49 protein-coding genes, 1 tRNA gene and 13 pseudogenes (1 of these 63 cut by a window edge) are annotated in these 56372 nt (G+C 70.7%); 45 read left to right on the top strand and 18 right to left on the bottom strand.

The features are described 5' to 3' along the window. Window positions 1-179 precede the first annotated feature (179 nt). The 3 genes and pseudogenes from H3H54_RS14370 to H3H54_RS14360 all read right to left on the bottom strand — a co-directional run. Window positions 180-785 (bottom strand): annotated as a pseudogene (locus H3H54_RS14370) (alcohol dehydrogenase catalytic domain-containing protein); the annotation flags it as partial. Window positions 786-874: 89 nt separating this feature from the next. Then, window positions 875-2874: pseudogene (locus H3H54_RS14365) on the bottom strand (heavy metal translocating P-type ATPase). 82 nt (window positions 2875-2956) lie between these two features. Then, the gene (locus H3H54_RS14360) at window positions 2957-3193 is read right to left on the bottom strand and encodes a heavy-metal-associated domain-containing protein (protein ID WP_262424391.1); all 237 of its coding nucleotides are present in this window, start codon (window positions 3191-3193) and stop codon (window positions 2957-2959) included. A 154-nt stretch (window positions 3194-3347) separates the two neighbouring features. Here H3H54_RS14360 and H3H54_RS14355 point away from each other — a divergent pair, with 154 nt between their 5' ends. The 3 genes from H3H54_RS14355 to H3H54_RS14345 all read left to right on the top strand — a co-directional run bounded on the left by H3H54_RS14355 (window position 3348) and on the right by H3H54_RS14345 (window position 5642). Then, on the top strand, window positions 3348-4139 hold the full coding sequence (locus tag H3H54_RS14355; protein WP_262424390.1) for a Crp/Fnr family transcriptional regulator: 792 nt from the start codon (window positions 3348-3350) through the stop codon (window positions 4137-4139). Between the two features lie 368 nt (window positions 4140-4507). Continuing rightward, the gene (locus H3H54_RS14350; RefSeq protein WP_262424389.1) at window positions 4508-4948 is read left to right on the top strand and encodes a hypothetical protein; all 441 of its coding nucleotides are present in this window, start codon (window positions 4508-4510) and stop codon (window positions 4946-4948) included. 289 nt (window positions 4949-5237) lie between these two features. Further along, window positions 5238-5642 (top strand): DUF6602 domain-containing protein, encoded by a 405-nt coding sequence (locus H3H54_RS14345; protein ID WP_262424388.1) that lies wholly within the window; start codon window positions 5238-5240, stop codon window positions 5640-5642. A gap of 123 nt (window positions 5643-5765) precedes the next feature. Here the strand turns inward: H3H54_RS14345 and H3H54_RS14340 are convergent, their stop codons facing one another. Next, the gene (locus H3H54_RS14340; protein ID WP_262426494.1) at window positions 5766-6239 is read right to left on the bottom strand and encodes an IS30 family transposase; all 474 of its coding nucleotides are present in this window, start codon (window positions 6237-6239) and stop codon (window positions 5766-5768) included. Between the two features lie 400 nt (window positions 6240-6639). On the opposite strand from H3H54_RS14340, the pseudogene H3H54_RS14335 reads away from it, so the two are divergent. From H3H54_RS14335 to H3H54_RS14330, 3 genes and pseudogenes are all read left to right on the top strand, one after another. Beyond that, a pseudogene (locus H3H54_RS14335) lies at window positions 6640-7891 on the top strand (IS256 family transposase). A 297-nt stretch (window positions 7892-8188) separates the two neighbouring features. Next, window positions 8189-8398 carry a twin-arginine translocation signal domain-containing protein gene (locus tag H3H54_RS19705; protein ID WP_395962861.1) on the top strand — a complete coding sequence of 70 codons (210 nt, stop codon included), beginning with the start codon at window positions 8189-8191 and terminating at the stop codon, window positions 8396-8398. Between the two features lie 71 nt (window positions 8399-8469). Further along, window positions 8470-8928, top strand: coding sequence for a hypothetical protein (locus tag H3H54_RS14330; RefSeq protein WP_262424387.1), 459 nt, complete (start codon window positions 8470-8472; stop codon window positions 8926-8928). Between the two features lie 1291 nt (window positions 8929-10219). Here H3H54_RS14330 and H3H54_RS14325 read toward each other — a convergent pair. Then, window positions 10220-10292 (bottom strand) — tRNA-Arg (locus H3H54_RS14325). A 74-nt stretch (window positions 10293-10366) separates the two neighbouring features. Here H3H54_RS14325 and H3H54_RS14320 point away from each other — a divergent pair. The 3 genes and pseudogenes from H3H54_RS14320 to H3H54_RS14310 all read left to right on the top strand — a co-directional run. Beyond that, window positions 10367-11800 carry a nitrilase-related carbon-nitrogen hydrolase gene (locus tag H3H54_RS14320; RefSeq protein WP_262424386.1) on the top strand — a complete coding sequence of 478 codons (1434 nt, stop codon included), beginning with the start codon at window positions 10367-10369 and terminating at the stop codon, window positions 11798-11800. 49 nt (window positions 11801-11849) lie between these two features. Continuing rightward, window positions 11850-12437 (top strand): copper resistance CopC family protein, encoded by a 588-nt coding sequence (locus H3H54_RS14315; protein WP_262424385.1) that lies wholly within the window; start codon window positions 11850-11852, stop codon window positions 12435-12437. Beyond that, a pseudogene (locus tag H3H54_RS14310) lies at window positions 12395-12508 on the top strand (copper resistance protein CopC); the annotation flags it as partial. The gene H3H54_RS14315 and the pseudogene H3H54_RS14310, both read left to right, overlap by 43 nt. 103 nt (window positions 12509-12611) lie before the next feature. Here H3H54_RS14310 and H3H54_RS14305 read toward each other — a convergent pair. Beyond that, window positions 12612-12821: an antitoxin gene (locus H3H54_RS14305; RefSeq protein ID WP_262424384.1), complete on the bottom strand. Its 210-nt coding sequence runs from the start codon at window positions 12819-12821 to the stop codon at window positions 12612-12614. 164 nt (window positions 12822-12985) lie between these two features. Here H3H54_RS14305 and H3H54_RS14300 point away from each other — a divergent pair, with 164 nt between their 5' ends. From H3H54_RS14300 to H3H54_RS14265, 8 genes are all read left to right on the top strand, one after another. Further along, window positions 12986-13843, top strand: a complete 858-nt coding sequence (locus tag H3H54_RS14300) for a DeoR/GlpR family DNA-binding transcription regulator (RefSeq protein WP_262424383.1) — start codon at window positions 12986-12988, stop codon at window positions 13841-13843. Between the two features lie 277 nt (window positions 13844-14120). After that, entirely contained in the window at window positions 14121-17828 is a 3708-nt protein-coding gene (locus H3H54_RS14295; RefSeq protein ID WP_262424382.1) for a DUF4011 domain-containing protein, read from the top strand. Beyond that, window positions 17723-18547, top strand: coding sequence for a hypothetical protein (locus tag H3H54_RS14290; RefSeq protein ID WP_262424381.1), 825 nt, complete (start codon window positions 17723-17725; stop codon window positions 18545-18547). The genes H3H54_RS14295 and H3H54_RS14290 overlap by 106 nt, the downstream gene beginning before the upstream one ends. Further along, window positions 18544-18795 (top strand): hypothetical protein, encoded by a 252-nt coding sequence (locus tag H3H54_RS14285; protein WP_262424380.1) that lies wholly within the window; start codon window positions 18544-18546, stop codon window positions 18793-18795. Before H3H54_RS14290 ends, H3H54_RS14285 begins: the two co-directional genes overlap by 4 nt. Window positions 18796-18884: 89 nt before the next feature. Further along, entirely contained in the window at window positions 18885-19835 is a 951-nt protein-coding gene (locus H3H54_RS14280) for a DUF368 domain-containing protein (protein ID WP_262424379.1), read from the top strand. A gap of 114 nt (window positions 19836-19949) precedes the next feature. After that, entirely contained in the window at window positions 19950-20393 is a 444-nt protein-coding gene (locus tag H3H54_RS14275; RefSeq protein WP_262424378.1) for a pyrroline-5-carboxylate reductase, read from the top strand. Further along, window positions 20393-20551, top strand: a complete 159-nt coding sequence (locus tag H3H54_RS14270) for a hypothetical protein (RefSeq protein WP_262424377.1) — start codon at window positions 20393-20395, stop codon at window positions 20549-20551. The genes H3H54_RS14275 and H3H54_RS14270 overlap by 1 nt, the downstream gene beginning before the upstream one ends. Further along, window positions 20548-20802: a pyrroline-5-carboxylate reductase gene (locus tag H3H54_RS14265; protein ID WP_262424376.1), complete on the top strand. Its 255-nt coding sequence runs from the start codon at window positions 20548-20550 to the stop codon at window positions 20800-20802. Before H3H54_RS14270 ends, H3H54_RS14265 begins: the two co-directional genes overlap by 4 nt. A gap of 141 nt (window positions 20803-20943) precedes the next feature. Here the strand turns inward: H3H54_RS14265 and H3H54_RS14260 are convergent. Together H3H54_RS14260 and H3H54_RS14255 are read right to left on the bottom strand one after the other, a co-directional pair. Then, a pseudogene (locus H3H54_RS14260) lies at window positions 20944-21608 on the bottom strand (potassium channel family protein). Between the two features lie 97 nt (window positions 21609-21705). Next, window positions 21706-23119 (bottom strand): annotated as a pseudogene (locus H3H54_RS14255) (TrkH family potassium uptake protein). Window positions 23120-23250: 131 nt separating this feature from the next. On the opposite strand from H3H54_RS14255, the pseudogene H3H54_RS14250 reads away from it, so the two are divergent. The 5 genes and pseudogenes from H3H54_RS14250 (at window position 23251) to H3H54_RS14225 (ending at window position 28347) form a co-directional block, all read left to right on the top strand. After that, window positions 23251-24510: pseudogene (locus H3H54_RS14250) on the top strand (acetoin utilization protein AcuC). 113 nt (window positions 24511-24623) lie between these two features. After that, window positions 24624-26377 (top strand): annotated as a pseudogene (locus H3H54_RS19700) (dynamin family protein). Continuing rightward, window positions 26374-27168 (top strand): dynamin family protein, encoded by a 795-nt coding sequence (locus H3H54_RS14235; RefSeq protein WP_262424373.1) that lies wholly within the window; start codon window positions 26374-26376, stop codon window positions 27166-27168. Before H3H54_RS19700 ends, H3H54_RS14235 begins: the two are co-directional and overlap by 4 nt. Window positions 27169-27535: 367 nt before the next feature. Further along, the gene (locus H3H54_RS14230) at window positions 27536-28063 is read left to right on the top strand and encodes a hypothetical protein (RefSeq protein WP_262424372.1); all 528 of its coding nucleotides are present in this window, start codon (window positions 27536-27538) and stop codon (window positions 28061-28063) included. A gap of 185 nt (window positions 28064-28248) precedes the next feature. Continuing rightward, window positions 28249-28347: a 30S ribosomal protein bS22 gene (locus H3H54_RS14225; RefSeq protein WP_019174583.1), complete on the top strand. Its 99-nt coding sequence runs from the start codon at window positions 28249-28251 to the stop codon at window positions 28345-28347. A 105-nt stretch (window positions 28348-28452) separates the two neighbouring features. On the opposite strand, the gene H3H54_RS14220 is transcribed toward H3H54_RS14225, so the two are convergent. Together H3H54_RS14220 and H3H54_RS14215 are read right to left on the bottom strand one after the other, a co-directional pair. After that, the gene (locus tag H3H54_RS14220; protein WP_262424371.1) at window positions 28453-28758 is read right to left on the bottom strand and encodes a glutaredoxin family protein; all 306 of its coding nucleotides are present in this window, start codon (window positions 28756-28758) and stop codon (window positions 28453-28455) included. Between the two features lie 115 nt (window positions 28759-28873). Further along, a complete protein-coding gene (locus tag H3H54_RS14215) occupies window positions 28874-29404 on the bottom strand; it encodes a YceI family protein (RefSeq protein WP_262424370.1) in 531 nt (176 codons plus the stop codon). Window positions 29405-29526: 122 nt separating this feature from the next. Between H3H54_RS14215 and H3H54_RS14210 the strand changes: the two genes are divergently transcribed. The 7 genes and pseudogenes from H3H54_RS14210 to ccsB all read left to right on the top strand — a co-directional run bounded on the left by H3H54_RS14210 (window position 29527) and on the right by ccsB (window position 35007). Beyond that, window positions 29527-30081 (top strand): MarR family winged helix-turn-helix transcriptional regulator, encoded by a 555-nt coding sequence (locus tag H3H54_RS14210; RefSeq protein ID WP_262424369.1) that lies wholly within the window; start codon window positions 29527-29529, stop codon window positions 30079-30081. 77 nt (window positions 30082-30158) lie between these two features. Next, a complete protein-coding gene (locus tag H3H54_RS14205) occupies window positions 30159-30806 on the top strand; it encodes a histidine phosphatase family protein (protein ID WP_262424368.1) in 648 nt (215 codons plus the stop codon). A 23-nt stretch (window positions 30807-30829) separates the two neighbouring features. Continuing rightward, window positions 30830-31418 (top strand): annotated as a pseudogene (locus H3H54_RS14200) (TlpA family protein disulfide reductase). Next, window positions 31415-32219: pseudogene (locus H3H54_RS14195) on the top strand (cytochrome c biogenesis CcdA family protein). Before H3H54_RS14200 ends, H3H54_RS14195 begins: the two co-directional pseudogenes overlap by 4 nt. After that, window positions 32168-33222 (top strand): annotated as a pseudogene (locus tag H3H54_RS19695) (cytochrome c biogenesis protein ResB). Before H3H54_RS14195 ends, H3H54_RS19695 begins: the two co-directional pseudogenes overlap by 52 nt. Further along, a complete protein-coding gene (locus tag H3H54_RS14180) occupies window positions 33180-33941 on the top strand; it encodes a cytochrome c biogenesis protein ResB (RefSeq protein WP_395962853.1) in 762 nt (253 codons plus the stop codon). The pseudogene H3H54_RS19695 and the gene H3H54_RS14180 overlap by 43 nt, the downstream one beginning before the upstream one ends. Next, on the top strand, window positions 33931-35007 hold the full coding sequence (ccsB, locus tag H3H54_RS14175) for a c-type cytochrome biogenesis protein CcsB (RefSeq protein ID WP_262424366.1): 1077 nt from the start codon (window positions 33931-33933) through the stop codon (window positions 35005-35007). Before H3H54_RS14180 ends, ccsB begins: the two co-directional genes overlap by 11 nt. Window positions 35008-35184: 177 nt before the next feature. Here ccsB and H3H54_RS14170 read toward each other — a convergent pair whose 3' ends face one another. Beyond that, window positions 35185-35559, bottom strand: a complete 375-nt coding sequence (locus H3H54_RS14170) for a PLD nuclease N-terminal domain-containing protein (protein ID WP_262424365.1) — start codon at window positions 35557-35559, stop codon at window positions 35185-35187. Between the two features lie 85 nt (window positions 35560-35644). Here H3H54_RS14170 and H3H54_RS14165 point away from each other — a divergent pair, with 85 nt between their 5' ends. After that, the gene (locus H3H54_RS14165; protein WP_262424364.1) at window positions 35645-36109 is read left to right on the top strand and encodes a DUF4229 domain-containing protein; all 465 of its coding nucleotides are present in this window, start codon (window positions 35645-35647) and stop codon (window positions 36107-36109) included. Here H3H54_RS14165 and H3H54_RS14160 read toward each other — a convergent pair. The 5 genes and pseudogenes from H3H54_RS14160 to H3H54_RS14140 all read right to left on the bottom strand — a co-directional run bounded on the left by H3H54_RS14160 (window position 36090) and on the right by H3H54_RS14140 (window position 39959). Next, window positions 36090-36985: pseudogene (locus H3H54_RS14160) on the bottom strand (1,4-dihydroxy-2-naphthoate polyprenyltransferase). The gene H3H54_RS14165 and the pseudogene H3H54_RS14160 sit on opposite strands and share 20 nt — an antisense overlap. Window positions 36986-37113: 128 nt before the next feature. Continuing rightward, window positions 37114-37458, bottom strand: coding sequence for an AMP-binding enzyme (locus H3H54_RS14155; RefSeq protein WP_262424363.1), 345 nt, complete (start codon window positions 37456-37458; stop codon window positions 37114-37116). Window positions 37459-37460: 2 nt separating this feature from the next. Continuing rightward, window positions 37461-38450: an AMP-binding protein gene (locus tag H3H54_RS14150; protein ID WP_262424362.1), complete on the bottom strand. Its 990-nt coding sequence runs from the start codon at window positions 38448-38450 to the stop codon at window positions 37461-37463. A gap of 1 nt (window position 38451) precedes the next feature. Next, window positions 38452-39447, bottom strand: a complete 996-nt coding sequence (locus H3H54_RS14145; RefSeq protein WP_262424361.1) for a 1,4-dihydroxy-2-naphthoyl-CoA synthase — start codon at window positions 39445-39447, stop codon at window positions 38452-38454. Continuing rightward, window positions 39444-39959 carry a GNAT family N-acetyltransferase gene (locus H3H54_RS14140; RefSeq protein WP_262424360.1) on the bottom strand — a complete coding sequence of 172 codons (516 nt, stop codon included), beginning with the start codon at window positions 39957-39959 and terminating at the stop codon, window positions 39444-39446. Before H3H54_RS14140 ends, H3H54_RS14145 begins: the two co-directional genes overlap by 4 nt. Before the next feature lie 105 nt (window positions 39960-40064). Here H3H54_RS14140 and H3H54_RS14135 point away from each other — a divergent pair. From H3H54_RS14135 to H3H54_RS14120, 4 genes and pseudogenes are all read left to right on the top strand, one after another. Then, window positions 40065-41041 (top strand): annotated as a pseudogene (locus H3H54_RS14135) (o-succinylbenzoate synthase). Window positions 41042-41099: 58 nt separating this feature from the next. Next, window positions 41100-42842, top strand: coding sequence for a 2-succinyl-5-enolpyruvyl-6-hydroxy-3-cyclohexene-1-carboxylic-acid synthase (gene menD / locus H3H54_RS14130; protein ID WP_262424359.1), 1743 nt, complete (start codon window positions 41100-41102; stop codon window positions 42840-42842). A gap of 174 nt (window positions 42843-43016) precedes the next feature. After that, entirely contained in the window at window positions 43017-43568 is a 552-nt protein-coding gene (locus tag H3H54_RS14125; protein WP_262424358.1) for a S1C family serine protease, read from the top strand. A gap of 171 nt (window positions 43569-43739) precedes the next feature. Next, the gene (locus tag H3H54_RS14120; protein ID WP_262424357.1) at window positions 43740-44180 is read left to right on the top strand and encodes a S1C family serine protease; all 441 of its coding nucleotides are present in this window, start codon (window positions 43740-43742) and stop codon (window positions 44178-44180) included. A 3-nt stretch (window positions 44181-44183) separates the two neighbouring features. Here H3H54_RS14120 and H3H54_RS14115 read toward each other — a convergent pair whose 3' ends face one another. Next, on the bottom strand, window positions 44184-45473 hold the full coding sequence (locus H3H54_RS14115) for an isochorismate synthase MenF (protein ID WP_262424356.1): 1290 nt from the start codon (window positions 45471-45473) through the stop codon (window positions 44184-44186). Between the two features lie 174 nt (window positions 45474-45647). Here H3H54_RS14115 and H3H54_RS14110 point away from each other — a divergent pair, with 174 nt between their 5' ends. The 4 genes from H3H54_RS14110 to ppk2 all read left to right on the top strand — a co-directional run bounded on the left by H3H54_RS14110 (window position 45648) and on the right by ppk2 (window position 51131). Next, window positions 45648-47735 carry a DUF6350 family protein gene (locus H3H54_RS14110; RefSeq protein ID WP_262424355.1) on the top strand — a complete coding sequence of 696 codons (2088 nt, stop codon included), beginning with the start codon at window positions 45648-45650 and terminating at the stop codon, window positions 47733-47735. Continuing rightward, on the top strand, window positions 47732-48304 hold the full coding sequence (gene purN, locus H3H54_RS14105; RefSeq protein ID WP_262424354.1) for a phosphoribosylglycinamide formyltransferase: 573 nt from the start codon (window positions 47732-47734) through the stop codon (window positions 48302-48304). The genes H3H54_RS14110 and purN overlap by 4 nt, the downstream gene beginning before the upstream one ends. Window positions 48305-48441: 137 nt before the next feature. Continuing rightward, complete coding sequence (gene purH / locus H3H54_RS14100; protein WP_262424353.1) at window positions 48442-50100, top strand: bifunctional phosphoribosylaminoimidazolecarboxamide formyltransferase/IMP cyclohydrolase; 1659 nt, start codon at window positions 48442-48444, stop codon at window positions 50098-50100. 125 nt (window positions 50101-50225) lie between these two features. After that, entirely contained in the window at window positions 50226-51131 is a 906-nt protein-coding gene (gene ppk2 / locus H3H54_RS14095; RefSeq protein ID WP_262424352.1) for a polyphosphate kinase 2, read from the top strand. Window positions 51132-51359: 228 nt separating this feature from the next. Here ppk2 and H3H54_RS14090 read toward each other — a convergent pair whose 3' ends face one another. Further along, the gene (locus tag H3H54_RS14090) at window positions 51360-52874 is read right to left on the bottom strand and encodes an aspartate ammonia-lyase (protein ID WP_262424351.1); all 1515 of its coding nucleotides are present in this window, start codon (window positions 52872-52874) and stop codon (window positions 51360-51362) included. A gap of 112 nt (window positions 52875-52986) precedes the next feature. Here H3H54_RS14090 and H3H54_RS14085 point away from each other — a divergent pair, with 112 nt between their 5' ends. The 7 genes from H3H54_RS14085 to galK form a co-directional block, all read left to right on the top strand. Next, on the top strand, window positions 52987-53277 hold the full coding sequence (locus H3H54_RS14085) for a DUF3017 domain-containing protein (RefSeq protein WP_262424350.1): 291 nt from the start codon (window positions 52987-52989) through the stop codon (window positions 53275-53277). A gap of 116 nt (window positions 53278-53393) precedes the next feature. After that, window positions 53394-53864 (top strand): threonine/serine exporter family protein, encoded by a 471-nt coding sequence (locus tag H3H54_RS14080; RefSeq protein ID WP_262424349.1) that lies wholly within the window; start codon window positions 53394-53396, stop codon window positions 53862-53864. Continuing rightward, window positions 53831-53971 carry a hypothetical protein gene (locus tag H3H54_RS14075; RefSeq protein WP_262424348.1) on the top strand — a complete coding sequence of 47 codons (141 nt, stop codon included), beginning with the start codon at window positions 53831-53833 and terminating at the stop codon, window positions 53969-53971. Before H3H54_RS14080 ends, H3H54_RS14075 begins: the two co-directional genes overlap by 34 nt. A 19-nt stretch (window positions 53972-53990) precedes the next feature. After that, window positions 53991-54854: a threonine/serine exporter family protein gene (locus H3H54_RS14070; RefSeq protein ID WP_262424347.1), complete on the top strand. Its 864-nt coding sequence runs from the start codon at window positions 53991-53993 to the stop codon at window positions 54852-54854. A gap of 29 nt (window positions 54855-54883) precedes the next feature. After that, window positions 54884-55123, top strand: a complete 240-nt coding sequence (locus tag H3H54_RS14065) for a hypothetical protein (RefSeq protein ID WP_262424346.1) — start codon at window positions 54884-54886, stop codon at window positions 55121-55123. After that, on the top strand, window positions 55081-55959 hold the full coding sequence (locus H3H54_RS14060) for a lactonase family protein (RefSeq protein ID WP_262424345.1): 879 nt from the start codon (window positions 55081-55083) through the stop codon (window positions 55957-55959). The genes H3H54_RS14065 and H3H54_RS14060 overlap by 43 nt, the downstream gene beginning before the upstream one ends. A 111-nt stretch (window positions 55960-56070) precedes the next feature. Continuing rightward, on the top strand, window positions 56071-56372 hold the 5' portion of the coding sequence (gene galK, locus H3H54_RS14055; RefSeq protein WP_262424344.1) for a galactokinase. 940 nt of this gene lie beyond the right edge of the window; the window shows 302 of its 1242 coding nt (coding positions 1-302); the start codon lies at window positions 56071-56073; its stop codon lies off the right edge, out of view.

Here is a 56372-nt window from a genome sequence, read left to right as displayed (position 1 = left end):
CTCGGTGATCTTGCCGAGCACGCCCTCGAACCGTTCCCGGCCGGCACCGCCGAGCTCTCGGCAGCGGTCTCGGCGTCGGCGGCGGAGACGATCACCGCAGGATCCTTGGCCAGCGGCGCCAGCTCGCACAGCGCCTGCCCGCCGACGAGGTCTGCCAGCAGGTCGACACCCTCCGGGGCGAGCGCCCGCACGCGGTCGGCGACCCCGTCACCGGAGGGCACGAAGGTCGCACCGGTGGCTTCGACGAGGGCTCGCTTGGACTCGGAGGCGACGCCGATCGCCCGGAACTCGTGGACCTTCGCGATCTGCAGGGCCATCAGCCCCACCCCGCCGCCCGCACCGAGGACCAACAGGATCTGCCCCGCCCCGATCTCGACCTGATGGGTGAGGTCATAGGCGGTGGTCCCAGCCACCGGGATCGTCGCGGCGTCGACGAAGGAGATCTCCTCCGGCTTGGCCACGCTCGCCGAGGCATCCAGGACAGTGTGCTCGGCGAAGGCGCCGAGCCCGCGGGCAGGGGCCCCGAGGACCCCGTCCCCGACAGCGAAGGAACTGACGCCCTCGCCGAGCGCGGTCACCACGCCCGAGGCTTCCAGGCCCATCGCCAGCGGCAGCCTGCCACGGGTGCCGAACGCTCCTTCACGCCGCTTCCAGTCGGCAGGGTTCACGCCGGCGGCGCGGACCTCGATGGCGATCTCCCCGGGGCCAGGGGCCGGGGCCTCCCGCTCGGTGAGCTGCTGGCCCTGCGGGCCGCCGTAGGCGGTGGCGACGAAGACTGCGGACATGAGGGGGACTCCTTCTCGAGACTGGCGGGCCCGGATCATCGGTCCGGCCGGCGCGAAGTGCGCCGGTCGGAACCGTTCACCGGGCGATGTCAGTCGGTCTGTTCCGCGCGAACGGGGTCCGTCGTGCGGGTCCCGGCGGGGCCGACGGGAGGGCGGCCGGCCTGCTGTTGGCGCCTGCGCATCAGCCGCATAGCGTTGACGATCACCAGCAGCACGGAGCCCTCATGGACCAGCATGCCGATCGCCATGGTGACACCGCCCCCGAACACGCCGATCAGCAGCGCGACCACCGTGAGCAGAGCGATCGCGATGTTCTGGCGCATCACGGAGACCGTGCTGCGGGCCAGGCCGATCGCCTGTGGCAGCTTCAGCAGGTCATCCTTCATCAGAGCGATGTCAGCCGTCTCGATCGCGACTCCGGTGCCCGCGGCGCCCATCGCCACGCCGATATCGGCGGTGGCGAGCGCCGGAGCATCGTTGACGCCGTCGCCGACCATCGCGACGGTGTACCCCTCGCGCTGGAGCTGTTGGACCGCGACGAGCTTGTCCTCGGGCAGCAGCTGTCCGCGGACCTCGTCCACACCTACCTCGGCGGCGACCGCCTCGGCGACCCGCCGGTTGTCACCGGTGAGCATGACGACCTTCTTCACCCCGTTCGCGTGGAGGCGCGCGATCATCTCCTTCGCGTCGGGGCGGAGCCTGTCGGCGACCGCGACCACACCGATCACCCGGCCGTCGAGTGCGACGACCATCGGGGTGCGTCCGAGCCCCGCGAGCCGCTCGACCTCCGCGGCGGCGCCGTGGTCCTCGGGGATGCCCTCGGCCCTCAGCAGCGGCAGGTTGCCCACGGCCACGCGACGCCCCTCGAGGGTCGCGACGATGCCCTTGCCGGGCACCGGCTCTGTGAGCTCGGGCAGACCGTCGGTCGAGAGCCCTTCGGCTGCGGCGGCGTCGATGATCGGCCGCGCCAGGGGTGCTCGGAGCCGGCCTCGGCGCGGGCGGCCCAGCCCAGCACGTCGGCGCGGGTGAGGTGGGGATCCAGGACGGTGACGTCGGTGAGGTAGGGCCTGCCCTCGGTGAGGGTGCCGGTCTTGTCCAGCGCGACAGCAGAGATCTTCGCGCTGGTCTCGAGGAACTCGCCACCCTTGATGAGGATGCCGTCCTTGGCGCCGCGGCCGATGCCGGCCACGATCGAGACGGGGATCGAGATGACCAGTGCCCCGGGGCAGCCGATCACCAGCAGGGTCAGGGCGAGCACGACGTTCCCCGTCAGGAGCCCCGCGGTCAGGGCGAGCAGGATGATGCCCGGGGTGTACCAGGTGGAGAAGCGCTCCATGAACGACTGGGTGCGAGCCTTCGCGTCCTGTGCCTCTTCGACGCGGTGGATGATCCGCGCCAGGGTGGTGTCCGCGCCGATGCCGGTGGCGCGCACCTGCAGGAAGCCGCCGCCGGAGATGGTGCCGGCGAACACCTGATCGCCCTCGACCTTCTCGACGGGGAGGGACTCGCCGGTGATGGAGGCTTCGTCCACTGCGCCGGTGCCGGCGATGACGATCCCGTCGACGGGGACCTTGGCACCGTTCTTGACCAGCACCGTCGCGCCCTGCTGGACCTGAGCGGCGGAGATCTCCTCCTGCATGCCGTCCCGCATCACCACGGCGACGTCGGGGGCGACGGCCACGAGCTCGGCGAGCGCGGAGCGGGTGCGATTCATGGTGCCCGCCTCGAGGGCGTGCCCGATGGCGAACAGGAAGGTCACCGCAGCGGCCTCCCAGTACTCGCCGATGATCAGTGCACCGATCGCGGCGATGGAGACCAGCAGGTCGATGGCGATGACCTTCACCATCAGGGCTCGCGCGGCCTTGAGGATGATCGGGATGCCGGCGACCAGCGCCGCCGCGACCATGACGAGGTCAGAGACGATCAGGGGAGCGGGCCCCTCGAGTGAGAGGCTGATGCCGTGCTGGTGGCCGGCGCCGAAGGGGTTCACCCCGGCGGAGAACGAGATGATCGCGGCAAGGACGATGAGCAGACCCGAGGCGACCGGGGCGCCCCAGGGACTTCGCAGCCAGCGGGTCAGAGCGGACATGGTGTGGTGCCTTCCGTGGGCAGATGAGCAGAGGGGCGGTGCGGAGGAGGTGGCCGCGCCATGCGGCACGGCCACCAGGGGGTCAGAAGGCCGACAGTGCGGCCTTGTAGCCGGCTTTGCCGATCGCGCCGACGATCTCGTCGGGGGTGGTGACGGCGGGGTTGTGGTCGACCTCGACACGACCGGAGGCGAACTTCACGGTGACGTTCTGAACGCCCTCGAGCCGGCCCACCTGCTTCTCGATCTTGGTGACGCAGGAAGGGCAGCTGAAGCCTTCGGCGCGGAAGATGGAGTGGGTGGTGGCGGGGGTGGCAGTCATGGTGAGCCTTCCTTCTGAAGGGTGCTTCTCGAGGTGCTTCCCTCGATGTGCCTCAAACATAGGAAGGGTGCCGGGGCGGCGACATGACGGCCGTCAATCAACTGCACAGCACTTCTGGACCGGGCGGATGCAGGCGGCTGGTTACAGTCGAGCCATGAACACTCTGGAGTCGCCGACCGGGCCCGCCCCGAAGGGGCGGCGCACGATCCCGCTCACGGAGATCACCCTGCCGCATCAGTGCCCGCGACCGGTGCGGCTGCATGTCCTCGCCCGGGCGCCGTACTTCGTCGGCCTCGACGAGGCGGCGCTCGACCGGATCGACCGTCGCATGAGCACCCTGACCTTCGCGCCGGATGAGCGGATCTATCGGGCCGGGGAACCGGCGGAGGCGCTCTACGTGGTGGCCGAGGGCCGGGTGAAGCTCTCCCAGGACACAGCGGGCGGGACCGAGACCGTCACCGACCTGCTTGTCCCCGGCGAGCTGTTCGGGGCCATGAGCACGCTCGGCGAGCCGCACCACCACCAGACCGCCTCAGCGCTGGTGGGCACCTGCGTGCTGCGCATCGACCAGGGGGACTTCCGCACCGTCCTCGCCGAGCAGCCCCGCATCGCGCTGCGGGTCTTGGACGACGTCGCCGCCCGGCTCTCCCGCGCGCAGTCCGATATCGGCTCCCAGAGCACAGCCACCGTCGAGCAGCGGGTCGCGAGCACGCTGCTGCGCCTGGCCGACAAGCTCGGTGAGGACCGCGGGCGCGACGGCATCCTGCTGGAGGTCCCGCTCTCGCGCGGGGACCTCGCCGGGCTCGCCCGCTCCACCCCGGAATCGGTCTCCCGGGTCATGAGCAGGTGGAAGAAGGAGGGGCTGATCGACTCCGGGCGCCGCTGGACTGCGGTGAAGGACCGCGGACGGCTCGAGGACCTGAGCGCCTCGGAGGGCCTGAGCTGACGACGCTGTACAGCTCTGACCTGTAGTTCCTGCAGTGCCCCCGGCGCGAATCGAACGCGCGACACCCGCTTTAGGAGTCCTGGACAGGTTGTTGCGCTGGACATTGCAGGCGGTGCACAGGGTGTCCGAGCGGAAGCAACTGGCGGCGGTTGCACGCTCGGGTGTCACCAGGGGGTCACGGGCCAGCGTGCCCAGCTGCACTCCGATGGCAAGGGTGCGGAGCGCCCGCGGCAGCAGAGCCAAAGATGCTTGGCCCTCAGAACTCTGCACCCGGCCGGGGTGATTGCTGCAGGGATGGGTCTCTCGACTGTCGGAGTGCTGCACGAGGATCGCATCGAGCACGTAGTGAAGAGAACCCGGAGGTTGCCATGAGTGAAGAGAGACAAGATCCGCGGCGCACGCCCGTGGAAGATGGCGTGGAACATGCGCCATCCGCAGAGTACGTCGAAGAGCAAGACCATCCAGCGGGGTATCCGCTCGTGAAGCGGGTGCCTCGGAATCGTATCGAAGAGCATGTCGGCCTGTGGCGTCTGGTCATGGGCGACCGCCCTGAGCACGCCCTGCACGGCCGAGCTGTGAAGGAGGCGGTGGCCGTGGCATATGAAGATGACGAGGGCCAGGTCTTCGGGGTATTCATGACCCCGGTGGCGACTGCCGAGGCAGAGGACCCATTTGAACTGGAGGAGCTCTTGCGGGAGTACGCAGCGATGGAGTGGGGGTTAGCGGCCGAGGATATTCAGACGACAGTCCAGCTTCTGCGTACCGACGCAGAGGAGGCTGACTTGATACGTGCAATGCATGACGACTGATCCCATGAGCGTGGCCGGTCCCTTCCTGACGAGAGGGGACCGGCTTTTGCTATTCGGCAGCACAGCGACGGAGCACCGCGGCCCGCAGCGGAGCGAGGACACGCGGGCGGACGGCGCTGGGCGCCGCGCGGTGGCGGAGCCGCCGCCTTGAGTCCGTAAGGAAAGTTCTCGCATGTGTATTGACGATCCGGCGGCTTCGCAGATCGGCCACGACAGCACATGCTTACGACGAGCTGGGAGCATCACGAGCAGAGTGCTCTCAGGGTAAGAAGTCTGGCATCATGGTCCCATGGCTGCAGACGAGGGTTTGCATCGGATTCTTGAAGAGATCGCTACCAAGATGGAGAGCGACTTTCGAGGCAGTGGAATCGTGGAACATAGAGGTTCCAAGGGAGCATTGCGCGAGGATGCACTGCGTCGATTTCTGGATGATTACTTCCTTCGAACGGCCGAAGTCGCAGGTAGCGGAGAACTTATTTCAAGTTTTGGCCAACGCTCTGGGCAGTGCGACGTGATGATTATCGATGCCATCACTCCACCGCTGTGGACGGACGATAGCTATCGAATCGTGCCGGTCGAGTGCTGCGACGCGGTGATCGAGGTGAAGTCCAATATAACAGTTGCGGAGCTAGAGAAGTCCTGGAGGGCGGTGGTGTCAAAGCGTGGAAGCAACATGAGGATCGCCGGCGAGTAGTCGGGTGAAGGATTCCGTGGGCGTGAGGAAGCCCAGACGGCGGCGGGGACGGTTGTTGATTTCCTCTGCGATGGTGGTCAGATAGGGCTGGTGGTCCGGGATCGCGGTGCCCTTGGGGAGGTACTACTCCCGGTAGAGGCGGTTCGTGTTCTCGTTGGTGGGCCGCTGCCACGGCGAGTGGGGATCAGCGAAGTAGACCGGCATGTCTGTGGTCAGGGAAACCTTTGCGTGCTGGGCCATCTCGCTGCCCTGGTCCCACGCCAGTGAGGCGCGCATCATCTCGGGTAACTCATTGAAGTAGTCGATGACCGCATCTGCGGTGCCCTCGGCGTGTATCGAGGGCAGGGCCAGCAGGCCGGTGAACCCGCTCATCCGCTCCACCAGCGTCGCGGCGCACGAGGTCCCGTTCTTCCCGATGGTCAGTTCACCCTCCCAGCGACCAGGGACCCGCCGGGCGGCGGCATCCTCGCCGCGTTCCGCGATCCGGGCCATACCCACGATCGGCCCGCCCCGGGACCGACCCGTTGTCCGGGCACGCCGCTTGGTCCGCTTGGGCTGCAGGAAGATCCCGCGCTTGGCGAGTTCCCCGCGCGGGATCGCGTAGATGTACTGGTAAATCGCTTCTCCGCTGACGGTGCGGCCGTGAGCGTCGGGGAGTTGGCTATGCGTTCAACGGTCGGGTCTGCGGCCTCCAGACGCAAGCGGCCCGCGATCTCGTGCGGTGTCCATGACTCTGCGAGGTCGGCGTTCACCCGGACCTTGAGCACGGGATCCTTCGCGACCTTCCTCGGCTGCGGGCGGGACCGGCGGCGCTGCGCCCTCACGTCAGCTGTCACGGCCTGATAGCCACGAGTCTTCGTCGAGTTCCGGCGCAGACGAGTTGAGCCCCGCATAGTGGTGTAGCGCGGTGGCCCCGTGATCGTCCCGGACGAGGACGCGGCCACCGTGTGATCCTTCGAGTGAACCTTCCACAGCACTCTCGAACGGAGTCATCACGATGACCGCTCCTCATATTGTCGACCCTCATGGCCTGCTCGGTGAAGCCCTGGCCGAAGCCTCCCCAGATCTGATGCGCAGCATGCTGCAGACGATCATCAACGAGCTCCTCTCCGCGGACGCTGATGCGGTCGCCGGCGCGGAGTACGGCCGGCCCAGCCCCGACCGGTCTGCCCAGCGCAACGGCTATCGCCACCGCGACCTCGATACCCGCCTCGGCACGATCGACGTGGCCGTCCCCAAGCTCCGCACCGGTACTTACTTCCCGGACTGGCTGCTCGAGCGTCGCAAGCGTGCCGAGTCCGCCCTGATCATGGTCGTGGCGGACTGCTATCTCGCCGGCGTCTCCACCCGCCGCATGGACAAACTGGTGGACCCTCGGCATCAACAGCCACTCGAAGTCACAGGTCAGCCGCATGGCAGCCGCCGAGCTCGACGAGCACGTCGAGCAGTTCCGCCACCGGCCTCTGGACGCTGCTGGCCCGTTCACGTTCGTCTCCGCCGACGCGCTGACGATGAAGGTCCGCGAAGGCGGCCGAGTGATCAACGCGGTCGTCTTGCTCGCGACCGGCGTCAACGGCGACGGGCACCGCGAGGTTCTCGGCATGCGGGTCGCCACCAGCGAGACCGGCGCGGCATGGAGCAGTTTCTTCGCTGACCTCGTCGTCCGAGGCTTGGGTGGAGTTCGCCTGGTCACCTCCGACGCGCACGCCGGGCTGGTCGAGGCGATCGCCGCGCATCTGCCCGGGGCGTCCTGGCAGCGATGCCGCACCCACCACGCCGCGAACCTGAAGAGCATCTGTCCCAAGGGAATGTGGCCAGCGGTGAAGGCGATGCTCCACAGCGTCTATGACCAGCCCGACGCGACAGCCGTGAACGCCCAGTTCGACCGGCTGCTGGACTATGTCAGTGAGAAGCTCCCGGCCGTGGCCGAGCACCTCGACGCCGCCCGCGCTGACGTGCTCGCGTTCACCGGCTTCCCCAAGGACGTCTGGGTCCAGATCTGGTCGAACAATCCCACCGAACGGCTGAACCGCGAGATCCGCCGCCGCACCGATTCCGTCGGAATATTCCCTACCCGCGACGCGATCGTCCGCCTCGTCAGCGCGGTCCTGGCCGAGCAGACCGATGAATGGGCCGAAGGACGCCGTTACCTCGGCCTCGACGTCCTCGCCCGCTGCCGTCTCACACTCACCACCACCAGCCCCGGGAACGAGGTGAGTACCGATGCCCTGCCCGCGCTGACAGCCTGACCCTTCTCAACGGAGGACCGCTACACCACTTCCAGGGACTTGACCCGCAGACGCCCCATCCCGCTTTCGCCGCTGTCGAGATCTCCGACCGCTCTGTGAACGTCAATCCCCGCCGTGCCATCCCTGGCCTCCTCGCCTAGGGCTTCCACCGACCGGGAGTGTTGCTACGACGCTATGACACCACCGATTGCCTGATTCGTTGACACTCATCGACCGCCGCGATAGCGTCGTAATCACGTAGTAGCCAGAGATGATTGCAACGAGCGGCACCGGGTTCCCCGGTCCGTATGGGGGTGAATGATGGGTACAACACGCAGGAACCTTATGAAGCTAGCGCCTGCCGCGCTTATCGGCGGGACGGTCGCTATCGGGGCCCAGGCGAATGCTGAAACATCACCGAACAGGGTGACTGCTCTCAGAGGGGGCGCGCAGAACTCAACGGAGGCGATGCCCCCGACTTTGTTCTCGCCGGAGCAGATGAGACGCAGAGGCTGGTTGCACATGTGAGGAAACTGGCGGATTCGTCAGGTATCACCCCGCACTCTTCCCCCGAAACGGTGGGCTACTCGAACGCGAAGGTGTACACGATCGACTTCGGTTCCGAGACCGCGACAGTGGTGTCCTTCCCGATCTCGGGAGCTCACCATGTCGAGGTCAGCAACCTTACCTTCGTACTACTCGACTCCAACGAGCAGATCGCGGAGTATGCAGAGTCCATCGTCACCCAAATCGACGATGGGCCGTTCGAGATCACCATGTATGAAGGCGGTGAGCTTCTTCGTACTGACTCCATCGATCCCAGCGAGGTCTCTGGAGAATCTGGCGGGATTGAATTGATGGTCTCATCCGAGGTGAAGTGTGTGGCAGCAGTCCTTGGAGTGAGCATTGTTGTCGCGGCCCTCATCGTGAATATGTGTGGCGGCGCGTGCGCGGTTCCGTACACCGCGCCGACTGCAGCAGTCTGCGCGGCATGCATAGGCGGGGTGGCAACCATCGGTGCTGCTTCCATCGCGGGTGTCATGGGCTGCCTTTCTTGAGTCGAAAGGATAATCTGGTCATGACTAAGTCGATCTGGCATTTTCTTGCGTCCTTCGCCGTGATGGTCGTTTCATCCGCGGTGTTGATTCTGCTTCTACCCAGCGCGATCCGGGGCGGGAACGAGGTTGCCGGCTTGATCGTGGTGGTACTCGGGGCTTGCTGCCGCCAGCGCGTTCTACGCCTGGCAGGTCAAGCCGAAGTTCGACTCCTGACTCCGCATACCTAGGGGTCGTCGCCTCGATCGGTCACGTCCGATCGAGGTGACGACCCCTTCGTTGTGTTTGTGGTGCTCGGACGTAAGTGGTCATCCCGGTGAAGGGCTGGCTGACCACGGCAGAGACGGCAGGCATGCTCGGCGTCTCTCGTTAGCATGTCGTCGATCTCTGCGACCGCGGGGCGCTGCGTCGTGTGCCGGCAGCCACCCTCGGATCCGCCGCGCGATATGTTCGCGACCGCGTCAACCACCGAGCGCCATGGCCCTCACGGCTCGCGCTTCGCCAGCGAAGGCTCGACGTCGAGTCGCCTTCACAGCGAACTTTCGGTGACGATGCAGGGTTCGACCCCCGCATGTCGCACCTGACCGCTACGGTCAGCGCTATGACGACATGGCGACCCAAGCAAGTGGCCGAGAAGCTCGGCCTGAACGACAACGAGGACGTGCAAGGATTCCTGCGGGACAAGTAACACGAGCACTCGGCACGCAAGCACTGGAAGCTCAACCGGGAGATGAGCGAAACCGTCGCGGCACGGAACGTCTCCCGCGGGAGGACAGCCCCGAGAAGGTCGAGGAGATGCTCGCGGAGTTCGACGCCGCGCAGCCCGAGGCTCCCGAGATCGCCCACGGACCGATCCAGCGTGAGCCGCTCAGCTACGAGGGTCGCGACCTCGACTTCATTCGTTCCGGTGGCGGCAGCTGTCCGGGAGGACTTGGAGCGTCACATCGTGACCCGTGCACCACGGGATCGTGTGTTCACTGCTCCCGGGGAGGACTGGTCGCGTCGCGTAACCTGCGTCGTGATGTGCGCTAGGCGGTGATCGCTCCGGAGCTGCGGCTGTACGACCTTCGCCACGTCGCCGTGTCCGAGTGGGCTCGTGCGGGAGTACCGCTGGCCACCGTGCGGACCTGGGCGGGCTACTCGTCGCTGTAGGTCACACCGCGCTAAACGCATGTCGTGGGAAGTGAAGACGCTGGCACTGATCAACGGCCGGGCGGGTGTCCGCGGGGGTCACAGGAACCCGACGGATCACTGGAGAAGGCGCGGTGAGGCGCGTTCGTGCTGGTCATCTTCGTGCCCCCGAGACGATTCGAACGTCCGACACCCGCTTTAGGAGAGCGGTGCTCTATCCCCTGAGCTACGGGGGCGAAACCACCCGGCCGCAGCAGATGCCGCGACGAAGGGCCGCGGTCATCCTAGCGTCCCGTGGGAGGATCGAGGCATGTCGAGCGCGCCCCACGAGACCTCTGCCACCGTCGCCGCCGTGATCCTGGCCGGTGGCGCCTCCTCCCGCCTCGGCGGGACGGACAAGACCCGGCTGCCGATCGCCGGGACCAGCGTGCTCGAGCGGGTGCTGCGCACCGCGCCCGTCGGCCGCCGCATCGTGGTGGGCCCCAGCGGTGAGGACGGCGATGAGCTCGCCTCCCGCCATGGCGCCCGCTTCGTGCTCGAGGACCCGCCGCGCTCCGGGCCGCTGGCCGCTCTCGCCCGCGGTGTCGACGAGTTCTCCGAAGGGTCCGACGCCGCGACCGTGCTGGTGCTCGGCGGGGACATGCCCATGCTGCGCCCCGAGACGCTGCGTGCTCTCGCGGCCCGCAGCGCGGCGACCTCCCGGGTGGTCGCGCTCGAGGCGAAGGACGGCCACCTCCAGTTCCTCGCCGCCGCCTGGCCCCTGGGCCGGCTGCGCGAGGCGCTCGCCGCGGTCGCGCACCCGCACGGCGGCTGGGCGGATCTGAGCCTGCGCCGCCTCTACGGCCGGCTCGGCGAGGAGGAGCTGATGACGCTGCCCGCCACCGGCGCCGAAGGGGCGGACATCGACACCCCGGACCTCCTCGAACAGGTGCGCCGCGCCGCCGGGCCCCGGATCGCGCTGGCCCAGATCGAGGTCTCCGAGGATGTCGAGGAGACTTTCGCGACCGTGTGCGGCGCAGTGGCAGAAGCCGCGGAGGAGGGTGCTCACCTGGTGCTTTTGCCCGAGGCGACGCTCACCCCCTTCGGCACCGATCTGCGGGATGTGGCGATTGCGCACCACGACGCCTTCGCCCAGCTGGTCCAGGAACTGGCGGAGCAGCACTCGGTGGTGGTGGTCGCCGGCTCCTTCACCCCCACCGAGGACGGCCGCGTCCACAACACCGTGATCGTGCGCGGCCCGAACTGGGACCCGCACCTCGACTACCGCAAGATCCACCTGTTCGACGCCTTCGGGGCCGATGAGTCCCGCACCGTCGCCCCGGGGGATGAGCTGGTCACCTTCGACCTGCACGGCACCCGATTCGGGATCGCGACCTGCTACGACGTGCGTTTCCCCGAGCAGTTCACGGCGCTGGCCCGTCGCGGGGCGCAGGCGATCCTGCTGCCCCTGGCCTGGGCGGAGGGCCCCGGCAAGCGCGAGCAACTGCAGCTGCTGCTGCGCGCCCGCGCCCTGGACTCGACCACCGTCGTGCTCGCCGCCGATCAAGCCCCGCCTGCGGAGTACACCGGGAAGGCCACACGGGGCATCGGCCGCAGCGCCGTCGTCGGCCCGCTCGGCGCTCTCCGCCAGGAGCTGGGACGCGAACCCGGACTGCTGCTGGTCGATCTCGACCTCGAGGAGATCGCGGCCGCGCGGGCCGCACTGCCGGTGCTCGAGCACCACGTGGAGCTGCCGCACGAATGACGTGATCGGCACCATGGCGACGTCGACGTCACTGGCGTAACCTGCGCAGATGATGTCGCTGACCAGTCGCTCCACTGCGGTTCACCCCGTTCGCACCCGCCCCGCGTCGCTGCTCGCGCTGTGCGGTGCTCTCCTGCTCGCCGCGCTGCTGGCGCTCCCCGCCCCGGCGCAGGCGCACGACACCCTGCTCAGCTCCGATCCGGAGGACGGCGCCACCCTCGAGACCTCTCCCGAGGAGATCGCCCTCACCTATTCAGCGGACATCCTCGAGGTGAGCCCGCTGGTGCGGATCACCGATGAGTCTGGCACCGAGTTGGCCGAGATCGTCCCGACCGTCGAGGGTCCCGTCGCGACCGCGACCCTGACCGAGCCGTTGCCCGCCGGCACCCACACCGTCCAGTGGCGCGTGGTCTCCAGCGACGGCCACCCGATCGAGGGCACCTTCACCCTCACCGTCGAGCAGGATCCGGCCGAGGTCGCCGAGCCCAGTGACGGCGGCGGCGATGACGCTGCTGCGACCGGCGCGGCCGAGGCGAGCGATGCCGGGGAGCGGAGCAGACCGCACCCGCCGGTGATGAGGAGCCGGAGACCGGCGCCGAGTCCGAGGAGGACGCCGGGCTGGGCATGGGCGCGCTGATCATCGTGCTTGCCGTGGTGATCGTCGGCGCGGGTGCGGCGGTGTTCTTCATCGTGCGCCGTCGCGACTGATCCCTCCCGGCCAGGTTGCCGGGCATGAGCCCGCACAGACCCAGACAGAGAAGAGCCCCCGACGCCTCAGCAGGCGTCGGGGGCTCCTCTGTCGTAAGAGGGCTCAGTTGCCCTTCTTGTCGTCCTTGTCCTTGTCGCCGCCGAGACCCAGACGGTCGCGAGCGGCATCGGTGCCGGTGTCGACGTGGCCGTCGATGTTGTCCGGCGTGCGCTCCTTGACCTTGTCGGAGGCGCCGCTCAGCCCCTGCTCGACCTTGTCCGGATTGTCGTTGGCGTAGCCCTTGGCCTTGTTTAGCGCGTCATCGAAACCCATGATCAATGTCCTTTCGTTCGCGGAACACCCCGTTCCGGGGCGACGGCGTCAACATATGCCGATTCGGACGCGTGACTCAAATGTGACCTCCGGCAACGGTGCCCATATGAGGAGATCTGCTCGGATCCTCGGCCAGTCGTGGCGGAACGCGCAATACTGAGCGCGTGACTGTGCATAATTCTGGTTCTGACGAGAAGCCGGGCCCGGAGCCGGATCGGCCCCGGACCCCTCCCACGGACCGCAGCTCCCGCTGGGACCACGTGCTCACCCTGCTGGCCTCGACCAAGCGGCTGAGTGTGGCCGGGGTCGCCGAGGAGCTCGGCGTCAGCGAGTCCACCGTGCGCAGGGACTTCATGGAGATGGAGCGCGCCCAGCTCGCGCGCCGCACCCACGGCGGGATCGTCGCCGTCGACGTCGCCTACTCGCTCGCGACCGTCCCCCGGGCCGCCGACGAGGGAGCCGCACAGCGGGAACGGGTCGCCGACAGCGCGGCCGCGATGGTGGAGCCCGGGCAGATCATCGGGTTCAACGGCGGTCGCACCACCACCTCGACCGCACGGCGTGCCGTGGCACGGCCCGACATCGACTCCCGCAACGGGACCCCCGGCCTGACCGTCGTCTGTGCGGCGCTGAACATCGCCACCGAAGCGGTGCTGCGCCCCTCCGTGCGCACCGTGGTGCTGGGCGGTGTCGCCGAGCCCTATTCCTTCGAGCTGACCGGCCCGCTCGCGACCGCCACCATGCGTGACCTCTGGCTGGACACGATGTTTGTGGGCACCGTCGGCCTCGACATCGGAGCGGGACTGACCTGCAACTCCGATGCGGAGGCCGGCGTCACCCGGATCATGATCGGTCACTCCCGGCGGGTGGTGGGACTCGCGACCGCGGACAAGATCGGCCACCGCGCCCTGGCCGGCATCTGCCCGATCTCCGTGCTCACCGACCTCGTGATCGCCGGACCGGTCCCCGAGGCGCTGCGCTCCCATCTCGCAGAAGCTTCGGTGCGGCTGCACGAGGTGTGAGCTGAGGGGCTCGCTCACCGCTCGTGCGGGGATTGTGAGGAGGCCGGGCAGCAGGAGTCGGCACGCCTGCACGGGCTCGGGCCCCGACGCCGGTAGCGTGGGCGTCCATGTGGAGTTTCCTGCGCGGGAAGAAGCGGTCGGAGCGTTCGGGCGAGGACGAGTCGCCTCGCGACGACGTCCTGTCCACCCTTGCCCGTGAACGGCGCGGCGCCGCAGCGGACAGAGCCCGCACGGACGAGCGCGAGCCGGCCGCCCCCCCGCTGCCCCGGAGCACCCGGTGTCGGGGCGCGAGGAGGCAAGCGGGTACGAGGTGGTGGTCGACCGCCACCTCGAGGACGTCGGCGCCGGGATCGCCCCCGAGCAGGACGAGGACGATCTCCCCGTCACGCCCCACGAGCACCGTCCGCTGAGCCGCGACGACCGGGTCGCCGACGCCCTGGACCGCTGGTCCCAGCAGATCACCGGTGGTCTAGACGCCCCGTCCTTCCTCACCCAGATCCGCGCCGGCGGCGTGGTGCTGGACCTGACCCATTCGCATCCCTCGGGGCTCGCCCAGCTGCTGGCCGGTCGCGGTCCCACCCGCCTGTCCTCCCTGGTGCGGGAGGTGGGGGCCCTGGCCGATGCGCGAGCCCACGCCCGCTCCATCCGCGAGATCGCCGAGCGCCACGCGGAGGAGGTGGGCCTGACCACCTGCCACCTCGGCATCGGTGAGGCGATCTGGTACCCCGAGGACGGCTCCGCCCCGATCCACGCACCGGTGCTGGTGCGCCCGATCACCCTGCGTCTGCGCGGCAACGCCCGTGAGGACGTCGACCTCGAGGTCGATGCGACCGCCGATCTGAACCCCGTGCTGCTGCGTGCCCTGCGGGAGGCGGGCGTCGCCGTCGACGCCCGCGCGCTGCTGGCCACCACCGACAGCACGCACGGCTTCGACCCCACCCCGGTGCTCGACGCCTTCCGTTCGCTCGGACAGCCTCTGCCCGGCTTCCGCGTGCTGCACGCCCTCGTGGTCGGCAACCTGATGGACGCTGCGGGGTCCGTGGCCGAGGATCTCGCCGCCGACCGCGCCGACTGGTCCTCCTCCCCGCTGGTCGCAGCGCTCGCCGGGGATGAGGGCGCACGCGCCGTGGTGCGCGGCGACGAGGCCGCTGGGGAGGTCCCCGAGGTCCCGGAGGACGACTTGGTCGCCGCCGTCGAGCCTGGCCACCGCGAGGTGCTCGCCCGCGTCCTGGCAGGTCAGGACCTCGCCGTCGCCACCCCGCCCGGCACCACGAGCCTCGGCCTCGTGGTCGACCTCGCCGAGGAGCTCAACGCCCGCGGCCGGTCCGTGCTGATCGTCTCCCAGCGTCGGCGCAACCTCGCCCAGCTGGTCGAGATCGCCCAGGACCGCGGCCTGGACGAGCTCGTCTTCGACCTCTCGCCGGACCCGTCCCTCCAGCGCAACGCCTCCGCCGCGCTGCTGCGCAGCCTCCGCCGTGCGGGATCGCACGGGCTGGGACCCGAGGACGTCGCGCCCGAGGAGCTTGCCGAGAGCCGCGACATCCTGGTGGGCCACGTCGAGGCGATGCACCGCATCCAGCAGCCCTGGGACGCCTCCGCGCACGACGCCATCTCGGCGCTCGCCGCGCTGACGAGGCTGAGCCCCGCGCCGCGCACCCAGGTGCGCCTGCGAGCGGACGTCGCCGCTCAGATGATCGGCGAGGAGCGCGACCGCTACGCCATGACGCTGCGCGAGGCGGCAGAGATCGGGGTGCTCACCACCGGCCCCGAGCTCACCGCCTGGTATGGCGCGCCGATCAGCAGCGACACCCAGGCCGTCCGCGCCGAAGAGCTCATCGACCAGCTGCGCGAGGAGATCCTGCCGCAGCTGCGGAAGGCCTGCGCCCGCGCCGGCGGGGAGCTCGGCCTCACCGAGCCCACCACCCTCGCCCAGCTCGAGGAGCGACTCGCCCTGCTCGACCGGGTGCGCACCCTGCTGGGCACCTTCCAATCCGCGGTGTTCTCGGCACCGCTCGCGGACCTCGTCGCCGCCACCGCCGAGAAGCGGTGGCGCGAGGATCGAGGCGTCACGATGGGCTTCGGCGTGCGCCGCCGTCTGCGCAAGGACGCCGCCGCCCTGCAGCGTCCGGCAGCGCTCTCCCCGGACCTCCACCGGGACCTCGGGGAGGCCAGGACGGTCGCCGAGACCTGGCGGCGCGCTGCTCTCGAGCCCGCCGAGGGCTCCTCGAGCGGCGGCAGAGGCGTCTCCCGTCCCTCGCTGCCGGATGACCTCGACACCGTCCGCCGCGCCGCGGCACGCTCCGAGAAGGCCCTCGACGAGCTCTCCGTGCTGCTGGACGGGACGGATGCCGGCGCGGATCTCGCCCGCACCGACCTCGACGAGCTCGAGCAGCGGATCGAGGCCCTCGCCGCGGACCGCGCGGACCTCGAGACGCTCCCTCGCCGCACCGAGCTGCTGCGACGCTTCGCCTTCGACGGCCTCGGCGAGCTGGTCGAGGACCTCCGCACCCGCCGGGTGCCGATCGAACAGGTCGGCGCGGAGCTCGAACTCAGCTGGTGGCGCAGCGTGCTCGAGCTGATCGCCGGCGCCGAGCCCACGATCTCCCAGTACGATGGCACCTCGCTGTCCCAGGTCGCCGAGCGCTTCCGTCGGCTGGACGCGGAGCACCTCGCCCATGCCGCCGCCCGCGTGCACGCCGCCGCGGATGAGACCCGCGTGGAGACGATGAAGTCGTACCCGGACACCTCCCGTGCCGCGATCGCCGAGCTCGCCCGCTCCTCCACCGTCTCCATCCGAGACCTCGCCGCGAAGTACGAGGACATCCTCTTCGCCGCCCGCCCCGCCTGGCTCGCCTCCCCGTACCTGGTGCCACAGGTGATCCCGCGCGGCCGCCATTTCGATGTGGTGATCGTGGCCGATGGCGGGCGCCTGCCCACCGCCGCCGCGCTGCCCTCGATCGTCCGCGGCGAGCAGACCGTCGTCGTCGGCGACCCCCTCGAATACGGCGGGGACTCCGCGCCCAGCCTGCTGGACGACATGCTGCGGATCGCCCCGCACGTCGAGATCCTGCGCGACCCCCACCCCGCGACCGAGGAGCTGCGCGGTTTCGCCCAGCGCCGTGCCCTGGTGGGCGAGGTCATCGCGGTGCCCAGCCCCATCGCACCCGAGCAGGATCGCCTGATCCTGGTCGAGAACGGTCGCGGACCGGTCACCGAGGGCATGGAATACGTGGAGAGCACCGAGGCCGAGCTGCGCCGCGTCACCGACCTCGTCATCGAGCACGCCCGCACCCGTCCCGAGCGCTCGCTCGCGGTGCTCACCTTCACGGAGGAGCACGCGAGGCGGCTGATGGAGCGGATCATGAACACCGTCTCCGTGATCCCTGCGCTGCGGGACTACTTCGACCCCGGCGCCGAGGAGGTCTTCACCGTCCTGCCCGCGGATCAGGCCACCGCGGTGCTGAGGGACGACATCATCGTCTCGGTCGGCTTCGGGATGACGCCCCACGGCCGCCTGCTGCACCGCTTCGGCCCGCTCTCGGAGGCCGGCGGCCGCAAGGCGCTGGCGACCGTGATCACCCGGGCCCGGGGCCGTACCACCGTGGTCTCCTCGATCGGGGTCCAGGACCTCGACCACGCCCGGCTGCGCAGCGACGGCGCCCGCGACCTGCGGGCGATGCTGTGGGTGCTGCAGGGCGGGCCCGACGCCCCCGTGGTCCCGCACGTCGCCTCCCTCACCGGAAGCGAGGAGGAGATCGCCCCGCGAGAGCCGCAAGGCGTGCGCTCCTCTCCCGCCCAGCCCGTCCAGGAACGCTCTTCGCCCCCGCCCCGCGCACAGAGGAAGGTGCCGCCCCGGAGGCGGACCTCTCCGACGCGGACGTGGACGCCGCGATCGAGGCCGCGCTGGCCCGCAAATCCGCGCAGTCGCCGCAGAGCGCCGCCGCAGCGGAGGACGGCGCGGAGACAGCGGCGGCCGAGGCGGTGAGCGCCACGAGCGAAGATCCGGCCGACGAGCCCGCGCAGGACGCGCCCGCCGAGCAGGACACCGCCACCGACCAGGCCGATGAGGAGGAACCGTCCCTCGCCCCGCGTGCGCCGCGCGAGCTCGAGACCGACGCCCTCGTGCAGGACCTCGCCGACCGTCTCTTCCGCCTCGGGCTCCTGGTCGAGCGGGACTTCGGCCTCTCCTCCGATCGGATCGAGCTGGCGCTGGGCCATCCCGAGATGCCGGGTCGCCTGCTGCTGGCCGTGGACACCGACGGCTCCCACTACGTCGACACCCCCAGCCAGCGCGAGCGTGATCGCCTGCGGGCGGAGCGCCTCGAAGCCGCCGGCTGGGCGACCGAGCGCGTGTGGTCCTGGGCCCTGTTCATCGACCCCGATGGCGAGGCCGAGCGGATCCGTCGCGCCGTGGATCGGGCGCTGCGCCTGGTGCAGGCCGAGGAGAGCTCCGACTCCCCGACGGGCGTGGGCACCATCCGCCATCGACTGCCGCGCCCGCAGATCCCTGCCGGGCACCCGCTGTCCTTCTACTCGAGCGACGACTTCGACGCGGTGGTGGAGTACATCTGCTCCGACGGGCGGGCACGCCTCGAGGAGCACCTGGCCACCGAGGTGCGCAGCTTCCTCGGCTTCGAGCAGCGTTCGGTGCTGCTGGACGTCTCGGTCTCCAGCGCCATTCGCCGCTACCAGGAACGGCAGTGAGCGCGAAGGGCTCCGATCCGGCGGCCCGGCCGCAGCGCCGCGTCGTCATCTCCTCGGTGACCGGCAAGCCGATCCCCTGGGACGAGCCCGACTCCTCAGAGCAGCGGGAGCGGGAGCCCGCCGCACAGGAGCGCAGGCCGATCCTCCCGGACCGCGTCGCCGAGGACGCCCCGGAGCCCGGGGCCGACGAGTCCAACGACGCCCGGATCGCCGGGGACGTGCCCCCGCACTGGGGCCGCGGCCGCTGAACCGGTAAAGGCCGGGAGCGCAGGTGAGGACGCCCACTCGCAGCAGCGGGCCCCCTCCTGTGAGGGTGCAGGCTTCGTAGGCTGTCACCATGACCGATGCCGCCCCGAACGCCTCTCTCGACACCCCCGCCGAGACCGCTGGACGACCCGAGCTGCCTCAGCACCGCAACCCCCTCGGCAACCTCCTGCGCGGGCTGCTCATCGGCGTGGTGGAGACGGTGCCCGGGGTCAGCGGCGGCACCGTCGCCCTGGTGACCGGCATCTACGACGAGCTGATCGACGCCGGGCACCACCTCACCGGTGCTGCCCGCCGCCTGCTCCTCGGCCCGGACCGCATCGCCGGGATGCGCGAGCACCTCCGCGCGATCCCCTGGGTGCTGGTGATCCCGCTGATGATCGGGATGGCCGCGGCGGTGTTCACGGTCGCCGGTCCCATCGCCGGGCTCGTCGAGGAGCACCCCCAGACGATGCGCGCGCTGTTCCTGGGACTGGTGCTCGGCTCCGTGCTGGTCCCGGTGCGGCTCTCCGGCGGCTCGTGGCGCACCCCTGAATACCTCCGCTTCGGCCTCGGCGTGATCGCGGGTCTGGCGGCCACCTCCCTGCCCACGACGTCGCTCGAGCCGAGCCCCTGGATCATCGCCCCGGCTGCCGCGATCGCGATCTGCGCGCTCGTGCTGCCCGGACTGTCGGGATCGTTCATCCTGCTCAGCCTCGGCCTGTACCAGCCCACCCTCCAGGCCGTCGACGAGCGGGACCTGCGCTACATCGCCTGGTTCGGGCTCTGGGCCTGCGTGGGCCTGGTCGTGATCGTGAGGCTGATGCGCCATCTGCTGGTGCGCTACCACCGCGGCACGATGGTGGTGCTCTCCGGCGTGATGGTGGGAGCGCTGCGCAGCCTCTGGCCCTGGCAGGGCACGACCGGATCGCTCCAGGCCCCCGCCTCGGACTGGCCGCTGCTGCTGGGCATCGGCGTGCTCGGGATCCTTGCGGTCCAGCTGCTCGTCCTGGTCGAGGCGAGGAAGGCCGCGCGCACGCGGTGAGCTGGGCGGCTCCGCCACGTGCCCGGGGCGGAGCGGAACCGCGTCCGGGACAGGATCGGCCCGCTCAGCGGGCGATGATCTGCGGCAGAACCCGGCCCGCACTACGCTGACCACATGAACGACTCCGCCGCAGCCGCCGATTCCACCCCCGCCGTCGACCTCGGCGCTCTCCAGGTCGCCGTGATCGGCGCCGGGAACATGGGCGGACCCGTCGTGCGCACGATGCTCGAGGCCGGGGTGAGTCCGCAGCACCTCCGGATCGCGAACTCGAGCACCGCCAGCAGCGAGCGTGCTGCTTCCGAGCTCGGTGCGAGCGCCGCCTCCACCCGCTCCGAGGCACTCGAGGGGGCCGACGTGGTGGTGCTCGGCGTCAAGCCGTACCAGATCCTCGATGTGGTCACCGAGCTGCGCGATGAGCTGCCCGCAGGTGCCGTCGTGATCTCCTGGCCGCGGGCATCACTCTCGCGCAGATCCAGCAGGCGCTGCCTGCAGGCGTCGCGGTGGTGCGGGCGATGCCGAACACTCCGATCTCGGTGGGGGAGGGAGCTGTGGGTCTGATGTGCGGCAGCTCCGTCACCGATGAGCAGCACCAGCTGGTCCATGCCCTGTTCTCGCGTGCGGGCGTGGCCGTGGATATCACCGAGGACCAGGTCCACGCCTTCATCGCTGCCGCAGGCTCCTCGCCGGTTTCGCCTTCGCGATCATCGAGGCGATGACCGAGGAGGCGGTGCGCCAGGGGCTCAAGCGCGACCTCGCCGACTCCCTGGTCCAGCAGACCCTGCGCGGGGCGGCGACCATGCTGATGGAGTCCGGTGCGCATCCCGCCGTCGCCAAGGCCGGGGTGTGCAGCCCCGGCGGCACCACGGCGGAGGGTTACGCCGCCTTCGAGCGGGAGGGCGTGCGGGCCGGACTGGCCGAGACGATGGCAGCAGCCGCCCGGAAGTCCCGCGAGCTGACCGAGGGCTGAGCGTCCGGAGCGGCCCGGACGTCGGCGTGCCGGGCCCCGTCATGTCATGCGCGGGCCGATGGTGATGTCAGCTGGCAGATGTGCCGACTGGCATCACCATCGGCCCGCCGGCGACATCCCCGCGCGCCGACACCGGAGATCTCAGGGTCGCTGCGAGAACTTCTCGATCAGCTCGGTGCGGCCGGAGACGATCAGCAGGTCGTGGGCGGCGACCATCGTCTCGGGCACCGCATAGGTGAAGTCCTTGCCGGGGACTTCACCCCCACCACGGTGACGCCGTACCGCTGGCGGATGTCGGACTCGGCCAGCGTCAGGCCCTGCACCTCGTGCGGGGGATGCATCTTCACGATCGCGAAGTCGTCATCGAATTCGATGAAGTCCATCAGGCGCCCGTTGACCAGGTGCGCGACCCGCTTGCCGGCGTCGGCCTCCGGGTAGACCACGTGGTGGGCGCCGATGCGCTGCAGGATCCGGCCGTGGGCCGAGGAGATCGCCTTCGCCCAGATCACCGGCTTGCCCAGATCGACCAGGTTCGCGGCGATCAGCACGCTCGCCTCGATGGTGGTGCCCACGCCGACCACGGCGATCGAGAAGTCCGCGGCGCCCACCTGGTCGAGCACCTCGGGCTGGGTGGCATCGGCACGCACCACATGGGTGAGCTGCCCGGAGTACTTCTGGACCAGGCCCTCGTCGGTGTCGATCGCGAGCACCTCGGTGCCGAGCTTCTCGAGGGTCAGGGCGATCGAGGCACCGAATCGGCCCAGGCCGATCACCAGCACTCCTTCATCGCGTGCTCTGCGTGGCATGGGCGCTCCTGCGAGGTGGGGCTCACGGCGGGCCGAGAGCGGGGCGGGCACAGTCTAAGCACGGCGTGTGCGGTGCCTCCGGTGCGGAGACGAGAGGTCAGCCGACGATCGGGCGTTCCTGCGGGAGCTGGATCATCCGCACCCGGGAACGGACCGCGAGGGCCGCGCCGAGAGTCATCGGCCCCAGGCGCCCCACGTACATGCAGGCGATCAGCACCCATTTCGCCTCATCGGGCAGAGCCGCGGTGATCCCGGTGGACAGCCCCACCGTGCCGAAGGCGGACAGCGCCTCGAACAGCGTGGCGTCGAGCGAGTAGGGCGTCATCCGCAGCAGGAGGAAGGTCGCCAGGAACACCATGGTGGCGCTCATGACCAGCACCCCGATCGCCTGCCGGATGGTCTCGTGGGGGATCCGGCGCCCGAACGCCTCCACCTCCGGGTTGCCACGGATCTCCGCCCAGATCGAGAGCATCAGCAGCGCGAAGGTGGTGACCCGGATACCGCCCGCGGTGGAGCCGGACCCGCCGCCGATGAACATCAGCAGGTTCGTCAGCAGGCGCGATTCTGCGGTCATCTGGGAGACGTCCAGGGTCGCGAAGCCGCCGGAGCGGGGCATCACGGTCGCGAACCCGGCGCCGAGCAGCTTGGTGCCCAGGCCTTGCCCGCCGAGCGTCGCGGGATTCGACCACTCCATCGCCAGGTAGCCGACGAAGCCGAGCCCCAGCAGCAGCGCGGTGGTGGACAGGGTGAGCTTCGCGTGCAGGCTCCAGCGGCGCGGTGTGCGCAGCTTGCGCACCACCACCAGGATGACCGGGAAGCCGAGCGATCCCACCAGGACCGCGAGCCCGATCGGGATGCTGAAGAAGGGATCGCCGAGGTACTGGGCGGTGCCCACCGCCTCGGGCACGAAGCCGGCGTTGTTGAAGGCACTGATCGCGTAGAAAAGTCCCAGGAACAGATTCACGGATCCCGTGCTCGGTGATGATCATGTACGGCGCCAGCGCCACGAAGGTCGCGAGTTCGAAGGCGGTCGAGGTGATGAGGATGATCCTCAGCACGCCGCCCACCTCGGCGAGGCGCTCCGCCCGAGTCTCCTGCGCGGTGATCACGCGCTGGGCGAGGCCCAGGCGATGCATCACCGACAGGCTCAGCAGCGAGGCGACGGTCATCAGGCCGAGGCCGCCGAGCTTCATCGCGATCATGATCACGGTGAGACCGAAGGTGGACCAGTGGACACCGGTCTCGACCGTGACCAGGCCCGTCACGCAGATCGCGGAGACAGCGGTGAACAGCGCATCGATCAGCGCCGTGCGCTCGCCGCCGACAGTCGCTGCAGGCAGCGAGAGCAGCGCCGTGAACACACCGATCAGGAGCGTGAACACGCCCAGCGCGACCCGTGCCGGGGTGGGCTTGAACAGCGCCCTGAGATGGCCGCGCCAGCCCGGGCCACGGCGTCGGGCACGAGAGATCGCACCGCGTCGCCGCGCTTTCTGTGTCCCGAGCCCGCGCATCGTGCTCCCGTCCTGGTCCCGGCATTCGCCGGGAGCGTCGGCGGAAGTCTACGACCGTCGGCGCCCGGGAACGATCAGAGCTTCGCCGGGACCAGGGGCGGGAGGCGTCGGCGCTGGGTACGCTTCGGGACATGCCCGACGATGTGCCCGCCCCGGACCCCTCTCGCCCTGCCGTCCCTGCCACGGGGGTGGTGTGGGAGGACGCGCTGTGCGAGTACGACTTCGGCCCGTACCACCCGATGGCCCCGATCCGCCTCGCCCTGACCCACGAGCTCGCCCGCAGCACAGGACTGCTCGAACGCCCCGGCGTGCAGATTTTCCATGCTCCGGTCGCGAGTGATGAGCAGCTGGCACGAATCCACTACCCGGAGTACATCAAGGCCGTCAAACGGGCCTCGCGGCCGCTCGAGGAGATCACCGCCCAGGAGCTCGATCAGCTGATCCGCTTCGGGCTGGGCGGCGATGACGTCCCGCCGTTCCACGGGATGCACACCGCCTCCGCCCGGATCGCGGGCGGTTCCCTCGCCGCGGTCGAGGCGATCCGCTCGGGACGGGTGCGGCGGGCCGTGAACTTCGCAGGCGGTCTCCACCACGCCAAACCCGCGACGGCGTCCGGGTTCTGCGTCTACAACGACGCCGCCCTCGCCATCCGCCACGCCCTGGACGCGGGGGAGGAGCGGGTGATGTACGTGGATGTGGACGTCCACCACGGCGACGGCGTGGAGCGTGCGCTCTGGGACGAGTCGCGCGCGATCACACTGTCCGTCCACGAGACGGGGAGCGGCTGTTCCCGGGCACCGGCTTCGTCCAGGACTCCGGCGGCCGCGGCGCCCCGGGCACGGCGATCAACGTGCCGCTGCCCTCGCGCACCACCGCCGACGGATGGGTGCGCGCGATCCGCGCGACGGTCCCGGCCCTGGTGCGGGCGGTGCGGCCCACCCTGCTGGTCACCCAGCACGGCGCCGACACCCACCGCCTGGACCCGCTGGCGGACCTCTCGGTCTCCCTCGAGGCGCAGCGCGAGGTGATGCTGCTGATGCGTGAGCTGGCCGACGAGGTCTGCGAGGGCCGCTGGCTCGCCCTCGGCGGCGGCGGGTACGCGGTGATCGACGTGGTCCCGCGCTCCTGGGCGCATCTGATCGCGATCGTCACCGGCGAGGCGATCGAGGCCGAGGCCGCTGCCGCAGGCGTTCATCGAGGCCGCCGGCGCCGCCCGCGAGTCCCATGGGCTCTCGCCTGAGCCGGGCCTGGTCACCTTCGGGGACGGGCGTCCGCTCGCGGCCCGGGGCTGGGAGCAGGGCTTCGATCCCGAGGACGGACTGGACCGGGCGGTTCAGGCGGTGCGGCGGGCCGTGTTCCCTGAATGGGGCCTGGACCCGTTCCTGGACTGAGCCCGGGTGCGCGCCCTGATCCACGCGAGTGGAATCCCCCTGCGCGCCATCGAGATGCCCGGATCCTGCCACAATGACGCAGAACACCTGAGAGCATCGATCGAGGGGGAGACATGACGACTCGGACCACCCAGGTGCTCGACGCCTTCGCCGAGCATCTGCGAGACCTCGAGCTGCCGCTGCCCGTCGAGGGGGCGGACCAGGCCCGCGCCGAGACCGGCGCCGTCCTGTCACAGCTCTCCGATCACGTGATCCCGCGGCTCGAGTCGCTCGATGCGCCCCTGCTGGTGGTCATCGGTGGATCGACCGGTGCCGGCAAGTCCACCCTCGTCAACGCCCTGGTGGGCCATCCCGTCACCCGCTCCGGCGCGATCCGCCCCACCACCCGTCGGCCGGTGCTGCTGCACCACCCGGCCGACGAGGCCTGGTTCACCGGCACCCGCATCCTGCCCGGCCTGGCCCGGGTCCACGCGGGCCAGAGCAACGACCCCGAGGCGCCCGGGGCCGCCGACACCACCGGTGACATCGACCCGGCGACCTCCCTCGAGCTGCACGCCCAGGACCGGGTCCCGCAGGGGCTCGCCCTGCTGGACGCCCCGGACATCGACTCCGTCGCCGCCGGGAACCGGGAGCTCGCGAGGCAGCTGCTGCGCGCCGCGGACCTGTGGCTTTTCGTCACCACCGCCAACCGCTACGCCGACGCTGTGCCCTGGGAGGTGCTGCGCACCGCCGCGGAGCGGGACGTCACCGTGGACGTGGTCATGAACCGCATCCCGGACCGCGAGGGCGTCGCCGAGGAGCTCGCCGAGGACCTGCGCGCCATGCTCGAGCGCCACGGGATCGAGGCGGAGAAGCTGTTCCTCGTCCCGGAGAGCGAGCTCGACGCCGACGGCATGCTGCCCCCGCGGTGATCACCGAGCTGAGCGACCGCTTCACCGCGCTCGCCGCGGACGAGGTGGGCCGCGGCCGCATCGCCCGGCGCACCCTGGCCGGAGCCGTCGACGGCCTCGCCGGCTCGGCGGACAGGCTCGCGGAGCACGCCGCGACCCAGGACGCCGAGCGCCAGCAGCTGCGCGAGCAGGCGATCGAAGCTTTCTCCGGCGCCCGCGAACGGATCGAGGAGGCGCTCGGCGACGGCTCCCTGCTGCGTGGCGAGGTGCTCTCCCGCTGGCAGGACGTGGTGGGCACGGGCGAGTTCTTCCGCAGCGTCGAAGCCCTGGTCACTCGGGCGCGCGACCGCGTCACCCGCACGCTCAGCGGCGAGCCGGCACCGGCGATCGCCGCGGAGCAGGCCCTGGGAACGGGGCTGGTGCACGTGGTGATCGACGAGACCGCCCGCGCCGCCGAGCGCGCCGACTCCGCCTGGCGGTCCTCCGCCGCGGGCCGCCACCTCTCCGAGGGGCAGGACCTCGCCCGCATCCCCGACGGCTACGCCGAGGAGGTCTCCGCCGCGATCCGCGCCTGGCAGGGCGATGTGCTGGATCTCGTGCGCTCTGAGGGCGCCGACCGCCGCACCAAGGCGCGCCTGCTCTCCCTCGGTGTGAACGCGGTGGGCGTGGCGCTGATGGTCGTGGTGTTCGCGTCGACCGCCTTCATCCCCACCGGTCTCGAGATCGGTGCCGGCGCCACGACCGCCGTCGTGGGCCAGAAGCTGCTGGAGACGATCTTCGGCGACGAGGCCGTGCGCAGGATGGCGGCGGCCGCCCGCGAACGCCTCACCTCGAGGCTCGATCAGCTGGTCGCCAGCCGCTCCGGACCCTTCCTGGACCGGCTCGACGAGCTCGGGGAGGTCGGCTCCGCCGAGCTGCTGCGGAAGGACGCCGAGGCGCTCACCCGGCTCGGCCAGGAGATCAGGGAGGACGCATGAGCCCGCTGCTGGGTCGCGCCGCGACCGCGCCCGCCCCGCTGATCGAGCGGATCGAGGCCCTGGGCCGGGCCGCCGACGCCCTCGACGGCATCGCCCCGAGCGCCGACATCACCACGGCGCGCGAACTGCTCGAGCGCGTCGACCGCCGCCGCGCCCTCTCCGCCGAGCACACCGTGATCGGCCTGTTCGGAGCCACCGGTTCCGGCAAGTCGTCCCTGGTCAACGCGCTGGTGGGCAAGGAGATCTCGAACGCGGCGGTGCGTCGTCCCACCACTGCGGTGCCGGTGGCCGCCGTGGTCGGTGCCGCGGGCAGCGACGCGCTGCTGGACTGGCTCCAGATCGAGCAGCGCCATCTGCTGGACGGCACCGATGCCGAGCTCGCGACCGCCGCGCAGCGCCCGCCGGCCGGCCGTCGGGCCCGTCGTACCCACCAGGCCGACGCCCCCGGCATCGTGCTGCTGGACCTGCCGGACCTCGACTCGGTCGAATCGGCCCATCGCGCCGTCGCCGAGCGGATGAGCGGACTGGTGGACGTGATCGTCTGGGTCACCGATCCGCAGAAGTACGCCGACGCCGTCCTCCACCAGGAGTTCGTCCAGCCCTTCGCCGGGCACGACGCGGTCACGGTGCTGGTGCTCAACCAGATCGACCGGATCCGGCAGGACGAGCGCGAGCCGGTGCTCGACTCTCTCGCCGGGATCGCCCGGGCCGACGGCCTCGAGCGCGCCCCGGTGCTCGCGACCTCCGCGACCACGGGGAGGGGGTCCAGGAGCTGCGTGAGCACCTGGTGACCATCGCCCGCAGCCGCGAGGCCGTGGTCGAGCGGCACCGCGCCGATGTGCGCGCAGCCGCCGAGGCGCTGCAGGAGGCCGCGGATCCCGCAGGGCTGCCCGATCGGGTCACGCCCGTGCAGATCGACGCCCTCGTCGACGATCTGGCTGCGGCGGCGCGGGTCGAGCCGGTCGCCCAGGCCGCCGGCGCCTCCTATCGTCACCGCGCCGCGCGCAAGGTGGGCTGGCCGCCCCTGCGGTGGGTGCGCGAGGTGCGCCCCGATCCGCTGGGCCGGCTCGGCATCGGCCGGCAGCGGGACGGGGAGGGCCTCGAGCGCACCTCCCTGCCCGAGCCGGACGCCGCCACCCGTGCCCGCGCCGCCGGCGGGTGCGCCGCTTCGCCGACTCCGCCTCCGAAGGGGGCAGCGACCCCTGGCGGGCCGCGGTGCGCGCCGCCGCGCGTTCGCGCGAGGACGAGCTGGACGGCGCCCTGGACCAGGCCGTCGCAGGTGCCGATCTGCGCTCTCGCAGCACCTCCTGGTGGTGGCCCGTGCTGGATGTGCTGCAGTGGCTGGCCCTGCTCACCTGGGTGGTGGGCCTGGGCTGGCTCGCGCTGAATGCGGCCCTGGCCTTCCTCGGGCTGCCCCCGCCGCCGATGCCCATGGTCCGGGAGCTGTGGATCCCGATCCCGCTGCCCACGGCGCTGGTGGTGCTCGGCATCGCCGCGGGCATCCTGATCGGCATCGCAGGCGGTCTGACCGCGGCACTGGCCAGCTCCTGGCACCGACGCAGGGCGCGCCGTGTGCTCATGGAACGGGTGCGGGAGGTGGCCCAGCGAGAGGTGGTCGACGAGGTCGAGTCGGAGCTGGCCAGGGCCACCGGGACTGCGAGGGATCTCGCATTGGCGCACGGCTGAGCATGCAGAAGCGCCGTGTAGGATGGCTGGTCGACCGTGGCGTCGGGCCCGCACGGAGCAACACGGATCGTCTGTAAGCATTCACAGCGTGCATCTCAGCGTTCCGCCGTGCAGTCTCCGCGGGCCGCGCATTACCTGATCCGCTGCACCACCAGCAGGCATCGACCTGCAGAACTGAGGCACCTATGGGTTCTGTCGTCAAGAAGCGACGTAAGCGCATGTCCAAGAAGAAGCACCGCAAGCTGCTTCGCAAGACCCGCCACCAGCGTCGCAACAAGAAGTGATAGCTGAGTGACATGTGACGGCCCCCATCTCGACGAGATGGGGGCCGTCGCACGTCCAGGCGCTGTGCGCGCCGCCCGCGGGGTTGTGCACCCCGGCCGCGGGGCTCAGGCGCGGCCGGTCAGCCGGCGCCACCAGGGACGCTTGCGCAGGGCGGCACGGAGCTGCTCGGCGTCGACCCGATACTTCGCATGGACCTTGCTGTCCACGATGATGACCGGCACGTCGTAGTCCCAGTCGGCCTGCAGCTGCGCGTCCTCGTCGATGTCCCGCACCTCCACGGTCGAGCCGACTCGGTCCGCCTCGGCCCGCACCACCGGCAGCGCGTCCTCGCACAGGTGACAGCCCTCACGGGTGAGGTACAGGACCCGAGCCTGCGGGTCGGTGGGAGAAGGGATGCGCGGGGTGGTCATGGAGCGAACCTTATCGAGGTCGGGCCAGCAGGAGCAGGGACGCCGACGGGCCGCCCGCGCAGTGCGGACGGCCCGTGCATCTCACGCGGCGCAGGGCGCCGGGGAGAGGGGAGGATCAGGCGGCGGTCGGAGCGGTGAACTCGGCCTCGATGAGGATCTTCACGTTGTCGCCGACCATCACGCCACCGGCCTCGAGGGCCGCGTTCCAGGTGAGGCCGAACTCCTTGCGAGAGATCGTGGTCTCACCGGTGAAGCCCGAGCGGTAGACGCCGAAGGGGTCGGTGGCGGCGCCCTCGTAGGTGAAGTCCAGCTCGACCGACTTGGTGATGTCGCGGATGGTGAGGTCCCCGATGAGCTTGTCGCCCTCGACCTTGGTGGAGGTGAAGGTGATCTCCGGGAACTTCTCAGCATCGAAGAAGTCGCCGCTGCGCAGGTGGTTGTCGCGGTCCGGCTGGGCGGTGTTGATCGAGGCGGTCTTCAGCGAGGTGTTGAAGGCGAGGTTCTCGCCGCCCTCACCGACCTCGAGGGAGCCTTCGATGTCGGTGAACTGGCCGCGGGCCTTGGAGATGCCGGCGTGGCGCACGGTGAAGGCGGCGGAGGTGTGGGCGGGGTCGAGGGTCCAGGTGCCGGGGGTCAGGTCCGTCATGATGCGTCTCCTTGGAGTTGAATGGGGTGAGGTGTCCGGAAGTCGGCCACCGCGCTCTTGCTTGAAATATAAACTAAAGTCAGGGATGATGGCAAGTGTCGGAACTCCGGAAAGAGGACAACGTGACGCATGACACGACAGGAACAGTATCGAACGATCAGGCTTCGACGCCTGAGGAGTTCTGGCTGACATCGACGGAACAGCTCGCCTGGCGCACCTACCTGTACGCCACCACGCTGCTGAGCGACAGGTTCAGCGAGGCGCTCCAGGCCGATCCCGAGGTCGACCTGACCCTCGGCGAGTACGAGATCCTGGTGCGGCTGTCCGAGGCGGAGAACAAATTCCTGCGCATGTCCGAGCTGGCCGACCAGGTCGTCCACTCCCGCTCGCGCCTGACCCACACCATCACCCGCATGGAGAAGCGCGGGCTGGTCGAGCGGGTGCGCTGCACTGACGACGGTCGCGGCCGCCAGGCCCAGCTGACCGACGCGGGCGCGGCCATGCTCGAGCGTGCCGCCCCCACGCACGTGCGCTCGGTGCGCGAGCAGCTGCTGGACGTCATCGGCCACGACGACCTCCTCGAGCTCGGCCGCATCCTGTCCAAGACGCTCGATGACGACGCCCCCGTCGCCGTCGGATGTCCGGCACCTCACCAGAGCGCCCCCGCGCCCCGCTGATCCGGAGGTTCGATTGGTACCGTGAGGCCGCTCGGGTGTGATCCCGCAGCGCGACAGCGAAAGAGGACACCACAGCCATGACCACCACCACGGTCCACCTCGTCCGCCACGGCGAGGTGCGCAACCCCGAGCGGATCCTGTACGGACGCCGCCCCGGGTACCGGCTGAGCGACCGAGGTGAGCAGATGGCCGCACTGGTCGGCGAACACCTCGCCGAGGCGGATATCGCCGTGGTCCGCTCCTCCCCGCTGCTGCGCGCACAGCAGACCGCCGCCCCGATCGCCGCCCCGCACGGGCTGGACGTCACCACCGACCAGCGCATCATCGAATCGGGCAACCACTTCGAGGGCCATCGGATGGGCCACGGCGAGGCGAAGCTGAGCGATCCGCGCAACTGGCGCTGGTTCATGAACCCCTTCCGTCCCTCCTGGGGCGAGCCCTACCGCGAGCAGGTCGCGCGGGTGGTCTCCGCGGTGCACGATGTGCGCGCCGAAGCCGAGGGGCGCGAGGCGGTGCTGGTGCTCCACCAGCTGCCGATCTGGGTGACCCGCCGCAGCGCCGAGGGCAAGCCCCTGTTCCACGACCCCCGCCACCGCGAGTGCGGACTGTGCTCGGTCACCAGCCTCCGCTTCGTGGGCCCGCACCTCGCCGACGTCAGCTACGCCGAGCCCGCCGCCGCGCTGTACGCCGGGGCGGTCGACGCCACCGGAGGCAAGCTCACGTGAGCGCCCGGACCACACGGCCGGGCATGCCGGCGCTGACTCGACGGTCCCTGCTGGGCGCCGCCGGAGGAACCACCGCAGCGCTGCTGCTGGCCGCCTGCGGCACCGACACCGGAGACCGCTACGCCTCCGGGGACTCCGGCTACGTCTCCGGCAGCGGGGTGTCCACCGAGATCCCGGCCGCTGACCGCGCCGAGCCGCTCGAGTTCTCCGGCACCTCCTATGACGATGAGGACCTCTCCGCCGCCGATCTGCGCGGAGAGGTGCTGGTGCTGAACGTCTGGTACGCCTCCTGCCCGCCCTGCCGCAAGGAGGCCCCCGACCTCCAGGAGATCCACGAGGAGTACCTCGAACAGGGCGTCGCCTTCCTCGGCGTCAACGTGCGTGACGCCGCCGGCCCGGCGCAGGCCTTCGAGGAGAGCTACGGCATCACCTACCCCTCGATGCCCGATCCGGACGCCGAGATCATGTACGCTGCTGCGCGGGCAGGTCGCGCCCAACGCCGTCCCCTCCACCCTGGTGATCGACCGCGAGGGCCGGGTCGCCGCGCGCATCTCCGGCGCCGCGGACCCCTCGGTGCTGCGCGCGATGATCGACACGGTGGTCGCCGAATGATCCTCGCCGAGGTCGGATCCGCTTTCCAGGCCACCGCGATGTCCGGTTCGCTGCTGCTGGCGCTGGCCGTCGCCGCGGCCGCCGGGCTGGTCGCCTTCCTCTCGCCCTGCGTGCTGCCGGTCGTGCCCGGCTACCTCGGATACGTCTCCGGGCTCGCGGGCCAGAGCGCGGTCGGTCCGGGGAAGCCCGCCGGCGGCAGGCGTGCCCGGCCCGCCACCGGGCGGATGCTCGCAGGCAGCGGGCTGTTCGTGGGCGGCTTCGCCGTGGTGTTCATGATCCTCGGCGGTTTCGCCGGGGCGCTGGGATACCTGCTCCAGGAGCACGCCGTCTGGATCAACAGGGTCGCGGGAGCGATCGTGATCCTCATGGGCCTGCTCTTCATGGGGTCTTCCCGGGCCTGTCGGCCACCCGCCCGGTCTCCTCGAAGCGTCCCGACGCGGGACTGCTCGGCGCTCCCCTCATGGGTGTGATCTTCGGACTCAGCTGGACCCCCTGCATCGGTCCCACCTACGCCGCCATCATCGCCCTGTCCCTCGACGGGGAGGGGACGGTGCCGCACTGCGCGGCGCCGTGCTCGCGCTGGCGTACTCGCTGGGCCTGGGCATCCCCTTCGTGGTGTTCGCGCTGCTGTTCGAGCGGGCACTGGGTCTGAGCAAGAAGCTCGCCGCTCACCGTCGGACCATCGGACTGCTCTCCGGAGCGCTGCTGATCGCGATCGGCGTGCTGCTGATGACCGGGGTGTGGACGACATGGATGACCGAGCTGCAGGGCCTGATCGGAAACTTCGAGCCGGTGGTGTGATGAACGACAAGAACGCGACCCCCACCGAGAGCTCGGGTCCCGCCCCCGGCACGAGCGGCTCCTGGAGCAGCAAGCCCGAGGTCGACGGCACCGCTCCGGTCAACGTCCCCGGGCTGGGCCCGAAGGGCACCCTGCTGTTCCTCTGGCGCCAGCTGACCAGCATGCAGACCGCGCTGATCCTGCTGATGCTGCTGGCGATCGCCGCAGTGCCCGGTTCGCTCTACCCGCAGCGCAGCGTGAACCCGGGCCTGACCGACCAGTTCCTCGAGGAGAACGGCCGGTGGGGAGAGATCCTCGATGCGCTGGGCTTCTTCAACGTCTTCTCCTCGCCCTGGTTCTCGGCGATCTACCTGCTGCTGTTCATCTCGCTGATCGGCTGCATCATTCCGCGCGTCGGCGTGCACCTGCGGCAGCTGCGCGCGAAGCCGCCGCGCACCCCTCCCGCCTGACCCGCTTCACCGGGCACACCCGGATCGAGCTGCCGGGCGCGGACCCCGACGCCCTGATCGAGCAGGCGCACCGGTCGCTGCGCCGCTCCCGGTACCGCGCCGAGATCCGGGAGGAGAAGGCATCCCGCTCCGTCAGCGCCGAACGCGGCCTGTTGCGCGAGACCGGGAACCTGGCCTTCCACATCGCGCTGGTGGGCGTGCTGGTGTGCATCGCCGGTGGCCAGATGACCAACTATCGCGGCCAGATCACCGTCATCGAGGGCTCCGGCTTCTCGAACTCGCTGACCCAGTACGACTCCTTCGAGTCCGGCGCCTGGTTCGACGAGACGGAGATGCCGCCGTTCCGCTTCACCCTCGAGGACTTCCGCGCCACCTACGTCCAACCCGGCGAGTCCGGCAGCGTCGGCGAGCCCCGCTCCTTCGAGGCCGACATCGCGGTGACGACCCCGGTGAGGAACAGCTCTCGCAGACCATCCAGGTCAACAAGCCCCTCCACGTCGACGGGGCATCGATGTACCTGCTGGGCAACGGTTACGCTCCCGAGGTCACCGTGACGGACCCCGAGGGCACCGTGGTCGCCGAGGGCCCGATCATCACCGTCCCGCTGGGGGACATGGGCTACTCCTCGCAGCTGGTGATCAAGGCCCCGGACGCCCGCCCCGAGCAGACAGCCGTGGTCGGCTTCTTCCTGCCCACCGGCACCATCGACGAGCAGGGGCCGCGCTCGCTCTACCCCGACGCCCTGGACCCCCAGCTCGCGCTGACCGTCCACCAGGGAGACCTGGGACTCGACGACGGCATCCCGCAGAACGCCTACGAGGTCGACGTCAGCACGCTCACCCCGGTCGCGGGCGAGGACGGCGACCCGGTGCTGATCCGTCTCTACGCCGGGCAGGAGTATTCTCTGCCCGATGGCACCACCGTGAGCTTCGACGGGCTGCGCCGCTACGCGGCCTTCGACATCGCCCACGACCCGTTCGAGCGCTGGGTGCTGATCAGCTCGCTGGTCGCCGTCGGCGGACTGATCCTCTCCCTGTTCGTCCCTCGCCGACGGGTGTGGGTGCGGGTGCGCCCCACCGAGGGTGGCGCGGTGCTCGAGGTCGCAGGCCTGGCGCGCAGCGACGACCCGATGCTCGAGGAGGACGTGCAAGCTCTGGCCTCGAAGCTCTCGAGCGCACAGGAAGGCCCCCGGATGCGGAGCCCGGCCAGGACCGGGGACGGTCCTCTCAGGCCCCGGATGACACCTCTGAAGGAAGTGCACAGTGATCAATGAGCAGCTCGCGGAGCTCTCGAATCTCTCGCTCGTGGTGGCGATCGTCCTCTACGTGCTGGCCATGTTCGGCTTCTCCGCCGATCTCGCCTCGCTCTCGCAGCGGCGCAGCGATCGACGCCTCGCCGCGCAGGAGTCGCCGGACGGGGCCCGTGTCCTGCACGGCGCGGCCGTCACCGCCGGCGGTGCCAGCACGGCCGGGACGGACGGTCGCAGCGGGAGCACAGGCGGCCTCACCGCGCCCACCGATGGGGCAGGAGAGCGAACTCCCGGCACGATGACCGCGCAGAAGTTCGCCTTCCTGCTCGCCATCGCCGGGACGCTGCTGCATGTGGTGGGGGTGGGGGCCCGTGCGGCCGCGACCCAGCGGGTGCCGTGGACGAACATGTACGAGTTCGCGACCACCAGCTCCGCGCTGGTGATGGTCGCGTTCCTGGTGTTCAGCATCAAGCGCACCGAGCTGCGGGTGCTGGGCACCTTCGTGGTCAGCCCGGTGCTGCTGGTGCTGCTGCTCGCTCAGACCTTCTGGATCGTCCCCGCCGCCGCGCTCACCCCCAGCCTCCAGAACTCCCACTGGCTGATCATCCACATCGGCATCGCGATCATCGCCACCGCCCTGTCGATCCTCGGTGCGGTGGTCGCCGCCCTGCAGCTGCTGCAGGCCCGGCACGAGCGCGCCCTGGTGGAGAAGGCGTCAGCCGGGGAGGACCTCCCCGAGCACTGGGGTCGCTTCGGCCATGTGCTGGATCGCCTGCCCTCCTCGACCGTGCTGGAGTCGCTGAGCTTCCGCATCCACTCCACCGCCTTCGTGTGCTGGACCTTTACCCTCATCTTCGGCGCGATTTGGGCCCGTGAGGCATGGGGACGCTTCTGGGGCTGGGACCCCAAGGAGGTGTGGACCTTCATCATCTGGGTGATCTACGCGGCCTACCTGCACGCCCGTGCGACCGGCGGCTTCCGTGGCAGCCGCGCCGCCGGGCTCGCGCTGGCCGGTTTCGTCGCCGTGGTGTTCAACTACACCATCGTCAACACGGTCATCAACGGCCTGCACTCCTACTCGGGGCTCTGAGCCCGGAGCCAGCGAGCAGGCACCGTGCACAGCGGCCCGGGACGGTTCCTACCGTCCCGGGCCGCTGTTCTCATCGGTGCACCGGGTGCTCTGGCGTTTCGATGCACTGAGTGCTCTCGGGGCTGGTGGGGCGCGGCTTCGAGGGGCCGTGCCAGGGCGGTGCTCAGGCGTGCGCGCTCAGGCGCTGCGGCCGTCCTCGCCCGGGGCGGCATCGCCGCCCTCCTCCGTGCCGGGGCCGTCGCCGTCCTGCCCGCGCTGATGCTTCTCGCGACGCTCACGGCGGATGTCCTCGTCGAGCTTGCGCAGGAAGTCCGGATCCTCGTCCGGGGCGAGCGGGCCCTGGCGGTGGGGGCGCCCGCCGTTGCCGGGGGAGCTGCGGTCCTTGCCGACGAAGAGCCAGGTGATCGGCCCCACCCAGGGGATCAGCACGATCAGGACGATCCAGGCCCACTTGGGCAGCCCTCGGATCTTGTCGTCCTCTGTCTGCACGCAGTCAGCGAGCGCGAAGACGGTCAGAGCGATGGAGAGAACTGCAATAACGCCGCGGGCCATGCCCGAAGTGTAGGCAACGGACCTGATCGCCGTGTGGGGGCGAGCGGCGATGTGCGGGCACAGGTGGGCGAACTACTCTGGACCCATGCGTCATTTCCTGCTCTACGCCGTGATCCGCCTGGGACTGTGGGTCCTGCTCTGGTGGTTGCTCACCCTGCTGGATGTCGGGGTGATGCTGGCAGGCGTGCTGGCGGCGCTGATCGCCATGCTGATCTCCATCCTGTTCCTGGACCGGTTGCGGGATGCCGCGGCGATGCGCTGGAAGGCGGCCGACGAGCGCCGGGCCCAGCGCCGCGAGAAGGAGATCGACGAGGACGCAGAGTTCGAGGACTCGCTGCTCGACAGCGCAGCGGCGCCGGACCCCGACGGAGAGGGCAGCGCCCCGGAAGATCCCTTCGGGGAGAACCTCGAGGGGGAGGACGATGCCGCCGGACCTGGCGAGCTGCCGGACCTCGCGGATCCGGATGCCGACGGGGCTGACGGGATCGACGGGGCTGACGGGACTGACGGGATCGGCGGGGCCGACGGTGTCAGAGGAGCAGGCCGATGAGCAGCAGCACGGAGTAGACGAGCTCGAGCTGCCCCGTCCTGCCGAGCACGGGGATCAGAGCCTTCCCCTGAGCGCCGCGCAGCACGGTCTGCACGGGGCCGATCGCCAGCGGCAGCGCCAGCAGCACGAGCGCCACCGGCAGATGCGCCACGATCACCGGCACCATCAGGGCGAAGGGGGCCAGCAGGGCTGCGGTGTACAGCAGCCGGGTGCCGCGGTCGCCCAGCCGCACCGCGAGGGTGCGCTTCCCGGCGATGACATCGGTGGGGATGTCACGCAGGTTGTTGGTGAGCATCAGCGCCACGGCGAGCAGACCGATGGCGACCGAGGCGAGCAGCGCCACCCAGGAGGGCTGCTGGGTGATCGCATAGGCGGTGCCGTTGACGGCGACCAGGCCGAAGAACACGAACACGAAGAGCTCGCCGAGCCCCAGGTATCCGTAGGGCTTCTTGCCCCCGTGTAGAACCAGGCGGCGGCGATCGCTGCGGCGCCCACCACCAGCGTCCACCAGATCTGGGCCAGTGCGATGAGCGCGAGGCCGAACAGCCCGCCGAGGGCCAGGGCGAGGATCGCAGCCCGCTTGACGGTGGCGGGTGCCGCCGCTCCGGAGCCGGTCAGGCGGAAGGGCCCCACCCGGTCATCGTCGGTGCCGCGGATCCCATCGGAGTAGTCATTGGCGTAGTTCACGCCGATCTGCAGGGAGAAGGACACTGCGAGGGCTAGCAGCGCCCGCGGGATCACCAGCGCCCAGTCCACGTCACCGTGCACGCTCTGCAGGTGCCAGATGGCCGCGCCGGTGCCGGCGGCGACCGGGGCGAAGGCCGCCGGAAGGGTGCGGGGACGGGCGCCCTGCACCCACTGCGACAGGCTGGCCATCGTGCTCCTCGAGGTTCGTGTACGGCACCGCGCCGTGCGACGGCCCCCACGAGGATACGTCGGTGCCGCAGCCCGGGACCGGCCAGTGGCCGACGGCACAGCCCGCCCCCTGGTCTCGGAGGCTCGGGTCAGCGGGAGGCGAGGCGGCGTGCGGCGGCGCGGTCCACCTTGCCGATGCCCAGCAGCGGCAGCTCGGCGACCACGTGCACCCGCTTGGGGATCATGTGCCCGGGCACCTCGCTGGTGCGCAGCGCCGAGCGCACCAGAGCGGTCGCATCGTCGGGATCGAGTCCGGGCTCGAGGGTCACCAGCGCCTCGACGCGCTGCCCCCACTCGGCATCCTCGACCCCCACCACCACGCTCCCGCGCACCATCCCGCGCAGCATCAGCGAACGCTCGATGGCCCGTTCCACATCCTGGGGGAGGACCTTGCGGCCACCGGTGTTGATCACGTCGTCGGCGCGGCCCAGCACCGTCAGGGTGCCTGCGACGTCGAGCTGTGCGAGATCTGAGGTGAGGAAGCTGCGGGCGGGCCTCTCCCCGAAGCTGCGGGCGGGCCTCTCCCCGAAGCTGCGGGCGCGGGCCCGTCCCCGAAGGGAGCGGAGTCGGTGCCGCCGTCGGCGGTGAGATAGCCGAGCGCCAGGGTGGGGGAAGAGATCTCCAGCCGGCCCGCCCCGGTGAGGTCGGGGTCCACCACGCGCAGCTGCACGCCGGGCAGGGGCTCCCGGTCGTAGACGCAGCCTCCCGCGGTCTCTGAGGAGCCGTAGGTGGTGCGCACCGCGATCTTCTGGGCACGGGCCCCGGCGAGGACGTCGGGACTGGTCGCCGCGCCGCCCACGAGCACTGCGGCGAAGCGCTTGAGCAGGGCGCGAGAGCGGACGTCGGCTCCGCTGGTGCCGGTGGCGATCCGGGCCAGCTGGGTGGGGACGAGCGAGGTGATCGCGGGCAGCCCGAGCTGTTCGGCCTGGGTGAGCGCGGGCTCGGCGAGCGTGGCGAACGTCGCTGCGTCGAAGTGGCCGCGCAGGTCCGGCAGCGGAGCGGGGAGCGCGGCGGCCTCGAGGCCGAGCACCTGGGCGGCTCGGTGGGCGCGAGCGATGACCTGCACCCCGGCGATGTGAGTGGGCGGGAGCAGCGGCAGCCAGAATCCGTGCCCACGGGTGCTGGGGGCGGTGCCGTCGTCCGCGAACAGCTGAGCGGTCGCATCCTGCGAGGCGAGCAGCGCCTCCCGGCTCAGGGCGACCGCTTTCGCTGCCCCGGTGGAGCCGGAGGTGGGCACCACCAGCGCGGTGTCCTCGAAGCCGGCGGGCAGCCGGGAGGGCGGCGCGAAGGGCCCCAGCCACAGTCGGCCCCGCCCCGCCATCGCCTCGCCGATCGCGTGCGCGTGGGCGGTGAGGGACGCGGCGGAGGCGTCGTACGGGGGCGGGACGAGCCAGGGGAGCTCCCCGCCCGGGGCGGTGTCGCTCATGTCAGCCCTGCGGGTGCGGGAACTGCGACCAGTCGGGGTCGCGCTTCTCGAGGAAGGAGTCGCGGCCCTCGGCGGCCTCATCGGTCATGTAGGCCAGGCGGGTGGCCTCCCCGGCGAAGACCTGCTGTCCCATCAGCCCGTCGTCGGCGAGGTTGAAGGCGAACTTCAGCATCCGGATTGCCTGCGGGGACTTGGTGGCGATGGTGGCGGCCATCTCCAGCGCCGTCTCCTCGATCTGCGCATGCTCGACGACCCGGTTGACGGCACCCCAGTCGTAGGCGTCCTGAGCGGAGTATTCCTCGGCGAGGAAGAAGATCTCGCGGGCCCGCTTCTGCCCCACCTGCTTGGCGAGGTAGGCGGAGCCATAACCGCCGTCGAAGGAGCCGACGTCCGCGTCGGTCTGCTTGAACCGCGCGTGCTCGCGGGAGGCGATCGAGAGGTCCGAGACGACGTGCAGGGAGTGCCCGCCGCCCGCGGCCCAGCCGTTCACGAGCGAGATCACCACCTTGCCCATGGTGCGCATCAGGCGCTGCACCTCGAGGATGTGCAACCGGCCCGAGGAGCCGGTGCGCACCTGCGTGGTGTCCCCGTAGGCCTCCTGCTCGGCGTACTCGTAACCGGCCCGGCCGCGGATGCGCTGGTCCCCGCCCGAGCAGAAGGAATGGCCGCCGTCCTTGGGGGAGGGACCGTTGCCGGTGAGCAGGATGACGCCGACACCCGTGTCCAGGCGGGCGTGGTCCAGAGCCCGGTACAGCTCGTCCACCGTATGGGGGCGGAAGGCGTTGCGCACCTCGGGGCGGTCGAAGGCGATGCGCACCGTGGGCAGGTCACGCTGGGTGCGCTCGCCGTCCGGGGACTCCACGCGCTCCACGGCCCGGTGGTAGGTGATGTCCGTGAAGGAGCCTCCGCCGTGCTCGCTCGCGGGCACCTCGCGCCAGCGACGCGGATCGAAGGTGTCGGAGACCTGACGGGGCAGCGGGGCAGGAGCAGTGGTCATGGTTGCCAGGGTAGTCCGGGGACGGCTGGTCCCGGATCACTGCGCAGCCGCCCGTAGGTGAGCACGTCCACGCGCTCGCCGTCGATGAGGAACTTGCCCCGCTCGGTGCCTTCCTGCACGAATCCGGCGGCGCGCGCCACGGCGCCGGAGGCGGGATTGTTCACCCGGTGGCCGAGCTCGAGGCGGTCGAGCCCCCAGCCTCCGGCGGCCGACGGGGACAGTGCCCGGTCCGCGACCGTCGCCGCAGCGCGCGCGACCAGGCCCTGCCCGCGGTGCGCGGCGTGGAGCCAATAGAAGAACCAGCCGCTGCGATTCTCACGGTCGATGCTGAGCGCGACGAGACCCATGAGGGCGTCGCGCCCGTCGACGATCGCGGTGGCCCGACGGTCCTCCTCGAGCAGCCAGGCCACCTGCTCGCGAGCCTGCTCGAGGGTGGTCACCGTGCCCTGCCGCGCCATGTCCGACGCGGAGAGGTGGGCGGCCAGAACGGATGGGGCATCTGCCACGCGCACGGGGCGCAGAGCGTACGCGTGGGCGGAGGGAGGATCGAGTGGGGAAGTCACCGCCCCACCCTGTTCGCTTCGACCCGGCGCCGCCAGCTCATTACCCTCGTGGGCATGCGACTCCCTTCCGCCCTGCGCGAGCGCGGCATCGACCGCGTCCATGCGTGGTCGATCCCGATGACCACCCGGTTCCGAGGCATCACCGAGCGTGACGGCCTGCTGCTGCATGGCCCCGCCGGCTGGGCCGAGTTCTCCCCGTTCTGGGACTACGACGCCGCGGAGTCCGCGGCGTGGCTGCGGGCCGCGCTCACGGACGCCGCCGAGGAGCGCCCCACACCGCTGCGCGAGGAGATCGAGGTCAACGCCACCATCCCCGTGGTGCCCGCGGTGCTCGCGCACCGCATCGCGACCGTCGGCGGGGCCCGCACGGCGAAGATCAAGGTCGCCGATCCGGGGTCCACCCTCGCCGAGGACGCCGAGCGGATCGAGGCGGTGCGCGACGCGATGGGCCCAGGCGCCCGCCTGCGGATCGATGCCAACGCAGCCTGGACTCTCGAGGAGGCGCTGGAGGCCCTGCCGGTGCTGGAACGCGCCGCCGGCGGCCTCGAGTACGCCGAGCAGCCCTGCGCGGCCCTCGAAGATCTCGCCGCGCTCCGCCGCGCCCTGGACATCCCGATCGCGGCCGACGAATCCGTGCGCCGTGCCGAGGATCCGCTGCTCGTCGCCCGCGCCGAGGCTGCCGACCTGCTGGTGATGAAGGTGCAGCCGCTGGGTGGTGTGCAGCGCTGCCTAGAGCTGGCGGAGCAGGCCGGGCTGCCGGTGGTGGTCTCCTCCGCCCTCGAATCCAGCGTGGGCCTCAGCGCCGGGCTCGCCCTCGCCGCGGCCCTGCCCGAGCTGCCCCACGCCTGCGGACTGGCCACGGGCACCCTGCTCACCGGTGACCTGGTCGCGGAGCCGCTCCGCGCGGCGGAGGGGTGCTGCCCGTTGGCCGCCCCGAGCCGGCGCCGGAGCTGCTGGACCGTCACGCCGCCGGTGCGGAGCTCGCCGCCCGCTGGGAGCAGCGGCTCGAGGACTGTGCCACGCAGCTCTGACCAGGCACCGGCGGCCCGGCGCCCGGCGGTGAGGCGGTGACGGCACTACGCTGACGGGGTGCATCAGCGAACCGTCCCGCCCACTCCACCGGCCTGGATCCCCGCGCCGCGCCCCACCGGTTCGGGAGCGGTGGATCAGTCCGTCGCGCTCTGGGGCGCGCTGGCCGCGCTCGGGCTGCGCGAAGCGGTGCTCGCCCCCGGCTCCCGCTCGGCCCCGCTGGTCTACGGCCTCGCCGCCGAGGACATCGCAGGCACGATCCGCGCCCATGTACGGATCGATGAGCGCGCCGCGGCCTTCACCGCCCTCGGTTTGAGCCGTGAGCGGCCCGCCCACCCTGCCGCCGTGGTCACCACCTCCGGCACCGCCACCGCACACCTGCACGCCGCGGTGATGGAAGCGCACCACTCGCGCATCCCGCTGCTGGTGCTCACCGCGGACAGGCCGGCCGAGCTGCGCGAGGTGGGTGCCAACCAGGCCACGCGCCAGGCTGGCATGTTCCGCTCCCTGGTGCGCCTGGCCGTGGATCTGCCCGCCCCCGCCGCTGCCGAGGCGACCGAGCTCGAGCTGCGCACCGCCGTCTCCACCGCCGCCCGGGCGCTGGCCCTCGCGACCGGGGAGCACCCCGGCCCGGTGCACCTGAACCTCTCCTTCCGTGATCCGCTGGTGCCTCGGACGGGCACTGACGCCGCAGAGGAGCCGGTGCCCTCCGAGGACCGTCGCCGGATCGTGCTCACCCGCCGCGCCCGCTGCAGCGAACCCGCTCCGCACCAGGTGCCGGTGGATGATCGCACCGTGGTCGTCGCCGGCGATGGCGCGGGACCTGCCGCCGCCGAGCTCGCCTCCCGGCATCAGCTGCCGCTCCTGGCCGAGCCCAGCTCCGGCGCGCTCCACGGCAGCACTCTGGTGCCCCGCTACCCCGCGCTGCTGCGCGAGATCATGGCCGGCCCCGAGCATCCGCTGCGCCCGCGACGGGCGATCGTGTTCGGCCACCCCACGCTCTCCCGCCCCGTCGTCGGTGCGCTGCTCGGTGCCGAGGATGTCGAGGTGATCGTGGTCGACCCGCACCCGGACTGGCCCGATGTCGCACGCCGCGCCCACCTCGTGGTCCCGGCCGCGGTGGGGGAGGCGAGCCCGGAGGCAGCCGGTGGGCCGGTCGATCCGGAACGTCGCCGGGAGCACCTTGAGGCCTGGATCGCCGCAGCTGATGAGACCGCCGCGGCTCTGCCGGGAAGCTGGCAGCAGCGCGCCGCGCTCGCCGTCTGGGACGCCTGCGGCCCCACGGACGTGCTGGTGCTCGGCTCCTCGAGCCTCGTGCGCGACCTCGAGCAGCATGCCGGGCCCAGCGCCGCGCGGGTGATCGCGAACCGGGGACTGGCCGGAATCGACGGCACCACCGCGATGGCCGGCGGCATCGCCCTGGCCCGCGAGGCCGACTCGGCACCGGGCCGGGTGCGGCTCCTGGTCGGGGACCTCACCGCCCTGCACGATCTCACCGGGCTCCTCATCGGGCCCGCCGAGCAGCGCCCCGACCTCGACATCATCGTCGTCGATGACGGCGGCGGCCGGATCTTCTCCGGACTCGAACACGCCGCGGCGCCCCGGCGCTGCTGCGTCGCTTCTTCACCACCCCGCACGGCGTGGATCTCGCGGCGGCGGCCACCGCCCTCGGGGCACCGGCCCGGCGCGTCACCACGGACACCCTCCAGACCGCCCTCGCCGAACCCCCGCACGGGCTGCGAGTGCTCGTCGTCCAGGAGACGCCCAGCGGCGTCACGACGAACTCTTGAGCAGAGGTGCTGATATGGACCCCATGAAGGACGAGCACACGAGGCCCGAGAGCGAGCATCCCCCGCTGCCGGACAGGCGGACGCCGCCGCAGACCACCACCTCCGCGGCCCAGAGCCTGCCCCGCCGGCCCCCTGGGCCCCCATTCCGCGGGTCGAACAGCCACCTGCCCCGTCGGCTCACTGGACGATGCCCACCGCACCGGCCACGCAGCCCTCGCCGTCGGCCGCACCCACCGCAGTGCGCCGTGGCCCGGGCTGGGGCGGGATCACGGCGCTGGTCGCACTGGGCATGCTCCTGTCCAGCGGGGCGACGCTCGGCGGAGTGGTCGCCTACGACCAGCTCCTCGCCCCTGAACCCACCACCGCGCAGGAAGCACCTGCCTCCGCCACCGAAGCCCGGCCCGCGGCCGTCTCCAGCGGCGAGGCCGCTGACTGGGCGGCGATCGCCGAGCAGGTCTCGCCCAGCGCGGTCGCGATCCACGTCGCCACCGGCAACGGCACCAGCCAGGGCACCGGCGTGATCCTCGACGAGCAGGGCACCATCCTCACCAACGATCACGTGGTCGACGGCGGGCAGGATCTCCAGGTCACCACCAGCGATGGGCTCAGCTACACCGCCTCGATCGTCGGCTCCGACCCCACCACCGACCTCGCGGTGATCCGCATGGACTCCGCCCCCGACGGGCTCCAGCCAGCCACCTTCGCAGATTCCACCACCGTCGAGGTGGGGCAGCCCTGATGGCTCTGGGCACCCCGCTGGGCCTGGAGAACACCGTGACCACCGGCATCGTCTCCGCGGTCGACCGCCCGGTCACCGCCTCGGGGAGGAGGCCGACGGGTCCGACACCACCTACAGCTCCGCGATCCAGACCGACGCGGCGATCAACCCCGGCAACTCCGGGGCCCGCTCGTGGACGCCGCCGGTCAGGTGATCGGCATCAACACCGCGATCGCCGGGATCCCCGGCGGCTCCGGCCAGGTGGGGAGCATCGGGCTGGGCTTCGCGATCCCGTCCAGCACCGCGATGATGATCGCCGAGCAGCTCCAGGAGGACGGCACCGCCGAACACTCCTTCCTGGGAGTGACCAGCACCGACGGCTCCGCCTCCGACGGCGAGGCCAGCTACCGGGGCGCCGAGGTGGTCGGCATCGAACCGGACAGCCCGGCGGCTGGCTCCGATTTGCAGGACGGTGACCTCATCATCGGCGTCGACGAGATCCCGGTCGGTGGCGCCGCCGCGCTGACCGGCGTGGTGCGCGGTCTGGAGATCGGCTCGAGCCACCAGCTCGAGGTGGTGCGCGACGGGACCGTGCAGACGGTCGAGGTCACGCTGGGCACACGCGGGGACTGAGCCTCAGGCGGGCTGATCGCCGCGCAGCGCCCGCAGCATGGGCCGGCACTTCGCGAGCGCCTCAGCATGTTCGGAGACGGGATCGGAGGCCGCGACCAGGCCGCCGCCGGCCTGCATCACCACCGTGTGGCCATCGACCAGGTGCGCCATCCGCAGCGCGATCGCCCACTGCCCGTCGCCGCGGGAGTCCATCCACCCCACCGGTGAGGCATAGCCGCCGCGGTCCTGCGGCTCCAGGCGCGCGATGATCTCGTCGGCCTCCTCGCGCGGGGTGCCGGACACCGCCGCCGACGGGTGCAAGCGCGAAGCGACGTCGAGGCTGGTGGTGCCCTCCCGCAGCCGCGCCGAGACATCCGAGGCCAGGTGCTCCAGCCCCGGCAGGCGCAGCACGAACGGGTCGCCGGAGACCTCGATCTCCTCGGCCAGGCCGGCCAGGCGCTCCACCACGGAATCGACCGCGAAGGCGTGCTCGGACAGCTCCTTGGCGTCCGTGCGGAAGGCACGGCGATCGATCTCGTCGAGCTCGCCGTCGTCGGCCACCGGGCGTGAGCCGGCCAGCACCCGCGAGAAGACCCGGCCATCCTCGGTCTGGGCGAGCATCTCCGGGCTCGCGCCCACGATGTCCTGGAGGTGATACACCCAGGTGCTCGGGTAGGCCCGTGCCAGGCGGGTCAGCATCACCGCCGGCTCGAGCGCGCCCTCGGAGCGCACGGTGGTCCGCTCGGACAGCACCACCTTCGCGGCGCGACCCGCACGGATCTCCGCGACCGCGTCCTGCACCAGCGACTGGTACTCGTCCGGGGTGTGGTCCGCCTCGACGTCGAGCTCGTCCAGCGGTGCCTCCGGCACGGGGCCAGAGGGGAACAGATCGCGCCAGGACGCGGGCAGCTCAGGCTCCTCGCCGACTCCGACCACGGTGAGGAAGGTTTCGCCGTCGTGCACTCCGAGCAGCGCGCGCGGGACCATCAGCGTCGAGGGTCGCGCCGAGCTGTCGGCGTAGGAGAAGCTGCCCAGAGAGATCAGACCGCTGGTGCGCACCCGCACCTCGTCATCGACCCGGGCGTCGGCGACCAGCTCGCGGAAGGCGGCGCTGGCGGCCGCGAACCGGTGCGGCCCTGCGGTCTGCACGGACCATGCCGTGCCTCGGGCCACGAAACCCTGGCTGTGGCGGATCCAGGCCCCGCTGAGATCGGCGGGAACATGTTCGAGCAGATCGACAGGTTCCTCGATGCGCTGGGTGCGGACGAACAGCATCGCCGCGGGGGCGTCGGGGGTCAGGAGCTGGGCAGACATCCCCGTCATTATGCGACACCCGGGCGGTGCGGCGCCGTGACCCGTGTCCCGTCACCAGATGCGCGGAGCAGCCACCGCGAGGTGCGACCATGGACCGGCGACCCCGTCCGTGGGGCCCGCGGGGCCGACCCCGGCTCCGCGTCTCCGCCGTGACCAGTACCGAGGAGCCGACGCGTGAGCAGCAAGGTCGACAGCATCGCGACGCCACTGGTCCGCGGTGTCCTCGGTGCACTCTCCTCGCTCGGCATCGCGCTCGCCGTGGTGATCGTGCCGGCGCTGGCCACGCAGGTCGCCGGGACCGCATCGAGCGCGACCGCCCTGGACGCGATCCTCATCTCGCTGAACCTCCTGATCCTCGGACACGGCGGCGGCATCGTGCTGACCACCGGCGTGATCGACGGCGCCGTGACCCTGACCCCCTTCGGGCTGCTGATCCTGCTGATGCTGCTCTCCGCCATGGCGATGCGGCGCGTGGGGCGGGCGCTGCGACCGGTGCGGGACGACGGCGTGCTGCGCACCGGGGCGCTGCGTGATGCAGGCTCCGCGCTGGGGATGTACACCCTGGTCTACGCGATCGGGCTGGCGGTCCTGGCCAGCATGGGCCGCAGCGCGGACTCCTCGCCCGTGGTCACCTCGGCGGTGGTCTCCGGGGCGATGGTCGCGCTGATCGGCGGGCTGATCGGGCTGCTGTGGTCGCTGCGCCGCGAGCCGACGGAGTCCGTGCCCGGGGTGCGGGTGCTCGAGCTGCTGCCCGCGCCCTACGGGGACATCGCGCGTTCCGCACTGCTCGCCGTGAGCGGCCTGCTCTGGATGGGCGCGGCGATCGTGGTGGTGCTGCTGCTGCTGTCCGTGCCGGCCCAGGCGGCGCTGTTCGACGGCCTCGCTCCCGGGATCGTGGGCGGTCTCGCGCTGACGCTGATCCAGCTCGCCCTGCTGCCGCTGATCGCGGTGTGGGCACTGACGGTGCTGCTCGGCGGCACCGTGGGCGTGGGCACAGCCACCGGCATCTCGCTGACGGGCTCCGAGACGGGCGTGCTGCCGGCACTGCCCATCCTCGGCGCCTTGCCCGGCCCCGGCGACTTCCCGGCCTGGGCCTGGGCCCTGATGATCCTGCCCGCGATCCCCGTGGCCCTCGGCGCGGTGCGCCTGGTGCGCGACGTCGCCGCGTACGAGCGTCGCGACCAGATCATCGCCTGGGTGGGCTACCCGCTCACCGTGGTGGTCGCCTGCCTGCTCCTGGCAGGCCTGTCCACCGGCGGCATCGGGGACGGACGGCTCGTGCACCTGGGCCCGCAGATGAGCACGCTGGTGCTGCCGCTGCTCGGCATCGTGGTGCTCACCACCGCCGCGATCCTCGGCGTGCTCGCGACGCCGCTGATCCCGTGGTCCCGCAGCACGATCAGCTCCCTGCGTGCCCGGGTAGAGGCCGCGGAGCGCGATGAGCGCGCCGGGGCTACAGGAGAAGGGCGAGACGGGGTAGACAGTCGAGACGCGGCTGCCGAGGACGACCCTGCGGTCGAGCCGCTGCAGGCAGGGAGCTCACCCGATGGACCGGTCGACGCCTCCGCTGATGATGCCGAGGGTGCGCCGCCGATGCGGCTGCAGAGGTCGAGGAACCGGCCGCGGAGCCGGTGGAGAAGCACGGTGACGAGCTCGACACGGAGGTCGATGCCCGGGCGCTCGACGAGGACGACGCCCCGGACTCCTCGCAGCCCGGCTCCTGGATCAGCCGCCGAACAGATCGCTGACCCACTGGGCAGTGGAGTCCAGGACAGCGTCCTCGCACTGGATCCGAGCCTGCTCGGTGATCGCCGTCGAGCGGCACTGCTCGAGCTCAGCCATCGGCCCGTAGAACACGACGCTGACCGCCGCACCGACGATCACCATCAACGTGGCGGGCACGCCCAGCAGCGCGCCGATGACCGCCATCGAGTAACGGCGCTCCCTGACCGACCGCACGATCAGCGGGATCAGCAGCACCAGGGCCACCAGGCCGGTGACCCCGGACAGCATCGAGTACGGCAGCGGCGAGAGCATCAGCAGCAAGGAGGCCAGCATCGCCAGGACCAGTCCGCCCGCCAGGCGGCGTCGCGCCGGAGGCTTGTCCTTGGTCCGGTCGGGGGAGGAGTCGCTGTTCATATGACCCCATTGTGCCCGTCCGACGGACCGGGGGCGCCCAGCGCCGTTCGCCGTTGCGCACTCGTCACCTCAGGGGAGGTGCGGCCGCTGCGGCCCACCGCGGCGACTACCCTGGAGCCGTGAACCGCCTCCCCGTCGTCGTCCTCATCTCCGGCACCGGCTCGAACCTCGCCGCCCTCCTCGACGCCTCCCGCACTGCGGAGTGCCCGTACCAGGTGGTGGCCGTGGTCGCGGACCGTGACGCTCCCGGCCTCGAGCACGCCCGCGCCGCGGAGATCCCCACCCGGATCGTGCGCCTGAGCGACTATCCGGACCGTGCCTCCTGGGACGAGGCGCTCACCGCGGCCGTGCGCACGCACGCCCCGCACCTGGTGGTCCTCGCCGGATTCATGAAGCTCGTCGGCCCTCCGCTGCTGGACGCCTTCGGAGGCCGCATCATCAACACCCATCCCGCCCTGCTGCCCTCCTTCCCCGGAGCCCACGGCGTGCGCGACGCCCTCGCCCACGGGGTGAAGATCACCGGCTGCAGCGTCATCGAGGTCGATGCCGGCGTGGACACCGGGCGGATCCTCGCCCAGAGCGCCGTGGAGGTCCTGGACGACGACACCGAGGACAGCCTCCACGAGCGGATCAAGGCGGTCGAGCAGCCGCTCCTGGTCGACGTCGTGCGGCGTCTCACCGCCGCCGGCTGACCCTCGCGCCCGCGCGCCTGCCGGATAGACTGACCGCACACGACTGGCGAAGGTGGGCGACCACCGGGGAGTGACGTCGTGGGCATCGACCGCCTGGGTGCCCGCCGCAGCAGCAGATCCGAACAGGAGCACGCCACGTGAGCACCGAAGCACGCCGCCCCATCCGTCGAGCCCTCATCTCCGTCTTCGACAAGACCGGGATCGTCGACCTCGCCCGCACCCTCGCCGACCACGGCGTCGAGATCGTCTCCACCGGATCCACCGGGGCCACGATCCGTGACGCCGGCATCGCGGTCACCGAGGTCGAGACAGTGACCGGCTTCCCGGAGATGCTCGACGGCCGCGTCAAGACCCTCCACCCGCGGATCCACGGCGGGATCCTCGCCGATCAGCGGCTCGAGGCGCATCGCAGCCAGCTCGAGGCGCACGACATCGCCCCCTTCGACCTGGTCGTGGTGAACCTGTACCCGTTCAGCGAGACCGTCGCCGCGGGCGGCAGCTTCGACGAGATCATCGAGAAGATCGACGTGGGCGGCCCCACCATGGTGCGCGCCGCGGCGAAGAACTTCGCCTCCCTCGCAGTGGTCGTCGACCCGGAGGTCTACCCGATCGCGGCCCAGGCCGCGGCCGCCGGCGGATTCACCCTCGCCGAGCGCCAGGAGCTGGCCACCATCGCCTTCACCCGCACCGGTGAGTACGACGACGCGATCAGCGACTGGATGCTCGAGCAGCTCGAAGGCACCGCCGACGACGCGGTCGAGGCCGACGAGGAGGGCGAGGCCGGCGAGGACATCAGCATCCTCGACCTCTCCGAGGCCGACGCCGCCGAGCTCGGCATCACCGCCACCCTGCGCTACGGCGAGAACCCGCATCAGCGGGCGCGCCTGGCCGTCACCGACGAGTCCGCGCCCGGCCTCGCCGGAGCCGAGCAGCTCGGTGGCAAGGAGATGAGCTACAACAACTACGTCGACGCCGACGCCGCCGTGCGCGCCGCCTACGACCACGACCGTCCGTGCGTCGCCGTGGTCAAGCACAACAACCCCTGCGGTGTCGCCGTCGCCGGTGAGGGTGAGGACATCGCTCTGGCGCATGCCCGCGCCCACGGCACCGACCCGGTTTCCGCCTACGGCGGCGTGATCGCTACCAACCGCACGGTCACCCTTGCGATGGCCCAGCAGATCAAGCCCGTCTTCACCGAGGTCATCCTGGCCCCCGGCTACGAGGACGAGGCACTGGATCTGCTGCGCACCAAGAAGAACCTGCGGATCCTACGCCTTTCCGGCGAGTACTCCCGCGGCGTCGAGATGCGCGAGATCTGGGGTGGGATGCTGATCCAGGACGCGGACACCATCGCCGCCGACGGCGATGACCCCGCGCAGTGGACCCTCGCCGCCGGTGACGCGGCGGACGACGCCACCCTCGCGGATCTCGCTTTCGCCTGGCGCTCGGTGCGCGCGGTGAAGTCCAACGCGATCCTGCTGGCCAAGGACTCTGCCGCCGTGGGCATCGGGATGGGTCAGGTCAACCGCCTGGACTCCTGCCGCCTCGCGGTCTCCCGCGCGAACAGCCTGGGCCAGCACGCCGAGGGTGAGAGCGCCCCGGAGCGGGCCCGGGGCGCGGTCGCCGCCTCCGACGCCTTCTTCCCCTTCGCCGATGGTGCCCAGATCCTCCTGGACGCGGGCGTGAAGGCCATCGTGCAGCCCGGCGGATCGATCCGGGACGAGGAGGTCATCGAGGCCTGCCGCGCGGCGGGCGTGACCATGTACCTCACCGGCACCCGGCACTTCGCGCACTGAGCAGTGCACCCGACCGACCGGTGGGACACCCGCCCCGCCGGTCGCGTCGAGGTCCCTGTGCTCACCCCAGCGACATCCAGGGCCTCTAGAGTTGGCCCCACACACCAGCGTGCGAAGGAGCGACCGTGAAGATCCCCGACAACCAGAGCCTGCGCGAGTACATCGAGCATCTGCGCGAAGAGGGGTACTCGGTCATGGACGGGCACACCCCGGATCCGGACCTCATCGATCCGCAGGGCAACCCGGTCTACACCTGGCAGGAGGGCTACCCGTACGAGACCCGCATGGACCGGGAGGAGTACGAGCTCGAGAAGTACAAGCTGCAGGTCGAGCTGCTGAAGTACCAGTACTGGCTCGAGGACAACGACCAGAAGTCGATCATCATCTTCGAGGGGCGGGACGCGGCCGGCAAGGGCGGCACCATCAAGCGCTTCACCGAGCACCTGAACCCGCGCACCGCCCGCGTCGTCGCCCTGAACAAACCCAGCGACCGTGAGCGCGGCCAGTGGTACTTCCAGCGCTACATCCAGCATCTGCCGACCGACGGCGAGATGGTGCTGTTCGACCGCTCCTGGTACAACCGCGCCGGGGTGGAGCGGGTGATGGGCTTCGCCACGCCCGAGCAGTACGAGACCTTCATGAACCAGGTGCCCTACTTCGAGCGCATGCTCGTCGACTCCGGCATCTACGTGACCAAGTTCTGGTTCTCCGTCTCCCAGAAGGAGCAGCGCACCCGCTTCGCGATCCGTCAGCTGGACCCGGTGCGGCGCTGGAAGCTGTCCCCGATGGACCTCGAGTCCCTGGACCGCTGGGAGGCGTACACCGCGGCGAAGGAGGAGATGTTCCGCCGCACGGACAAGAAGTACGCGCCGTGGACCATCATCCGCTCGAACGACAAGAAGCGCGCCCGCCTCAACGCGATGCGCTACTTCCTCTCGCAGTTCGAGTACGACGGCAAGGATCACGAGGTCGTGGGCACCCCGGATCCGAAGCTCGTCATGCGAGGCAAGATGGAAGAGGCCGACGAGTGAGCTGAGGCTCCCTCGGCCAGCGCCCGACCGCGCGTCTCCGCTCCTGCGAACACAGCGCCTGCCCCTCTCGGTACGCCGCGCCCTCTCCCACGCTCGAACATCACGACACGCCGACCCAGAACACCGGCAGCTCCCGTCAATGGAGGGAACCGGTGCTCTCGGTCGGCGTGTCGCGCCCGATAGGGACGAGGGAGGGGAGCCAGCCCTCGGTGGGACGGGGGAGGGGAATCAGCCCTCGGTGAGCGGCTCTTCGGGCAGGCGGGCGATCTCCCCGGAGTCCAGCCAGGTCTGGGAGACCGCCGGCAGGCTGCCGGTGGGGGTGGCATGGTGCGGGCGGGTCATCGAGGCCGGGGACAGCAGAGAATTCAGCCGTGCCTCATCCAGCAGGCCGCGTTCGAGCACCAGCTCGGCGACCGGTCGGCCGGTGTCCAGAGCGGTGGCCGCCACATCGGTCGCAGCGGCATAGCCGATCACCGGCACCAGCGCGGTGACCACGCCGATCGAGCGGCGCAGATGATCCTCGAGGACGTCCTCGTTCACGGTGATGCCCGCGATGCAGCGATCGGCGAGGGTGTTCATCGCCCGGGTCATGATGCGTGTGGACTCGAGGATGTTGAAGGCGATCACGGGCTCGAAGGCGTTCAGCTGCAGCTGCCCGCCCTCGGCGGCGAAGGCCACCGTGAGATCGTTGCCGATCACCTCGAAGGCGACCTGGTTGACGACCTCCGGGATCACCGGATTCACCTTGCCCGGCATGATCGAGCTGCCCGGCTGCACCGACGGCAGGTTGATCTCGTGGAAACCCGCCCGGGGCCCCGAGGACAGCAGCCGCAGATCATTGCAGATCTTCGAGATCTTCACCGCGATCCGGCGGAGGATCCCCGAGAACGTCACGAAGGCGCCCGTGTCGCTGGTGGCCTCGACCAGATCGACCGAGACCATGAAGTCGATGCCGGTCAGGGACGACAGCTCCTCGGTGGCGAGCTGCGCATAGCGCGGGTCCGTGGTGATGCCGGTGCCGATCGCGGTGGCGCCGAGGTTGATCTCCTGGAACGCCGCCGCGGTGCGGGTGAGACGCTCGACGTCCTCCTCGATCGTGGTGGCCCAGGCATTGAACTCCTGACCCACGGTCATCGGTACGGCGTCCTGCATCTGGGTGCGGCCCATCTTCAGGATCTCGGAGTATTCCTCGCCCTTAGCACGCAGGGTGGAGATCAGATGCTCCATCGAGTCCACCAGGGCCGGGAAGGTCAGCAGGATCGCGAGCCGCAGCGACGTGGGGTACACGTCGTTCGTGGACTGGGAGAGGTTGACGTGGTTGTTCGGGTGGAGATGCTCGTACTCGCCCTTGGCATGGCCGAGGATCTCCAGAGCGCGGTTCGCGATCACCTCGTTCGCATTCATATTGGTGCTGGTGCCGGCACCGCCCTGGATCATGTCCACCACGAAGTGCTCGTGGAGCTCACCGCCCGCGATCTCAGCGCAGGCCTGCTCGATCGCGGCTGCTCGCTGGTCATCAAGCGCTCCGAGGCCGTGATTCGCGCGCGCCGTGGCCCGTTTGACCTGCGCGAGCGCTTCGATCAAGCGCGGGAAGTGGCTCAGCGGCACATCGGTGATGTGGAAATTCTCCTGCGCGCGCAGGGTCTGGACGCCGTAGTAGGCATCGGCAGGAACATCGCGATCGCCGAGCAGATCGTGCTCCGTGCGGGTCGCTGCGGCGGTCGTCGCACCGGGGATGGTCATGTGAAGGAGCCCTCCAGGTCGCTCTGTGGTCGACGGCGCTGCCGACCACGGCCAGGGTAGCCGCGTTGGGGCCGACGCACGGCCCGTATGGCGCGGGCCGTACGATGGGTTCGTGCTCGAGCGTCGTTCCCCCACCACCCTCACCGCCGCCTTCCAGCGGCAGGCGGTGCTCACCGTCGCGCTGTGCGCGCTGGGCGGGATCCTGGTGGTTGGCGTGATCTCCTCCGCGTCGCTGGCCGGGCTGCTCCTGGCCATCCTGCTCGGAGTGCTGGCCGTGCTGCGGGCCGTGCTGCCGGTGCGGGCCGTCGGCGCTCTCGCGGTGCGCTCCCGCGGGCTCGACGTCGCGGTGCTGCTGGTGCTCGCGATCTCCCTCGCGGTGCTGTCCTCCTCGCCGAACCTCTGAGTCGCCCGCGAGCCTGAGTCGGGCGCGGGCCCGGAACACGGGCGCGCCCGGGGTGTGACGAGCCCCCGTGGGCGGCGAGGTGTTCAGCGTGCTTCCCGGTGTGGCACGATCGATCCGTGCCCACAGATTCCACTCGGCTCCATGCCGTGTTCGACCTCGCCATGAGGATCGGCGAGGGTCTGCTGACCAACGGCGCGGCAGCCTCCGAGGTCACCGCGACCGTGCTGCGGGTCACGAGCTCCTCCGGCCTGCGCAATGTCTCGGTGCAGGTGACGTTCAACGAGGTCACGATCTCTTACCTGGCGGACGAGTCCGCGACACCCTTCACCAGGGTGCGCTCCGCGAGCGAGCGGGTGCAGGACTTCGCCCGGCTGGCCGCCTTCGAGGACGTCTCCCACGGCTACCTCTCCGGCGAGCTCCCGCTGGACGAGGCACGCCGTCAGGCGTCCGCCATCCCGCAGCGCCAGCCTCTGTACCGCATCCCCTGGTGGTCGCCGGTTTCGCCGTCATGGGCGGTGCTGCGGCGCTCTTCTTCGGTGCGGGCAGCCTCGTGGTGCTCGCCGCGACCCTCTCTGCCGGGCTGCTGATCGCGATCGGCGAGCTGCTGGCGCGATGGAACATCCCGCCCTTCTACAGCCAGGTGCTGGGGGCTTCATCGCGGTGGGGGCGCCGTACTCGTGGCCCTGCTCGATGAGAGCGCAAACCCTTCGACGGTGGTGATCTCCTGCATCATCGTGCAGCTGGCAGGCCTCTCCTCGATCAGCGCAGTCCAGGATGCGGTCACCGGCTGGTATGTCACCGCGGCCGGGCGAATTCTCGAGGCGCTGATGCTCACCGTCGGGCTCGTGGCCGGAGTGCGCGGAGGAATGCTGCTGGCTGACGTGATCGGCGCGGACATCTCCGTCAGCGCCTCCGTTCCGCTCACCCTCACCACAGCGATGGTGGTCATCATCTCCGGACTGGGGATGGGGCTCGGGTACGGGGTCGGCACGCAGGTGCCCGCTCGGCTGCTGCTGTTCGCCGCGCTGGTCGCCGCCGGTTCCGCGATCATCGCGCATCTGCTGTCCAGCCTGGTGCTGGATCGCGCCGTCGCCGTCGCCGTGGCGGCCTTCGGCACCGGCATGGTGTCCACCGCGCTCGCGGATCGGCTCCGCGCCCCATCCCTGGCCTTCGTGATGGCAGGCGTGATCCCGCTGGTCCCCGGAAGCCTCATCTACCGCGGTCTGCTGGGACTGGGCGACGATCTCGACGCCGGCGTCGCCGAGCTGCTGGGGGCCGGCGAGATCGCGATCTCGATCGCTGCCGGTGTGGTGCTGGGGCAGCTGCTCGCCTCGCGCCTGATGCCGTACTTCCGCCGCACCGGGATCGCCTACACCCCGGCCATCTCCTCGCCGTTCACCACGCTGCGCCGACGCCGTCTCTCGCTGGGCTCGCGCCAGCAGCGGCGCCGACGTGGTGCCCCCGTGATCGAGCCGTCTACGATGACCGGTGAGATGACAGCGCTGTCGTCCGCGATGTTCGACGATCCCTCCTTCCTGGACGATCTCGACCCGCCCCCGGACCGCGAGGGCGTATAGGGGCGGCGCACCGAACACGAGGAGTCCGCATGAGCACCACCGCACTGATCGCCGCTGCAGGGTATTCGCGCAGCGGCACCGGCCGAGGCCCGGGCATCGAGCTGCTGAGGCTGTCCCAGGACGGCGAGTCCGTGGTGCCGACCGTCGAGCGGCTGGCCGTGGTGGACCTCCCTGATCCCTCCTTCGTGCTCTGGAGCCGGGACGGGACGGGTCCCTCCTCTACGCCGTGCTCGAGAGCGAGCCCACCCGCGTGGTCGCAGTGCGTGTGAACGCCGACGGCGACGAGGCCCGGATCGTCGGCGATGTCGCCGTCGAAGGTCGCGGAGGCTGTCATCTGAGCTACGGCTCGGACCCTTCCACGCTGGTGATCGCGCAGTACGGAGCCGGCACCGTCGCCACCGTGCGGCTGGATGCCGAGGGCGTCCCGGTCGAGCAGATCGATCTGGACGACCATCACGACCACAGCGATGGCGCCGCGCCCCATCCGCATCAGGTGGTCGCACTGCCGGGCACCGAGCTGCTCGCCGTCCCGGATCTCGGCCTGGACCGGGTGCTGCTGTACCGACAGAACCTCGAAGGCATGATCGACATCGCCGGGGAGATCCCGCTGCGCAGCGGCAGCGGCCCGCGGCACCTCGCCCCGGACCACGAGTCCGAGCAGCTCCACATCTCCTGCGAGCTCTCGGGCATGGTCGCCACCGCAGACCGTGAAGAGGTCACGCCGCCGCGTCCGGGTACCGCCGCGCCGCAGGGCAGGGCCACACACCGCTGGAGCGTGCGGTCGATGATCCCCGCCAGCGGCCGAGAGGGCGAGAACGCGGTCTCCCATATCGAGCTCTCGGCAGACGACTCCTTCCTGCTCGTGGCCAACCGGGGCCCGGACACCCTCTCCCTGCTCTCGCTCACGCTGATGCGGCCGCAGCTGGTGGCCGAGATCGAGGTCGGTTCACATCCGCGGCACTTCATGCAGTGGGGCGAGCTGGTGCTGGTCGCCGCGCAGGAGGGTGACCGCATCGATGTGCTGCGGCGCTCCGAGGAGAGGCTCGAGAGGGTGGGGGAGCCGATCCCCGCTCCTTCGGTCGCCTGCCTCGCCGCGCGTCCCTGAGAGCAGGCTCTTCGGCTCTTGTCTCCATGACGGATAGACTCTCCGACGCCGAGCCGGGCAGGACGCGCCTCCGCTGCGCCCCCGGCTCTTCACCGCTTCGGAAGGAAGTCCATGAATTCTGCCGCCTCTCCCGCCTCCCCGGCGACTGTCGAGCTGTCCGCGGCCCCGGGCCGCTCGGAGGCCGCGGAACGCGCCGCGCAGTTGTTCGAGGAGTCTTTCGGCTATGAGCCCGACGGTGTGTGGTCCGCGCCCGGACGCGTCAACATCATCGGCGAGCACGTCGACTACCAGGACGGGTTCTGCCTGCCGATGGCGATCTCCCACCGCTGCTTCGCGGCGGCCGCTCGCACCCCCACCGACCGGCTGCGGGTGCGCTCCGCACAGGACGAGACCGTGCTCGACATCGATGCGCG

The organism is Brachybacterium sp. Z12, from assembly GCF_014400405.1.
Classification (GTDB): domain Bacteria; phylum Actinomycetota; class Actinomycetes; order Actinomycetales; family Dermabacteraceae; genus Brachybacterium.
Note: the sequence above shows the minus strand (reverse complement) of the source record. Positions and strands in the feature narration are given on the sequence as shown.

Bases quoted from the DNA above. Each gene is read 5' to 3' on its own strand.
- H3H54_RS14215 (WP_262424370.1), bottom strand. From the start codon at position 29,404: ATGACGGACCTGACCCCCGGCACCTGGACCCTCGACCCCGCCCACACC.
- H3H54_RS14265 (WP_262424376.1), top strand. From the start codon at position 20,548: ATGACCGAGGAGGCGGTGCGCCAGGGGCTCAAGCGCGACCTCGCCGAC.
- H3H54_RS14345 (WP_262424388.1), top strand. From the start codon at position 5,238: ATGGCTGCAGACGAGGGTTTGCATCGGATTCTTGAAGAGATCGCTACC.
- H3H54_RS19705 (WP_395962861.1), top strand. From the start codon at position 8,189: ATGATGGGTACAACACGCAGGAACCTTATGAAGCTAGCGCCTGCCGCG.
- H3H54_RS14320 (WP_262424386.1), top strand. From the start codon at position 10,367: ATGTCGAGCGCGCCCCACGAGACCTCTGCCACCGTCGCCGCCGTGATC.
- H3H54_RS14305 (WP_262424384.1), bottom strand. From the start codon at position 12,821: ATGGGTTTCGATGACGCGCTAAACAAGGCCAAGGGCTACGCCAACGAC.
- H3H54_RS14145 (WP_262424361.1), bottom strand. From the start codon at position 39,447: ATGACCACTGCTCCTGCCCCGCTGCCCCGTCAGGTCTCCGACACCTTC.
- H3H54_RS14170 (WP_262424365.1), bottom strand. From the start codon at position 35,559: ATGGCCCGCGGCGTTATTGCAGTTCTCTCCATCGCTCTGACCGTCTTC.
- H3H54_RS14125 (WP_262424358.1), top strand. From the start codon at position 43,017: ATGCCCACCGCACCGGCCACGCAGCCCTCGCCGTCGGCCGCACCCACC.
- H3H54_RS14220 (WP_262424371.1), bottom strand. From the start codon at position 28,758: ATGACCACCCCGCGCATCCCTTCTCCCACCGACCCGCAGGCTCGGGTC.
- H3H54_RS14275 (WP_262424378.1), top strand. From the start codon at position 19,950: ATGAACGACTCCGCCGCAGCCGCCGATTCCACCCCCGCCGTCGACCTC.
- H3H54_RS14350 (WP_262424389.1), top strand. From the start codon at position 4,508: ATGAGTGAAGAGAGACAAGATCCGCGGCGCACGCCCGTGGAAGATGGC.
- H3H54_RS14270 (WP_262424377.1), top strand. From the start codon at position 20,393: ATGTGCGGCAGCTCCGTCACCGATGAGCAGCACCAGCTGGTCCATGCC.
- H3H54_RS14115 (WP_262424356.1), bottom strand. From the start codon at position 45,473: ATGTCTGCCCAGCTCCTGACCCCCGACGCCCCCGCGGCGATGCTGTTC.
- H3H54_RS14205 (WP_262424368.1), top strand. From the start codon at position 30,159: ATGACCACCACCACGGTCCACCTCGTCCGCCACGGCGAGGTGCGCAAC.
- H3H54_RS14180 (WP_395962853.1), top strand. From the start codon at position 33,180: ATGTACCTGCTGGGCAACGGTTACGCTCCCGAGGTCACCGTGACGGAC.
- H3H54_RS14235 (WP_262424373.1), top strand. From the start codon at position 26,374: ATGAGCCCGCTGCTGGGTCGCGCCGCGACCGCGCCCGCCCCGCTGATC.
- H3H54_RS14165 (WP_262424364.1), top strand. From the start codon at position 35,645: ATGCGTCATTTCCTGCTCTACGCCGTGATCCGCCTGGGACTGTGGGTC.
- H3H54_RS14355 (WP_262424390.1), top strand. From the start codon at position 3,348: ATGAACACTCTGGAGTCGCCGACCGGGCCCGCCCCGAAGGGGCGGCGC.
- H3H54_RS14065 (WP_262424346.1), top strand. From the start codon at position 54,884: ATGAGCACCACCGCACTGATCGCCGCTGCAGGGTATTCGCGCAGCGGC.
- H3H54_RS14150 (WP_262424362.1), bottom strand. From the start codon at position 38,450: ATGAGCGACACCGCCCCGGGCGGGGAGCTCCCCTGGCTCGTCCCGCCC.
- H3H54_RS14280 (WP_262424379.1), top strand. From the start codon at position 18,885: ATGACCGATGCCGCCCCGAACGCCTCTCTCGACACCCCCGCCGAGACC.
- H3H54_RS14225 (WP_019174583.1), top strand. From the start codon at position 28,249: ATGGGTTCTGTCGTCAAGAAGCGACGTAAGCGCATGTCCAAGAAGAAG.
- H3H54_RS14360 (WP_262424391.1), bottom strand. From the start codon at position 3,193: ATGACTGCCACCCCCGCCACCACCCACTCCATCTTCCGCGCCGAAGGC.
- H3H54_RS14315 (WP_262424385.1), top strand. From the start codon at position 11,850: ATGATGTCGCTGACCAGTCGCTCCACTGCGGTTCACCCCGTTCGCACC.
- H3H54_RS14090 (WP_262424351.1), bottom strand. From the start codon at position 52,874: ATGACCATCCCCGGTGCGACGACCGCCGCAGCGACCCGCACGGAGCAC.